Source organism: Lactococcus ileimucosae (assembly GCF_943193185.1).
In the GTDB taxonomy this organism is placed as follows: Bacteria; Bacillota; Bacilli; order Lactobacillales; family Streptococcaceae; genus Lactococcus; species Lactococcus ileimucosae.
Map to the genome: position 1 here is coordinate 1 of NZ_CALPDE010000015.1, position 57671 is coordinate 57671.

General features: G+C 40.4%; 53 protein-coding genes, 3 pseudogenes, 1 riboswitch and 1 other annotated feature (1 of these 58 running past the window's edge). Of the genes and pseudogenes, 10 read left to right on the plus strand and 46 right to left on the minus strand.

Going from position 1 to position 57671, the window contains the following annotated elements; genetic code table 11:
• From NFR51_RS07350 to rpsB, 5 genes and pseudogenes are all read right to left on the minus strand, one after another.
• Positions 1–379 (minus strand): annotated as a pseudogene (locus NFR51_RS07350) (hypothetical protein); the annotation flags it as partial.
• Positions 372–772 (minus strand): annotated as a pseudogene (locus NFR51_RS10855) (DUF1310 family protein). The pseudogenes NFR51_RS07350 and NFR51_RS10855, both read right to left, overlap by 8 nt.
• A 455-nt stretch (positions 773–1227) precedes the next feature.
• On the minus strand, positions 1228–2958 hold the full coding sequence (gene ezrA, locus NFR51_RS07365) for a septation ring formation regulator EzrA (protein WP_251713073.1): 1731 nt from the start codon (positions 2956–2958) through the stop codon (positions 1228–1230).
• A gap of 223 nt (positions 2959–3181) precedes the next feature.
• Positions 3182–4210 carry a translation elongation factor Ts gene (gene tsf / locus NFR51_RS07370; protein ID WP_251713074.1) on the minus strand — a complete coding sequence of 343 codons (1029 nt, stop codon included), beginning with the start codon at positions 4208–4210 and terminating at the stop codon, positions 3182–3184.
• 77 nt (positions 4211–4287) lie between these two features.
• Entirely contained in the window at positions 4288–5061 is a 774-nt protein-coding gene (rpsB, locus tag NFR51_RS07375; RefSeq protein ID WP_251713075.1) for a 30S ribosomal protein S2, read from the minus strand.
• A 268-nt stretch (positions 5062–5329) separates the two neighbouring features.
• Between rpsB and NFR51_RS07380 the strand changes: the two genes are divergently transcribed.
• Together NFR51_RS07380 and adhE are read left to right on the plus strand one after the other, a co-directional pair.
• On the plus strand, positions 5330–6370 hold the full coding sequence (locus NFR51_RS07380; RefSeq protein ID WP_251713076.1) for a lactonase family protein: 1041 nt from the start codon (positions 5330–5332) through the stop codon (positions 6368–6370).
• A 155-nt stretch (positions 6371–6525) separates the two neighbouring features.
• A complete protein-coding gene (gene adhE, locus NFR51_RS07385) occupies positions 6526–9225 on the plus strand; it encodes a bifunctional acetaldehyde-CoA/alcohol dehydrogenase (RefSeq protein WP_251713077.1) in 2700 nt (899 codons plus the stop codon).
• A gap of 28 nt (positions 9226–9253) precedes the next feature.
• Here the strand turns inward: adhE and NFR51_RS07390 are convergent, their stop codons facing one another.
• From NFR51_RS07390 to NFR51_RS07465, 16 genes and pseudogenes are all read right to left on the minus strand, one after another.
• Positions 9254–10297: a SepM family pheromone-processing serine protease gene (locus NFR51_RS07390; protein ID WP_251713078.1), complete on the minus strand. Its 1044-nt coding sequence runs from the start codon at positions 10295–10297 to the stop codon at positions 9254–9256.
• Positions 10287–10784: a pantetheine-phosphate adenylyltransferase gene (coaD, locus tag NFR51_RS07395; RefSeq protein WP_251713079.1), complete on the minus strand. Its 498-nt coding sequence runs from the start codon at positions 10782–10784 to the stop codon at positions 10287–10289. The genes NFR51_RS07390 and coaD overlap by 11 nt, the downstream gene beginning before the upstream one ends.
• Entirely contained in the window at positions 10774–11313 is a 540-nt protein-coding gene (gene rsmD, locus NFR51_RS07400; RefSeq protein WP_251713080.1) for a 16S rRNA (guanine(966)-N(2))-methyltransferase RsmD, read from the minus strand. Before rsmD ends, coaD begins: the two co-directional genes overlap by 11 nt.
• Positions 11314–11406: 93 nt before the next feature.
• Complete coding sequence (locus NFR51_RS07405; protein ID WP_251713081.1) at positions 11407–12756, minus strand: glucose-6-phosphate isomerase; 1350 nt, start codon at positions 12754–12756, stop codon at positions 11407–11409.
• A 145-nt stretch (positions 12757–12901) separates the two neighbouring features.
• Positions 12902–15544 (minus strand): valine--tRNA ligase, encoded by a 2643-nt coding sequence (locus NFR51_RS07410; RefSeq protein ID WP_251713082.1) that lies wholly within the window; start codon positions 15542–15544, stop codon positions 12902–12904.
• 90 nt (positions 15545–15634) lie between these two features.
• Positions 15635–15803, minus strand: a binding site (T-box leader).
• A 33-nt stretch (positions 15804–15836) separates the two neighbouring features.
• A pseudogene (locus NFR51_RS07415) lies at positions 15837–16354 on the minus strand (FBP domain-containing protein); the annotation flags it as partial.
• Between the two features lie 20 nt (positions 16355–16374).
• Positions 16375–17010, minus strand: a complete 636-nt coding sequence (locus tag NFR51_RS07420) for a DUF421 domain-containing protein (protein ID WP_202231131.1) — start codon at positions 17008–17010, stop codon at positions 16375–16377.
• A gap of 13 nt (positions 17011–17023) precedes the next feature.
• Positions 17024–17470 (minus strand): DUF3290 domain-containing protein, encoded by a 447-nt coding sequence (locus tag NFR51_RS07425; RefSeq protein ID WP_251713083.1) that lies wholly within the window; start codon positions 17468–17470, stop codon positions 17024–17026.
• Between the two features lie 256 nt (positions 17471–17726).
• The gene (locus tag NFR51_RS07430; protein ID WP_251713084.1) at positions 17727–17936 is read right to left on the minus strand and encodes a hypothetical protein; all 210 of its coding nucleotides are present in this window, start codon (positions 17934–17936) and stop codon (positions 17727–17729) included.
• Positions 17937–18084: 148 nt separating this feature from the next.
• Positions 18085–18333 (minus strand): DUF1912 family protein, encoded by a 249-nt coding sequence (locus NFR51_RS07435; protein WP_251713085.1) that lies wholly within the window; start codon positions 18331–18333, stop codon positions 18085–18087.
• A 2-nt stretch (positions 18334–18335) separates the two neighbouring features.
• Entirely contained in the window at positions 18336–18587 is a 252-nt protein-coding gene (locus tag NFR51_RS07440; RefSeq protein ID WP_251713086.1) for an MmcQ/YjbR family DNA-binding protein, read from the minus strand.
• 89 nt (positions 18588–18676) lie between these two features.
• The gene (locus NFR51_RS07445) at positions 18677–19195 is read right to left on the minus strand and encodes a GNAT family N-acetyltransferase (RefSeq protein WP_251713087.1); all 519 of its coding nucleotides are present in this window, start codon (positions 19193–19195) and stop codon (positions 18677–18679) included.
• A 9-nt stretch (positions 19196–19204) separates the two neighbouring features.
• Positions 19205–19912 (minus strand): B3/B4 domain-containing protein, encoded by a 708-nt coding sequence (locus NFR51_RS07450; RefSeq protein WP_251713088.1) that lies wholly within the window; start codon positions 19910–19912, stop codon positions 19205–19207.
• Positions 19909–21414: a 23S rRNA (uracil(1939)-C(5))-methyltransferase RlmD gene (gene rlmD, locus NFR51_RS07455; protein WP_251713089.1), complete on the minus strand. Its 1506-nt coding sequence runs from the start codon at positions 21412–21414 to the stop codon at positions 19909–19911. Before rlmD ends, NFR51_RS07450 begins: the two co-directional genes overlap by 4 nt.
• Positions 21415–21514: 100 nt before the next feature.
• Entirely contained in the window at positions 21515–21907 is a 393-nt protein-coding gene (gene gloA2 / locus NFR51_RS07460) for an SMU1112c/YaeR family gloxylase I-like metalloprotein (protein ID WP_251713090.1), read from the minus strand.
• Between the two features lie 30 nt (positions 21908–21937).
• Positions 21938–22291, minus strand: coding sequence for a winged helix-turn-helix transcriptional regulator (locus NFR51_RS07465; RefSeq protein WP_277613160.1), 354 nt, complete (start codon positions 22289–22291; stop codon positions 21938–21940).
• A 139-nt stretch (positions 22292–22430) separates the two neighbouring features.
• On the opposite strand from NFR51_RS07465, the gene NFR51_RS07470 reads away from it, so the two are divergent.
• From NFR51_RS07470 to NFR51_RS07485, 4 genes are all read left to right on the plus strand, one after another.
• Entirely contained in the window at positions 22431–23249 is an 819-nt protein-coding gene (locus tag NFR51_RS07470; RefSeq protein ID WP_251713091.1) for an aldo/keto reductase, read from the plus strand.
• Between the two features lie 199 nt (positions 23250–23448).
• Positions 23449–24282: a recombination regulator RecX gene (gene recX, locus NFR51_RS07475; protein ID WP_251713092.1), complete on the plus strand. Its 834-nt coding sequence runs from the start codon at positions 23449–23451 to the stop codon at positions 24280–24282.
• Between the two features lie 236 nt (positions 24283–24518).
• The gene (locus NFR51_RS07480; protein WP_251713093.1) at positions 24519–25367 is read left to right on the plus strand and encodes a MurR/RpiR family transcriptional regulator; all 849 of its coding nucleotides are present in this window, start codon (positions 24519–24521) and stop codon (positions 25365–25367) included.
• A 32-nt stretch (positions 25368–25399) separates the two neighbouring features.
• Positions 25400–25711 carry a DUF960 domain-containing protein gene (locus NFR51_RS07485; protein ID WP_251713094.1) on the plus strand — a complete coding sequence of 104 codons (312 nt, stop codon included), beginning with the start codon at positions 25400–25402 and terminating at the stop codon, positions 25709–25711.
• 68 nt (positions 25712–25779) lie between these two features.
• On the opposite strand, the gene NFR51_RS07490 is transcribed toward NFR51_RS07485, so the two are convergent.
• From NFR51_RS07490 to NFR51_RS07515, 6 genes are all read right to left on the minus strand, one after another.
• Positions 25780–27411, minus strand: a complete 1632-nt coding sequence (locus tag NFR51_RS07490; protein WP_251713095.1) for a hypothetical protein — start codon at positions 27409–27411, stop codon at positions 25780–25782.
• Positions 27412–27582: 171 nt separating this feature from the next.
• Complete coding sequence (locus tag NFR51_RS07495; protein ID WP_251713096.1) at positions 27583–28350, minus strand: metallophosphoesterase; 768 nt, start codon at positions 28348–28350, stop codon at positions 27583–27585.
• Positions 28351–28907: 557 nt separating this feature from the next.
• Positions 28908–29153 carry a 30S ribosomal protein S18 gene (gene rpsR, locus NFR51_RS07500; RefSeq protein WP_003133134.1) on the minus strand — a complete coding sequence of 82 codons (246 nt, stop codon included), beginning with the start codon at positions 29151–29153 and terminating at the stop codon, positions 28908–28910.
• 72 nt (positions 29154–29225) lie between these two features.
• On the minus strand, positions 29226–29717 hold the full coding sequence (gene ssb, locus NFR51_RS07505) for a single-stranded DNA-binding protein (protein WP_251713097.1): 492 nt from the start codon (positions 29715–29717) through the stop codon (positions 29226–29228).
• Between the two features lie 37 nt (positions 29718–29754).
• Positions 29755–30048 carry a 30S ribosomal protein S6 gene (gene rpsF / locus NFR51_RS07510; protein ID WP_251713098.1) on the minus strand — a complete coding sequence of 98 codons (294 nt, stop codon included), beginning with the start codon at positions 30046–30048 and terminating at the stop codon, positions 29755–29757.
• A gap of 384 nt (positions 30049–30432) precedes the next feature.
• Complete coding sequence (locus NFR51_RS07515; RefSeq protein ID WP_251713099.1) at positions 30433–30645, minus strand: hypothetical protein; 213 nt, start codon at positions 30643–30645, stop codon at positions 30433–30435.
• 191 nt (positions 30646–30836) lie between these two features.
• Positions 30837–31024: riboswitch (Lysine riboswitch) on the plus strand.
• A 76-nt stretch (positions 31025–31100) separates the two neighbouring features.
• On the opposite strand from NFR51_RS07515, the gene NFR51_RS07520 reads away from it, so the two are divergent.
• Positions 31101–32564, plus strand: coding sequence for an amino acid permease (locus NFR51_RS07520; RefSeq protein ID WP_251713100.1), 1464 nt, complete (start codon positions 31101–31103; stop codon positions 32562–32564).
• 88 nt (positions 32565–32652) lie between these two features.
• Here the strand turns inward: NFR51_RS07520 and NFR51_RS07525 are convergent, their stop codons facing one another.
• The 5 genes from NFR51_RS07525 to NFR51_RS07545 all read right to left on the minus strand — a co-directional run bounded on the left by NFR51_RS07525 (position 32653) and on the right by NFR51_RS07545 (position 38087).
• A complete protein-coding gene (locus NFR51_RS07525; RefSeq protein ID WP_251713101.1) occupies positions 32653–34299 on the minus strand; it encodes a hypothetical protein in 1647 nt (548 codons plus the stop codon).
• 253 nt (positions 34300–34552) lie between these two features.
• Positions 34553–36211, minus strand: a complete 1659-nt coding sequence (gene dnaX, locus NFR51_RS07530) for a DNA polymerase III subunit gamma/tau (protein ID WP_251713102.1) — start codon at positions 36209–36211, stop codon at positions 34553–34555.
• A gap of 12 nt (positions 36212–36223) precedes the next feature.
• Positions 36224–36844, minus strand: a complete 621-nt coding sequence (locus NFR51_RS07535) for a phosphotransferase (RefSeq protein ID WP_251713103.1) — start codon at positions 36842–36844, stop codon at positions 36224–36226.
• A gap of 8 nt (positions 36845–36852) precedes the next feature.
• Positions 36853–37335 carry a free L-methionine (R)-S-oxide reductase MsrC gene (locus tag NFR51_RS07540; RefSeq protein WP_251713104.1) on the minus strand — a complete coding sequence of 161 codons (483 nt, stop codon included), beginning with the start codon at positions 37333–37335 and terminating at the stop codon, positions 36853–36855.
• 314 nt (positions 37336–37649) lie between these two features.
• Positions 37650–38087, minus strand: a complete 438-nt coding sequence (locus tag NFR51_RS07545) for a DUF1761 family protein (protein WP_251713105.1) — start codon at positions 38085–38087, stop codon at positions 37650–37652.
• A gap of 311 nt (positions 38088–38398) precedes the next feature.
• Between NFR51_RS07545 and NFR51_RS07550 the strand changes: the two genes are divergently transcribed.
• Positions 38399–38698, plus strand: a complete 300-nt coding sequence (locus NFR51_RS07550) for a chorismate mutase (RefSeq protein ID WP_251713106.1) — start codon at positions 38399–38401, stop codon at positions 38696–38698.
• Between the two features lie 63 nt (positions 38699–38761).
• Here NFR51_RS07550 and NFR51_RS07555 read toward each other — a convergent pair whose 3' ends face one another.
• The 14 genes from NFR51_RS07555 to argR all read right to left on the minus strand — a co-directional run bounded on the left by NFR51_RS07555 (position 38762) and on the right by argR (position 54261).
• Positions 38762–39193 (minus strand): hypothetical protein, encoded by a 432-nt coding sequence (locus NFR51_RS07555; RefSeq protein ID WP_251713107.1) that lies wholly within the window; start codon positions 39191–39193, stop codon positions 38762–38764.
• Positions 39194–39414: 221 nt separating this feature from the next.
• On the minus strand, positions 39415–40755 hold the full coding sequence (glnA, locus tag NFR51_RS07560) for a type I glutamate--ammonia ligase (protein ID WP_251713108.1): 1341 nt from the start codon (positions 40753–40755) through the stop codon (positions 39415–39417).
• A gap of 51 nt (positions 40756–40806) precedes the next feature.
• Entirely contained in the window at positions 40807–41172 is a 366-nt protein-coding gene (locus NFR51_RS07565) for a MerR family transcriptional regulator (protein WP_251713109.1), read from the minus strand.
• 65 nt (positions 41173–41237) lie between these two features.
• Positions 41238–41690 (minus strand): low molecular weight protein-tyrosine-phosphatase, encoded by a 453-nt coding sequence (locus NFR51_RS07570; protein WP_251713110.1) that lies wholly within the window; start codon positions 41688–41690, stop codon positions 41238–41240.
• Positions 41691–41838: 148 nt separating this feature from the next.
• Positions 41839–42837 (minus strand): Holliday junction branch migration DNA helicase RuvB, encoded by a 999-nt coding sequence (gene ruvB, locus NFR51_RS07575; RefSeq protein WP_251713111.1) that lies wholly within the window; start codon positions 42835–42837, stop codon positions 41839–41841.
• A gap of 43 nt (positions 42838–42880) precedes the next feature.
• The gene (locus tag NFR51_RS07580) at positions 42881–44122 is read right to left on the minus strand and encodes a Fic family protein (protein WP_251713112.1); all 1242 of its coding nucleotides are present in this window, start codon (positions 44120–44122) and stop codon (positions 42881–42883) included.
• Between the two features lie 171 nt (positions 44123–44293).
• Complete coding sequence (locus NFR51_RS07585) at positions 44294–46000, minus strand: hypothetical protein (protein ID WP_251713113.1); 1707 nt, start codon at positions 45998–46000, stop codon at positions 44294–44296.
• 501 nt (positions 46001–46501) lie between these two features.
• On the minus strand, positions 46502–47092 hold the full coding sequence (ruvA, locus tag NFR51_RS07590; protein ID WP_251713114.1) for a Holliday junction branch migration protein RuvA: 591 nt from the start codon (positions 47090–47092) through the stop codon (positions 46502–46504).
• Positions 47092–48054 (minus strand): glycosyltransferase, encoded by a 963-nt coding sequence (locus NFR51_RS07595; RefSeq protein ID WP_251713115.1) that lies wholly within the window; start codon positions 48052–48054, stop codon positions 47092–47094. The genes ruvA and NFR51_RS07595 overlap by 1 nt, the downstream gene beginning before the upstream one ends.
• Positions 48055–48070: 16 nt before the next feature.
• On the minus strand, positions 48071–49969 hold the full coding sequence (gene mutL, locus NFR51_RS07600) for a DNA mismatch repair endonuclease MutL (RefSeq protein WP_251713116.1): 1899 nt from the start codon (positions 49967–49969) through the stop codon (positions 48071–48073).
• Between the two features lie 158 nt (positions 49970–50127).
• Positions 50128–50814 (minus strand): hypothetical protein, encoded by a 687-nt coding sequence (locus NFR51_RS07605; RefSeq protein WP_251713117.1) that lies wholly within the window; start codon positions 50812–50814, stop codon positions 50128–50130.
• Positions 50815–50872: 58 nt separating this feature from the next.
• Positions 50873–53380 (minus strand): DNA mismatch repair protein MutS, encoded by a 2508-nt coding sequence (mutS, locus tag NFR51_RS07610; protein ID WP_251713118.1) that lies wholly within the window; start codon positions 53378–53380, stop codon positions 50873–50875.
• A 103-nt stretch (positions 53381–53483) separates the two neighbouring features.
• Positions 53484–53825 (minus strand): YlbF family regulator, encoded by a 342-nt coding sequence (locus tag NFR51_RS07615; protein WP_251713119.1) that lies wholly within the window; start codon positions 53823–53825, stop codon positions 53484–53486.
• Positions 53815–54261 carry an arginine repressor gene (gene argR, locus NFR51_RS07620; protein ID WP_251713120.1) on the minus strand — a complete coding sequence of 149 codons (447 nt, stop codon included), beginning with the start codon at positions 54259–54261 and terminating at the stop codon, positions 53815–53817. Before argR ends, NFR51_RS07615 begins: the two co-directional genes overlap by 11 nt.
• A 289-nt stretch (positions 54262–54550) precedes the next feature.
• Between argR and argS the strand changes: the two genes are divergently transcribed.
• Entirely contained in the window at positions 54551–56239 is a 1689-nt protein-coding gene (argS, locus tag NFR51_RS07625) for an arginine--tRNA ligase (protein ID WP_251713121.1), read from the plus strand.
• A 191-nt stretch (positions 56240–56430) separates the two neighbouring features.
• Positions 56431–57671, plus strand: partial view of a hypothetical protein gene (locus NFR51_RS07630; protein ID WP_251713122.1) — the 5' portion only. It continues 49 nt past the right edge of the window; the window shows 1241 of its 1290 coding nt (coding positions 1–1241); it begins with the start codon at positions 56431–56433; its stop codon lies off the right edge, out of view.

The window sequence follows — 57671 nt, forward strand, 5'->3', positions numbered from 1 at the left end:
GAGTTTGAGCTGTTGACTTCATTTGTCTCGTTGGGGGAAGTACAGCTTGCGGATGTTTAAAGGACTCCAGCACATTTTCTAGAATTTTTTTATTATTATCCCACCAATCTCGTTTTACCTCGCCAGGATTTTGAAGGGTTTTATCAATACCTGTAGAACCTTGGTTAAGAAAAGTTACGTTTTTAACATCTTCTGGTTTTTGAGTTTTAGGGTTACCATCTGTAATGATATAGGTTTGTTCGCCTGTTTTGGGATTGTTTATGACTTCGGAGACATAGCCTAGTTGTTTATCTTCTACAGAAATCTCATCTCCCACGGAATATTTTTTATATTCTTTATCTGCTATAATAACTCTTTCTTCATCCGTAAAATTAATCATTTTGAATTTCCCTTTTCAATTCAGATAAATTTTCAGATAAATCTACCCCTCCACATTTTAAATCTCCAGAGCGTTTATTTAAATCATATTTAGCTACCAACGTTTTATCATGATTAATTATTAGATTTACTAAAATCGAACCCATAGGACTATGTTCAATACTCTCATAGTCAATCTCGTAAGAGTTAATTTTTCCTTCAGATGTAAAGGCATGAGGATCTATTTTTTTAATGAAGATTCAAAAACTTCTCTTGCTTCCTCACTTTTTACCACACGTACCATCTCATTCTGAAACTGTTTCTTATCCATATAAAGTTTCCCTCCAATACTTAGAATAATAAGAAGAATTGCAGCAAACATAATACCTATTGACACTAAGGCATTCTTTTTCATATCTATACCTCTCCAAAATAGAAGATTACATCACAACAAAAAATTTGTTCTTTTTATCACACTTTTATTTTATCATTCTATTTTCTATACTGTCAATAAATTTAAGAACCTCAGAATCAATCAAACAGCTTATCCTGGAATACCTCTTAAAAAATACACAAAGTAAAAGATTGCTAAACAGTCAAAATTCAGCAACCCTTTATTTTATAAATTTTATGTGTACACACACTTCTTTCGATGCTTGGTTAATTTTTTGGTTAGTTTTAAATTTATTTTTTCAAAAACCCATATATACTAGGTTAACCCTTCTTTTTCGGATAAAGGCCTATTATAACATATTTCATACAATAACTATTTGTCTCTTTGTTCAGTTCTTTTGCTTTATTAGTAGACTGATTTTAAAAAAATTAAGGAAATTAAAAAACGTAAGCTTCCTTACGTTTTCTAATAAACCACTAACGATAATCTGGTTTTTCTTTATGATTATGATAAACATTAGCGATACGTTCAGCTGCACCGGGCTCCACCATCTCTAAGGCATTCGAGATTTCATTGAAGGCTCCATCATAGTTTCGGGCACGATCAAAAAGTTGCAAACTGCGAGCAATAGCACCAGCAACGCGCTCATCACTTGCCTTATAACGGTTCGCGTATTGCATCAACTGTTCCGCAAGAACGGCATGATCGACGAGGTCGTCTGTTGCATCCTTCAAAGCTTCCATATCCTGAGTAGAGGTATCAAGTTGATGATTAACAACATCAATATTGATACGTACTTTACCTAGCTCTTTGAACAGAGCCTCTAAACGTTCACTTGTAGCAAAAAAGAGATCTAAATAATCTTTTGGTAAGCCCGGAAGATTACGTTTTTCCACATAGCGCTTAATAATACGTAATTCTGAGTCAAAGTCATCCGCAGCTTCTTGGGCAGCTTTTTCTTGTTCACGTAAGTTAGCCAGCCCTTCACTGATGCTGATTTGATTCTTTTCAATATCTTCTAAGGCATCAATAATTGAATTTACATTGTTACCCAAAGCTGAATAAGGCTTTTGTTTTTCCTTTACAGCCTCTAACACACTGTCAACCTCTCCCTCCAAGATATCAAGGTGTTCTGAGTAACTACGCACGGCAGCCTTTTCATTATCAGAGAGCAAGTAGGACTGCATAGTATGATCAATCTCTAACAGAAGCGCTTTATTATTTGCACGCGTATGCTCAATATAGCTTTTAAGGATATTGACACGCTTTTCAACACTGCGGCGCGCTTTATATTCGCGCTCAAAGATGTCATATACACCATTTATACGATCATTGATTGAAGTGATACGTGCCTCAGTTGCCTCAAGTTCAAAACTGTCAAGAAGAGCTTTCGCTTCTTCTATATCCTTTTGAACAGCCTGTCTTTCACTCTCAAGATTAACACTTGGAGGAAGCACATAATCTTCTTCTTCAAATTTATGAATTGTTTCTTCTAAATCTTCAATTTGTTTTGGTAATTCTTTGTCTACAACAGCTAAAAGAGATGGGATTTTTTCAGTAATAGCACGCAAAGCAATGGTGTGTTCTTCTGCCGTTTCCAGCACTTCTGCTGCCTCAATCGGATCTCCTGTTGAGTTAAGCGTAACAAACTGTGAAAACTCTGTTTCAATATTTGCTAAATGACGATTAATTTCATCAATAACTGTACCGTATTTTTCTTGATTGTCCGTAATCTCATCGCGCAATGTTTCATATAAGTCTAAGGATTCTTGGATTTTTGTCGAATTACGTTTTTCTTGCTCAACCAACTCTGCCACACCTGCACGAATTGCTTCAACCTCTGACTCCATGACTTCGATCTGTGCTTCACTGTCGTCTGCTGACTCACGCGCACGGAAAAAATGGAAGGAATCATTCAACTGTTCAGCTTCAAAAATATGATTTTCCAAATCAGCAAATGAATCCGACGATAAATCAATCCATTTTTGATTCCATTCACGGAAAATAGTTTGCGACTGTCCAACTAAATGCATTTTCTTGACAGCATCTAATTCTTCTTGCACGGGTAAATCAAAAAGTAATTCCTTACGTTCTTCCAACTCAAGAATACGATTTTCTGTTTTCTTACGCATTACCATTGAAAAAACATAGAATCCAACGACAATCACTACGAGAACGCCCAAAAGAATAATTATTGTACTTGACATTATCTCTCCAAAACTTTAGGTAATTTTATCTTTTTATTTAAACTCATTTTTAAATACAAAGTTTCACTCTTTATTATAGCACATTATATTTGTTTTTACATCACTTTTCTACATTTTTTAGAATACATGCAATATAAGAATACTGCCCTGTCCAAGCCTACTTAGTCAAAGGAAGGGATAGAAAAAAGGTAGCTTCTCTAAAGCTACCCTTCCTTTTTACAAATTAAGCGAGTCCTGCTGCTTCCGCAACTTCTGCTGCAAAATTATTTTCAGCTTTCTCGATACCTTCACCAACTTCATAGCGTACAAAAGCTACTACTTTAGCACCTTTAGATTCAAGGAAAGCTTCCACAGTTTTACTGTCATCCATGATGTAGAGTTGGCCAAGAAGCGTGTATGCTTGGTCAACTTTAGTGTTATCAATGATGAATTTCGCAATTTTACCTGGAATAATTTTACCCAAGATTGCTTCTGGTTTACCTTCTGCCAAAAGTTCTTCTTTCATTTCTGCTTCAGCATTCGCAAGAACTTCTTCAGTCAATTGGCTGCGTGAACCATATGAGAGATGTGGAAGCATTGGTTTGTTTACCAATTTGCGGCTTTCGTTGTCTTCATCGATTTTGTGGTTCATTTTAGCTAACTCATCGTGAACAAACTCAGCGTCCAATTCTTTGTAAGAAAGAACAGTTGGGTTCATCGCAGCAATGTGCATTGCAACAGCTTTAGCAAGCTCTGCATCACCACCTTCAATAACTGCAACTACACCAATACGCCCTTGATTATGTTGATACACACCAAAAGTTTGAGCATCTGTTTTTTCGATAAGTTGGAAACGTCGGAAAGAGATTTTTTCACCAATTGTCGCTGTAGCTTGCGTGTAAGAATCTTCAAGGCTGACACCTTCTGCAGTTGTCAAAGCCAAAGCTTCTTCATTAGTTGCAGGTTTTTTCTCTGCAATAAGTTCAGCTGTTTCTTTAACGATAGCAACGAATTGTTCGTTTTTAGCAACGAAGTCTGTTTCTGAGTTCAATTCGATAAGTGCTGCAGTATTGCCGTTTACGGCGATACCTGTTAAACCTTCAGCGGCGATACGGTCAGCTTTTTTCTCAGCTTTCGCAATACCTTTTTCACGAAGGAGCTCAGCGGCTGCTTCCATATTTCCATCAGTTTCAACGAGTGCACGTTTTGCATCCATGATACCTGCACCAGTTTTTTCACGCAATTCTTTAACTTGAGCTGCTGTTACTGCCATTGTATAATTCTCCTAATTATTATATTTTATAAAAAAACAGGGAGGCGTAGGGCCTCGCCTGTATTATTCATTACAAATTATTTGCCTTCAACGATTTCAGCAAGTTCTTCAAGTGACTCTTCTGAAGCTGCAGTATCTTTTGCTGCAAGTTCTTCTTCTGCTGCATCTTCACCTTGACGTCCTTCGATGACAGCATCAGCCATTTTAGCAGTAATCAATTTAACTGCACGGATAGCATCGTCGTTTGCTGGGATAATAACATCGATTGGATCTGGGTCAGCGTTTGTATCAACCATAGCTACAACTGGGATTCCCAATTTTTGAGCTTCTTGGATAGCGATTTGTTCATTGTGTGGGTCAACAACGTACATCACATCTGGGATGCGAGGCATGTCAGCAATACCACCAATGAATTTTTCAAGACGTTCACGTTCTTTGTTCAAAAGAACAACTTCTTTCTTAGGTAAAACATCGAAAGTTCCGTCTTCTTCCATTTTGTTAATTGATTTAAGGCGTGCCACACGTTTTTGGATAGTGTTCCAGTTCGTAAGCATACCTCCGAGCCAACGGTGGTTTACATAGTATTGACCAGCACGAAGTGCTTCCTCTTTAACAGCTTCTGATGCTTGTTTTTTAGTCCCAACAAAAAGAACTACTGCACCTTCAGCTGAAGCGTTGCGTACATAGTTGTAAGCATCGTCAACAAGTTTAACTGTTTTTTGAAGGTCAATAACGTGGATACCATTACGTTCTGTGAAAATGTATGGTTTCATTTTTGGGTTCCAACGACGTGTTTGGTGACCAAAATGAACACCAGCTTCAAGAAGTTGTTTCATTGAAATAACTGACATATTAATGTCTCCTTTTAAAATAGTTTTTCCTCTTTTGACTGTCATCCAATACCGCTACACCTGTGCACTACGACATTGTCAGGTCAAAATGTGAGATTATCGCCCAAGAGCAACAGTAATATTATATACTAATCTTCCTCATATTGCAAGTCATCTTTTTTACTAAAGTTTCTCATGGGTGCATAAAACGTGAGAGATTTAACTTCCTGAAAACTCTCCTTTATGATAAAATAATTATACGAATATTAAATGTAAAAGGAGCTAAACTATGCGGGAAAAAATTCTAGTGGGTGGATATACTAAACGTGAATCAAAAGGAATATACAGTTTTGACTTAGATGTTGTCAAGGAAGAACTTTCTAATCTAAAGGAAGTTGCACATGTTCAAAATGCGACCTATATTACTCTAGATAAAAAGAAACAGCATCTCTATAGCTGTGCTGCAGATGAAAATGGTGGTGGTATCGCAGCTTTAGCTTATAAAAGGGGGAAAGCAGAACTTTTAAATTATGTTACAAGTGTTGGAGCTCCTCTTTGTTATGTCGCTGTTGACGATAAACGTGGTCTTGTTTATGGTGCCAACTATCACCTGGGAGAAATTCGCGTCTATAAAATCCAAAAAAATGGTTCACTCCTTTTAACGGATACCGTAAAACATACAGGAGAAGGCTCAAAAGGGCACCCAGGTCAAGAACGACCACATGTTCACTATGCAGATCTTACACCAGATGGTCGCTTGGTTACTTGTGATTTAGGAACGGACGAAATTACTGTTTATGATGTTGTCGGTGAAGAAGGCAAGCTTTCTATTGCTACCTTATATTGCATGCCTACCGGAACTGGCGTTCGTCATCTGACCTTCCATCCTAATGGTAAAGTTGCTTATGCTATTGGTGAATTTTCTTCCACTGTAACAGTGCTCAGTTACAATGAAGAAAAAGGACGTTTTGCAGCTCTAGAAACCCTCAGTACACTTCCTGCTGATTTTGATGGTGTCAAAAGTGCTGCTGCGCTACGCCTTTCATCTGATGGTGAATTTCTCTATGCCTCAAACCGCGGGCATGATTCAATCGCTATCTTCAGTGTTAGTCCTTTAGGAACAAAAATTACCTTGGAAGACATTGTAAAAACAGAAGGTAAGACACCGCGCGACTTTAACTTCAATAGCACAGAAGACTTTATTATCGTAGCCCATCAAGACAGTGATAACATTAGTCTTTTCCGTCGCAATCGCACAACAGGACTGCTTACGCTGAAACAAAAAGATTTTTACAGTCCAGAAGGCACTTGTGTCCTTCCTACCCTCTAAACCAGACCGCCAAATAAGGCGGTTTTTCTATCATTAAAATGTGAATATTATTTCGCCAACACAACATTGTACTTTTTTGCACAATACAATTTGACACAGCGTTCAAACTTTGTTAAAATAATAACGTGATAAATTTCACAAAGGAGAAATTTTATATGACAAGCCCAAAAACAAAGACGAAGAAAGAATTAACAGCAGCTGATAAGGCTGTACTCTTAGAAAAGGCAGAGCAATACACAGATGCTCTTGTGAAAAAGGCCCATCAAGCTGCCCTACAATTTGAAGGTTATACTCAGGTACAAGTTGATAAAATTGTTGCAGCTATGGCTTTGGCAGCCAGTGAACATTCTCTAGAACTTGCTCACGAAGCACACAAGGAAACCGGTCGCGGGATTGTCGAAGACAAGGATACTAAAAACCGCTTTGCTTCAGAATCTGTTTATAACTCAATAAAAAACGATAAAACTGTTGGAGTAATTAGCGAAAACAAAGTAAATGGTTCCGTTGAAATCGCGGCTCCTCTTGGTGTTCTTGCCGGGATTGTGCCCACGACTAACCCTACCTCAACAACTATTTTCAAATCACTTTTAACGGCAAAGACACGCAACGCTATTGTTTTTGCCTTCCATCCTCAGGCTCAAAATTGTTCTTCACATGCTGCACGTATCGTCTATGATGCCGCTTTGAAAGCAGGGGCTCCAGAAAACTTTATTCAATGGGTTGAAGAACCTAGTCTCTATAATACAACTGCACTCATACAGAATCCAGGTATTGCTTCAATCTTAGCCACAGGTGGTCCAGGAATGGTTAATGCCGCCCTGAAATCTGGTAATCCTTCACTGGGGGTCGGTGCAGGTAATGGTGCTGTCTTTGTTGATGCAACTGCAAATGTCGATCGTGCTGTTGAAGACCTCTTGCTCTCTAAGCGTTTTGACAACGGCATGATTTGTGCCACAGAAAATTCTGCTGTTATTGCTGAAGAAATTTACGATGAGTTTCTCGAAAAACTCCAAGCACACGGCGCTTATAAAGTACCTAAGAAAGACTATAAAGCAATTGAAAAATTTGTCTTTGTTGAACGTGCTGGTGAAGGCTTTGGTGTAACTGGTCCTGTTGCTGGACGTCCTGGTCCTTGGATTGCTGAACAAGCTGGCGTAAAGGTCCCTGAAGGTAAAGATGTCCTTCTCTTTGAACTTAATGAAAAAAACATCGGAGAAGCATTGTCCTCCGAAAAACTCAGTCCACTGCTGTCGCTCTACAAATCTACCTCACGCAACAATGCTATAGAAATCGTTCAAAAACTTTTAAATTATCAAGGTGCAGGACACAATGCTGCTATCCAAATTGGTGCTCAGGATGACCCATTTGTTAAAGAATATGCAGACGCTATTGGTGCTGCACGTATATTGGTCAACCAGCCTGATTCTATCGGTGGTGTTGGCGATATTTATACTGATGCAATGCGTCCATCATTGACGCTTGGAACTGGTTCATGGGGTAAAAATTCAATCTCACACAACTTGAGTACATACGATCTATTGAATATTAAAACAGTGGCACGTCGTCGTAATCGCCCACAATGGGTTCGTCTGCCAAAAGAAATCTACTACGAAAACAACTCAATCTCTTACTTGCAAGAAATGCCTGACATAAAACGTGCCTTTGTTGTCACGGATCACGGGATGTTGCAGTTTGGCTTTGTTGATCACATGCTTGAGCAACTCGCCGTTCGTGACACACAAGTTCAAACGACTATCTATGGTTCTGTAAAACCAGACCCTACATTGTCTCAGGCAATCGAGATTGCGCGTCAAATGGATGACTTCAAACCAGATACCGTTATCGCACTTGGCGGTGGTTCTCCGCTTGATGCTGCCAAAATCGGGCGTTTGATTTATGAATATTCTGTTCGCGGGGAGGTTGACCTTAATGATGATGTCGCATTGAAAGCCCTCTTTGAACAACTGGCTCAAAAATTCATCGACATTCGTAAACGTATCGTCAAATTCCCACATCAAGACCAAACTCAGCTGGTGTGTATCCCGACTACTTCAGGTACAGGTTCTGAGGTAACACCGTTTGCTGTCATCACTGATGATGAAACACATGTTAAATATCCTTTAGCTGATTATCAACTTACACCTCAAGTGGCCATTGTTGACCCTGAGTTTGTTATGACTGTACCAAAACGTACAGTTGCTTGGTCTGGTATTGACGCGCTTAGCCACGCACTAGAATCCTATGTTTCAGTCATGGCTTCGGATTATACTAAACCTTTGTCACTTCGTGCAATCAAATTAATTTTTGAAAATTTAACCACTTCTTACCACTATGACCCCTCAAAACCTTCCAAAGAAGGGCAAATAGCTCGTGCAAACATGCACAACGCTGCAACCTTAGCTGGTATGGCTTTTGCCAATGCCTTTCTCGGCATCAACCACTCCTTAGCGCACAAAGTCGGTGGTGAGTTTGAATTGCCACATGGTTTAGCTATTGCTATTGCTATGCCTCACGTCATCAAATTCAACGCTGTAACAGGAAACGTTAAACGTACACCGTATCCGCGTTATGAAATCTACCGTGCCCAAGAAGACTACGCCGAAATTGCGCGCTATATTGGTTTAACAGGTAAAGATAATGCCGAACTGGTTGACAAGCTCATTAAGGAAATCAAGAAGTTAACAGACAGCATTGATATTGATATCACACTTTCAGGTAATGGAGTTGATAAAAATCATTTGGAACGTGAACTTGACAAGTTAGCAAACCTTGTTTATGACGATCAATGCACACCGGGCAATCCACGTCAGCCAAGTATCGCTGAACTTAAAACGCTCTTACGAGACCAATATTAAACAAAAAAAGCTGTTCATAACAGCTTTTTTATTTTTCAAGATAATTAAGGGCATCTTGGATGGTCTTGACAGGTACGATTTTCATATCTGTATTCAACTTTTTAGCTGCTGCTAGAGCATCTGTATAGTTATTCGTTGTACCAGAGGCTTTTGTCTGTTCAGCTGTTTCATCTGGGCAGAGAAAGATTTTAGCCCCCTCTTGACTAGCTGTTGCAACCTTTTTATCAACTCCACCAATCTGACCGATACTTCCGTCTTCGTTTATCGTCCCAGTGCCTGCTATTTCTCTACCTCGCCGCAAGTCTTTGCCCGTAATCTGACTATAGATTTCCAGAGTAAACATCATCCCAGCGCTTGGACCACCAATTGAGCCTGCATCAATTTTCACTTGGGGATGAGTCACAACCTCTGTATGATCAACCAAGCCGATACCAATGCCTGTCTTGCCATTGCTCAACTTAATATATTTTCCAGTTGCTTCATGTTGGCTACCATCCATACGTGTATACTTAATCGTAACATTATCGCCCACCTTTTGTTGAGCCACATATTTTATCATGTCTGCTGAAGACTTGAATGTTTTACCATTAACTTCCGTTATCGTATCAGAAAGCTGCAGATCATTTTTAAATGTTGAATCCTCACTTATGCTAAGTACGTAAACCCCTTGGTACTTCATTTCATAAGGCTTACCTGCCAGCTTGAAAGCTTGATAAATCGCAGTATTCTGCGCAGTCTGCATATAAAATTGATTAACTAAGTCAAATTGTTGGTTGGTCAATCCCCCTGTCATTTCTTGACTGCTTAAAACAGTAGCAAAGGGGTTAGACATCGAATAAAGCATATTTGCCGCATTAGCTCGAACCATTTCAACCGTAGTCAGATAGAAATTTCCTTTATGTTCATCTTTTGTCCCTGAAACTTCAACCATTTGATTGACTGGTATTGCTCCACCTGGTTGCTCAATGTAATACGGCAGAGGGAAAAACAGCCCTACGATAAATATAAGCGGAATTCCTATAGATAAAAAAAGTTTGAGCTTACGTTTATTTTTTATATCTTTATTTTTCATTTGATTTTTTTCCATTCAGTGCTTCAATAACATTTTCTGGCAACCATCGGCTAAGGTCTTGGCCAAAATGATAAAGTTCACGCATCCGTGTAGAACTAATATTTTCGAGTTCTGGTTTTGCAGTCAATAGAATCGTTTCTATTCCCGTCATTTCACGGTTAAAGTAAATCATATTTTTCTCATAGTCTAAATCTACCGCATTGCGAACGGAACGCACAAGTGCCGTAACTTCAAGTTGCTTCGCAATGTTTACCGTCAAATCATTCGCATGTGCAATCACTTCTACATTGGTTAATTGTAGATCTGCCAAGGCTTTTTCGATGAGGGCAACGCGCTCTTCTAGGCTGAACAGAGGATTTTTAGCTTCATTTTTAAAAATGCCAATATAAAGCTTATCAAAAAGCTTGCTGGCGCGTTCAACGATATCAAGATGGCCTTTTGTGACCGGGTCAAAAGTCCCTGTAAATAAACCAATTTTATCTTTCATAGATGGTTACCTTCGAAATTCCATATACTTTCTCTTTACGCAAGGACAGTTGCCCAATTTTTTCTGGAAGGGAGACTCCCTTATCCGTTTCACAAACAACGATAACGTCATCTGCCAGCAAGTCTTTTTTCTGCATTTCTTCTAGATTAGCAACAATATTTTCTCTCGCATAAGGCGGATCTAATAAAACCAAGTCAAACTGTCCAGAAAGATGAGCTAAAGCACGCTCTGCTGGCATTTTGAGAAGTTGAAATTTCCCCTCTTCTTTTGTCATCTTGATATTTTCAGTGATAACCAACTGCGCCGAACGGTCTTTTTCAACCATTACAGCACTGTCCATCCCACGTGAGACAGCTTCGATAGCAAGTGAACCTGAACCTGAGAACAAATCCAGAACCCGCCCACCCTCAAAATAGGGACCAATCATATTAAAAATTGCACCCTTGACTTTATCCGTCGTTGGACGTGTTGTTTTTCCTGCCAATGTCTTCAGTGGCCTGCCACCATAATTTCCTGCTACAACTCTCATTGCTCTATTATAGCACATTGATAGAGTTCTTCCCCAAGGGCAGTAAAAAAGCCATAATTCAAAGAATAATGACTTTTTTAATAGAATCCTTCCTTATTTAAGACGTGCATTCAATTCGGCACTCAATTCTTCAAATCCTGGTTTACCAAGAAGTGCAAACATGTTACGTTTGTAAGCTTCCACACCTGGTTGGTCAAATGGATTGATACCGTTCAAGTAACCAGAGATTGCGATTGCAAGCTCGAAGAAATAGATAGTGTAACCCAAAGTAAATTCATCTTGCTCAGGCAAGGTAACAATCATGTTTGGTACACCACCATCTGTGTGAGCAAGGAGCACACCGTCAGCAGCTTTTTTGTTGACGAAGTCAACATCTTTACCTTGCAAGTAGCCAAGTCCATCAAGATCTGCTTCAAGCTCAGGGATGTTAATATTTTTGCGTGGTTTTTCCACACGGATAGCTGTTTCAAATACAGAACGTGTGCCTTCTTGGATAAATTGACCCAATGAATGCAAATCTGTTGAGAAGTTTGCTGATGTTGGATAAATACCTTTTTGGTCTTTACCTTCAGATTCACCTGCCAACTGTTTCCACCATTCTGAGAAGTATTGCAATGATGGTTCATAGTTAATCAGGATTTCTGAAAGTTTACCTTTACGGTAAAGGATATTACGAAGTGCTGCATAAGCATAAGCATCATTTTCACGTACGTCTGTGGCTGTATATTCTTTACGCGCTGCGTTAGCACCTTCCATAAGCGCTGTAATATCAGCACCAGATGCTGCGATAGGCAAGAGACCAACAGCTGTCAAAACTGAGAAACGTCCCCCAACTGAATCTGGCACAACAAAAGTCTTCCAGTTGTTTGCATCAGCATTAACTTTAACGGCACCTTTTTCTTTATCTGTTGTTGCATAGATACGTTTATTTGCTTCTTCACGACCATATTTTTTAACCAAAAGTTCTTCAAAGACACGGAAAGCAATTGCTGGTTCAGTTGTAGTCCCTGATTTAGAGATAACATTAACAGAAAAGTCTTTATCCGCAACATATTCTACCAAATCTGAAAGATAGCTTGAAGAAATTGAATTTCCTGCATAAAGAATTTGTGGCGCTTTACGTTCTTCTTTTGATTGAAGATTAACAAAGCTGTTGTTCAAGAAGTCAATTGCAGCACGGGCACCAAGGTATGAACCTCCGATACCGATAACAATAAGAACTTCTGAGTCAGATTGAATTTTGCTTGCTGCTTTTTGAATGCGTGCAAATTCTTCTTTGTCATAATCTTCTGGAAGATCTAACCAACCAATGAAGTCAGAACCCGCACCAGTTCCTTCACGAAGAAGTTTATCTGCGCCGTCAACTTGCCATTGAATTTCGTCAAGTTCTTTATCCGCTACAAATGGTTTCAAATTAGAATAATCAAATTTAATATGTGCCATCTTATCTCTCTCCTTAGAGTTTTTTCTTTGTTTATTTTATCACTTTTCCATGGGTTTAACAAGAAATGAAAATTTAAGATATTACCTGTCTATATAGCAAAAAGAAAAAGTTCCCATAATGAGGAACTTTTCCACGTCTCATAGTCTATTTTTGTAATTCTTCAATACGGGCTTGAGTGCTTTCAAACTTCTCTTGATAGTCCGCCAGCTTGGCACGTTCTTTGTCTACAACTTCTGCCTTGGCATTTGCCACAAATTTTTCATTAGAAAGTTTACGGTTAACCCTATCAAGTTCTTTTTCCCATTTGTCTAATTCTTTATTAAGGCGTGCAATTTCTTCCTCGATATTAATCAATCCTGCTAATGGAAGGTAGATTTCCGCACCAGTAACAACTGCTGACATGGCTTGTTCAGGCACTGTCACATCCGCTGCAATAGTTAACTCACTTGGGTTGGTGAAGCGTCTGATGTAAGCCGCCACCTTATTCAGGAAGGCTTCCTTGTCTGATTTGATTATCATTGGCACTGCTTTTGATAAAGGCGTATTCACTTCCGCACGGATATTGCGTACAGCTGTGATAATTTCAATCAGCATGGCAACACCTTCACCTACTTCTGCATCATCAAATTCTGGACGTACTTCTGGATATTCAGACACAACAATAGATTTACCTTCAGCGGTCGGAAGTTTTTCAAAGATTTCTTCTGTGAAGAAAGGCATGATTGGGTGCAAGAGACGGAGCACTTGATCAAGAACATGTACAAGCACTGAACGTGTGACGTCTTTTTCTGCTTCATCATCGCCAAACATTACTTCTTTGGTCAACTCAAGATACCAGTTAGCAAACTCATCCCAAATGAAGTTATACAGAATATGGCCTGCAACACCAAACTCAAATTTATCCATTTGTTCCGTAACACGCGCAATCGTATCATTCAAACGTGTGAGAATCCAGCGATCGGTAACATTACCTGCTGTTTTTGCTGCCACTTGGTCAAGATGAGCAGAAATTTCTTCTGCTGTGATATCTCCTGCATTCATCAAGATATAGCGTGACACATTCCATATCTTATTGATGAAATTCCAAGCTGCATCCATCTTGTCGTAGCTGAAACGCACATCTTGTCCTGGAGCTGAACCGTTGGACAAGAACCAACGCAAAGCATCTGCACCATATTTTTCAATCACATCCATTGGGTCAATACCATTCCCCAAAGATTTGGACATCTTGCGTCCCTCTTCATCACGAATCAAGCCGTGTATAAGCACATTATTAAATGGTGCTTTTCCTGTAAACTCAAGCGATTGGAAAATCATACGTGAAACCCAGAAGAAGATGATGTCATAGCCCGTAACCAAGGTCGATGTTGGGAAGTATCGTTGGAAGTCTTCTGCCTTTTCATCCGGCCAGCCCATAGTTGAGAAAGGCCATAAGGCGGAAGAGAACCATGTATCAAGTACGTCTTCATCTTGTACCCAACCTTCGCCTTCTGGTGCTTCTTCGCCGACATACATTTCGCCAGCTTCGTTGTACCAGGCAGGGATTTGATGTCCCCACCAAAGTTGGCGTGAAATAACCCAGTCATGTACGTTTTCCATCCATTGGAGGAAAGTGTCGTTAAAACGTGGAGGATAAAACTCAACCGCATCTTCTGTTTTTTGATTTGCGATTGCATTTTTAGCCAACTCTTCCATCTTAACGAACCATTGTGTCGACAAGCGTGGCTCAACCATTACACCTGTACGTTCTGAGTGCCCAACGGAATGCATCATTTTCTCAACTTTAACTAAGTTGCCGAGCGCATCTAATTTTTTAATGATGGCTTCGCGGGCTTCAAAGCGATCCATACCATTAAACTCGCCTGCCAGCTCGTTCATTGTACCGTCAGCATTCATCACATTAACTTGTGGCAAGTTATGACGTTGACCAACCAAGAAGTCATTAGGATCATGAGCGGGTGTAATTTTAACCACACCTGTCCCTTTTTCCATGTCTGCGTGTTCGTCACCAACAATAGGAATTTCTTTGTTAATGATAGGGAGAATAACACTTTGACCAATGTATTTGGCATAACGTTCATCTGCCGGGTTAACAGCAACAGCAGTGTCTCCAAAGAAAGTTTCTGGACGCGTTGTCGCTACTTCAAGCGCGCCTGAACCATCCGCCAAAGGATAAGTAATGTGATAGAAGGCACCTTCGACATCCTTATGGATAACTTCAATATCAGAGAGTGCAGTCATGGCCTTTGGATCCCAGTTAATGATAAACTCACCACGGTAAATCCAACCTTTTTTATAAAGCTCAACAAAAACTTTGCGGACTGCAGCAGACAAGCCTTCATCTAGAGTAAAGCGCTCGCGACTGTAGTCAACAGAGATACCCATTTTACCCCATTGTTGATGAATAGTTTCAGCGTATTCGTCTTTCCATTCCCAGACCTTGTCCAAGAATTTCTCACGGCCTAAGTCATAACGTGAAATACCCTCTTCGGCTAAACGCGCTTCCACTTTGGCTTGCGTTGCAATACCAGCGTGGTCCATTCCTGGCAACCAGAGCGTATCAAAACCTTGCATACGTTTTTGACGGATGATGATGTCTTGCAAGGTTGTGTCCCAAGCATGCCCTAAGTGGAGTTTCCCTGTGACGTTTGGTGGTGGAATAACGATACTGTAAGGTTTTGCTTTTTTGTCATCTGAAGGTGCAAAAACACCTTGTTCGAGCCATTTTTCATAGCGTCCTGCTTCGACTTCAGCAGGATTAAATTTTGTTGATAATTCTTCTGTCATTTATTTTTCCTTTCGGTATGAAAACAGTTGATAATGTCGAGGGAGAAGTGCAAGGGAGTGTCAATAAAAAATACCGCACCTAAACATCCAACATAGGACGCTCACGCGCGGTACCACCTAAATTCCTGCTTTTAAAAGCAGACACTTAATTTTATTTAACTGACTTCAATGCAACCTTCACAAGCTTCATCTGAAATCTCGCAGCGACCGATTTCTCTCTCAAAGATTAGACTTGTTACTCCTCATTTAGTGCTTTTATTCTATCAGATTTGTCCGTTTTTTGCAAGGTCGCTCAGCGTTCTTTGATTATTTCTAAGAAATGCTCTAAACCTTCTATTTTTTGCATTTGTCGATTGCAGTTCACACTATCAACACAGATATATGTGCCATTTTAGTATAGGTAGCCTCAGCCCTCTTTTAGTGGTTGCTAAAAACTGCGTCACTTGGCTTGTTTTTTGACAAATCGCACAAATATTTTTTATACTTCCTGATGTCGTCCCATAAAAACTCCGTCCGTCACTCGTCACAATATACTTGCGCTGACTAGAAATCTCCTTCCAAGCAAAATAGGTGAGTTCTTTCATATCCCAGCTTGCTTGTGCGGGAACTTTGAGCTTTTTAATTTGACTTTCAGAGGGTAAGACAAAAGCTTCAACTAAGTCTTTCAGGAGAAGTAACTCTCTCCGCTTGCTCTTTCGTTATTTTACTGTCCGCAAGTTTCTCTAAAAAGAGCTTGACTTCTTTTGCTTTTGAGAGCTCTTCTATTTCAGCTACAGTTTGAGCATAAACTGCTTCTACTGTAGCTTTATCAAGGAATAGTCTTTCCTTGACTAGTCGTTATAGCCATACAACTTAAGTTCTCCAGAGATATATTCACCTAAATATATCTCACCAATTTTGTTATAGCCTTGTTCTAAAATTTGCGATTCAACCCATTCAGCATTTTTATCAATAACTTCTAGAACATCTAGATTCACTTGACCATCTACAATAAGAGGATATTTAACATTTTCTTCTCCAAATTCAATTAATGTCAGCTGACCATTTTGTTCTAAAATAGCACGTTTCACATTATCAATTTTATAGATACCGTTGGAACGAAGTTTGAACATCAAATCATTAGCAGAAATACCATTTTTCAAACACTCCTCAACTCTGATATTTCCGTCTTTTATTAAGGTTAATGGGCGACCATCTACTAATAATTTTATATATCGATTATGTTCTTTTGAAAACTTTAAAATCAATACCAAAAGCGTCCAAATAATTAAAACAAGTATAAATTGTAAAACTGTAATAGAGTCATTATAAATAACTCCCCCAATTATTCCACCTAAAACATAATTTTGAACTTGATCCATTGCGGAAGCTGGCGCTAAATTTCCTTTTCCCATTATATTTATTTGGATAATAAGGCAAATAATACCTAAAGAGAATTTTAAAATTATTGAACTGTAAAGTAACATACCTTCTCACAATCTATTTTTTTATTTCTTTATTTTGGGGATTAATCAAATAACTTTCTACAAATGTATATGTTTTCTGATCAGGATTTAAGTTAACTGAGTAATATTTATCATCAATTTTTACAATTATTCCATCAGCAAATTGAGTAGAATTAACTAAAACCTTGTCTATATCAACCTTTTGATTTTTAGCTACATTCTCAACAAAAGCAACCATTTGCGAGGATTGGTTCTGTTTTGATTGAAATCCTCTATAATTAGAATATTGTATCCCTAGTTCTAAAATAATAAATAACAAAAGAATTATACTTAAATCTCGATATTTAGTTTTTATTTTGTGTCTAATATAAATACTGAATATAATGACGAGTACTGTAAGACTTGCAAATATAAAAATATATCTGATATAATCATTTATTCCTGATTGTGATTTCAAAAATTCGATATCATAAAAGTTCATAATACTGCTCCTATACGAAATTATTAAAATCAGCTCCTGATTTAAAATGCTTCAATTCTTCATTAGTAAATGCTTTATTCCAAAAATGCCCTATTTCTGTAATAAGGCATTTTTCTTCTCCCGCAAATTCGAACCAGCACAGTCCAAAGAATAGAGCTTTTGCCTTTTCATTGATGCTAGTAATTATTATGTATATCAAAAAAAGCAGCGTTAAAAGCGCTTAATCGGTCAGAAATAGCATTCAATAAGTTTTTAGCTAAAGCAATTTGAAGCTTATTTCCATTTTGAAAAATATCAACTGTTTGTAAAATCTGAAAGTAGAACTTAAAGCGGTAAGACTATCTTTTGAAAAAGGCCCTCTTTCAGCCTCTTCTTTATACACTTCAAGGAAATCTTGCGTTTCTAGCATATAAGTTTCAAATAGTTCCTTACTGAGCCGTTCTTCTCTTTCTTTTTTCTTTCTCACGACCAAGCAGAGAGTCTACGGATACGTTAAAAGGTCAGCCATTAAAGTTAGCTTTTTTGCTGTTGGCTGTTGTGCTTTCAATCGATATAAATAATTCCCTCCAAAGCCTGAGTCCTCGAAAACCCTTTGCGGTGATTTTCTTTGTTACTTAAAAAGTTTTTGTACCTAAGTCTGGTACATCGTGGAAATCTTTACCTGCTTTATAGTTTTCAAATTTCCCTTGAATAAATTGATAGGCATCGAGACGGCTTTCATAACGAATAGCCGCTTCTTTTGCTTCAATTTTTTTATCTTCATCCGCAATTTTTTCTGCGGCTTTCATTGCTAGTTCTGAAAGTTGAACCTGCTGGTCCACCCATTCACTGAAATCTTTTAAAAATTTTTCTTTATATTCCATTTTTATTCTCTTTTTGGCTTGATTAGACGATAACTGTTTTCAATCAGCTGTTTCGCTTGTTCCTCTGAAACATCACCACCAAAGTGGATGTCATTCCAGTGCGTTTTATTCATGTGCCAAGCCGGTCTTATTGAAGCGAAAGTTTCACGGAGTTCTTCGTTGACTGAGGGTAAACCTTTAACATCCAAAACAAGTTTGCCCTCACGCTCCGAGATATAAACAAAGGATTTTTTGTTTTTGAGATGCTTCACCACAACCGTAGCTGGACCTTTTTCCCTCTTTGCAAAGGGTGTAGAGGCAAATGTAGGCCCCCAGCGACAAACAAAACTCCACCCAGTTTTCTTTATTCATCTCCTTCTCCTAAAAGAAGTTGATAAGCGATGCGCTCTCCTTCGTAGAAAACCATTCCCCGCTTTTCAAAACCTTCGCGCTCAAAAACCGCCCGCATCACTGCATTGGCTGGATGCGTATCCACACGGAAGTCCTTATAGCCACGTGCCTGCATCAAAGTAAAAATGTTCGAAAAAAGATACTTTGTCAAACCCAGCCCACGATATTGGTCAGACAGTGCTAAACAATGAACAGTGACATAGTCCAAGCTGTCATTTAACCACTTGCCCTTATAAATTTTCGTGTATTGCGTATCTTCTCCGGTAATGACCGCACAAAAACCTGCAACTTCTTCGCCCACAATCAGAACGTAGCCCACATCTTTGTGAATAAAATTTTCAATGTCACTTTGTGCGGGATACTCTGCTTGCCATTGATCACTCCCAGATTTTCCCAGAAATTCTCTTGCCTGAACAATGATCGGCATAACGGATGGAATATCCGATAGGGCTGCCTTTCTTAAATAAATCATGCTTTCCTCTTAGTCTAAACTGAGCTCAGGATTTTCTTTTGTCATGATTGCAACCTCTGCACGTCCTCCGAGATGTGCAACAGTAAGCTCTGCCAACTTTTCTATAGCTTGTCGCAATTCATCTGTACGACTTGCATCCACACATTCAATGATTAAAAAGGCGTTTTTTGTATTTTCTGTCAGCATTGTACGTTGACCATCACGCCAATTCCAGCAGCGACAAACGGCACCCTCATCATCAAGATAAGCAATTTCTCCAGCCAGAGCATTATCCGGCTCCTCATCCCCTAAAGCGATGAATTTTTCCCCACCTTGTGCCTGAGTCAAACGAAGATTGCCAGCAAAGCTATCAATATCTTCGCCACCGGCTGGTAAACCATAGGTTAAACTCATCGTATTGTAGATATCCACAAGGGGATTAATACTGCCAACTTCTTTGCCTTTTTCAACCCGTTTCATCAAGTTTTCAATAGAAGAACGTGCACCTTTTTTAGTCTTAAACTTACGATAAGCTTGACGCCAAACTGAAACAACTGGATTTTCACTAAAAACAGGCTCTTGTAAAAATTTCCCTGATTCTTGGTTGGCTTTGGCCAACATGTCTTTGACTTCAGCAGAGCTCTCCCCTGTATTATCAATACCTTTAGCTAAAACAATCCCAATTTGCGTGTCTGGGAAAAGCTCCCAAAAATCTTTTTCAATGATAAATTTTGTCATTTCCTTTTCCTCCGTGGTTTACTATAGCTTGCTTTTGACTTTTCAGCACGGAAAGGTGCTGCCAAAGGTTGAGCAAGTTTACGCATTTTCACTACCGCTTCAGTCCGTGCTGTATGGGGGAACATATCGACAGATTGGATGTATTCAATGCTGTAAAATTGCGAAAGAATTACTAAGTCTTTTGCCAAAGTCGAAACGTTACAAGACACATAAACCAGTTTTTCTGGTGTATAAGTGGTGATTGTTTCCAACAAGGCATCATCCAAACCTGTACGTGGCGGATCAACGATAAGCGCTGTGGCTCTATGGCCTGACTTATACCAGTTGGGAATGATACGCTCCGCTTTACCTACCTCATAATGGCAGTTTTTAAATCCGAGACGTTTCGCGTTAGATTTAGCATCAGCGATAGACTCTGGCGTAATATCCATCCCGTGGACAGATTTGACTTTCTTGGCCACACCAAAACCGATTGTCCCAACGCCACAATAGGCATCAATGACACGGTCATCTTTTTTCGGATTTAGCGCGCGTACGGCCTCACCGTAAAGAACATTGGCTTGTTCTGAATTGAGTTGATAAAAAGCACGTGGCGACAACTCAAAGTCATAATCCAAAACGCCTTCAGTAATCGTTTCTTTTTCTGCAAAGAGCATCTGTGTACGGTCACCATAAATTTCGCTGGTTTTCTTTGGATGGAAGTTGGCTGATACAGAAACAATCTCTTGAAACTCTTCCGTCAAGTCAGATAAGATATCATCCATCTTCACCAAGTCTTTGCGTTGACGTTTTGAGAGCTCTTCACGTGGTGCAGGCCAAACTTGGCCATCTAAGCTGATACGTGCGGATGTCACGAAAATAATTTGGACTTCACCTGTTTTTTGGCTGCGTCGCGCAACGATTGTGCGGATACCCATGACTTTACGCTCGTCATAAACAGGCAAATTGTATTTTTCAATCAAACGGCAAATACGATTAGCTATATTTTGGATAACTTCATCTTGCACCAAGCAATTTTCTAAATTCACCAGATGGTGCGTGCCTTCTTTGTATAAACCAGCAATAACATCCCCATTGTTTAGACGGCGCACTTGAAATTGTAATTTGTTACGGTAACGCAAAGGATGTTCCATACCAAGTGTCGGTAAAAGTTCATACTTCCTCCACCCTGTTGGGCGGTATTTCTCCAGAGCTTGACGGAGTAAATCACGCTTGAACTCCAACTGTTGTGGATAAGCAAGATGCATGATGTGAGAGCTACTCAACTCGTGATAAACACGGTCCTCAGGTTTGACACGGTATTTTGACTTTTTATTTATCTTTACAACTTTTGCGCGTGAAAAGTTACGTGCATTTTCTGTAATTTCTGCCAAAATTTCTTCTGTAGGCAGTGCGTAAGGCACAAAAACCAAGCGCCCATGGTAAGAGGCGATTCCTTCGCCATTGATACCCATACGCTCAATATTGAGTGGGATTTTTTGTCCAATTTTCAGATTAATCATATCCCAATTTTAACATAATTTTCCTGTGATGAGCCTCGGAAAATTATGTCATTCCCGCCACACAGACAGGGAAAACTCCAGCTACAGTTGGAATTTTATATTATTCATGCAATTCTAGCGGCAGATCATCTGGATCGTAGAAGAAAACCATCTTTTTATCTGTGATTTCATCCACACGTAGTTCTCCTACTTTCACACCTTGGTGAGACAAATATGCTATATCTTCTTCAATATTATTTGTCTTTATTGCCAGATGACGTAATCCCTTTGCTTCTGGATAAGACACACGTTCGGGCGCTTCGGTCTTGATAAACAGCTCTATTTCCGTTTCGTCATTCATCTTTAAATCAATTTTTACATCTCCTTTATCAGGACGATTATTTTCTCTAATCACAGAAAAACCCATAATATCGACATAAAACTTCCGAGACTTTTCATAATCGCTACCAATGATAGCAACATGATGTACCGTGTCAAAATTCGGTTTATACATTGTATCTCCTTGACTTATCTGTATATTCAACTAATCCTTAATCAGGATATGGACGTCGTTTCCTTGCTCTTTTAAAGTTTTGACATGATCTTCTCCCCAAGAGCAAAGACTGTCTAAAATATTATTCAAACTTTCTCCATAAGGACTTATCGAATACTCTACTTTAGGAGGGACTTGATTATAAACTTTCCGAATAATGATATTATCTGCTTCCAGTTCGCGGAGCTGCTGTGTGAGCATCTTTTGACTAATACCAGGGATATTACGCTTAAGTTCACCCGGTCTGCGTGGCTGATGTCTTAAGTTACATAAAATTATGGCTTTCCACTTTCCGCCAATCACATCCATCGTGGCTTCTACACCTATGTTATAAGTTTTTTTCAAAAAACACCTCTTACAATTCTTTATTTTAATTAAAAATTACTTTTATGTATGTATATAACAAAAAAGTAGGTACTATTCAACAAGTTGTTTTTATTATATACTATTTTTTGTCAAAAGAAAACTTATAGGAGAACATATAGTGAAGCTTAACAACCATATTGATATCCCTGAATTAGGCCTAGGTGTATTTCAGATTCCCAACGAAGAAACTGCTGAAATCGTCAAAAATGGTATCATCAACGGCTATCGCCTCATTGATACTGCACAGATTTACGGAAATGAAGAAGGAACGGGGCAAGGAATTAAAGAAGGACTTCACGCAACGGACTTATCTCGTGAAGACCTCTTCATAACTTCAAAACTGTGGGGCAGTAACCTTTCCTATGAAGAAACCCTTCAAAGCTTTGAAGCAAGTTTAGAAAAATTAGGTTTGGATTACCTTGACCTTTATCTCATCCACTGGCCGGGTACTGACTATGGTTACCAAGAGTCTTGGAAAGCAATGGAAGATTTACATAAAGCTGGACGCATAAAAGCACTCGGTGTAAGTAATTTTCAAAAACACCATTTGGAACGCCTCTTTACATATGCTCAGACACTACCAGCAGTAAATCAAATTGAACTGCATCCTAAGTTAGCCCAAAAGTCCTTACGCCATTTTTTAGAAAAACATAATATCAAAACTCAAGCTTGGTCTCCACTCATGCAGGGAAAATTACTAGATAATGAGATTATCCAAAAAATCGCTCAAAAGCACCAGAAATCAGCTGCACAAATTATTCTACGTTGGCACTTAGAGCAAGGCATCTTGCTCAATGTAAAATCAGTCAAGGTTGAACGGATGCGGGCTAACCGTGATGTCTATGACTTTTCACTGGATCAAGAAGACATGGGGCTTTTGGACACACTTGATGAAAATTTACGCATAGGACCAGATCCAGAAACATTTAATTTCTAAACCAAGAAATTATCACGAGACTGGGATAAGAATCTCAAAAACAGAAAAATCACTCAATTCGTCATAAAGTAATGCAGGATTGAGCGTTTTTTATATTTGGAAGAATATTCACTTGTATCTCAACTGTTCTTATCTTCCCCCGCACTGTTGGTACATAAAATAATGCTCCCCTTCTCTAAAACTCTGATATAATGATGCTATGATAAAAATCAAGGAAATTACAAAACTCAAAAAGCTTTATAAAGTCACCTTTACCGAACCGCTCACATATAAGGATTGGGATGAAGAGCAAGATAAAATCTATGTATGTGAGGATACTGTCGTTAAGTTTATGCTCACGCGTGACAAAGCACTCACTGAAGGGGAGTTTGAGCAACTCTTGTCTTTCGATCATTTCGCCCAAGGCAAAGCTTTGGCGCTTTATTTCATCTCTTTCAAACCTCGAACCTCATCTGAAGTAAAAAAATATCTTTTCGAGCATCATATTCAAAGCTCTCAAATTGAGGCTATCATTGACTATCTCGGGAAAAACAATCTCATTAACGACCGAGCATATATTGAAAGTTACATCCGAGGAAAAATCAGAGCTGCCAATGCGGGACCCTACCAAATCATGCAAAAATTGCGAATGAAGGGACTGGAATCACAGCTAATTGAGCAACTTCTTACACAAGTATTTGATGAGGAAAAACAAATCGATGTAGCCGTAAAGCTCGCTGAAAAAATCGTCCACCAAAAGGCAAGTCGCCTCACACTTCAGCAACTTAAGCAAAAAGTGACACAAACCCTTACAACTAAAGGTTTTTCATACAATGTCAGCGCCATCGCTTTGGAAACTTTAGAACTTGAAGCGGATGAAGAAAATGAGCTAGAGTTGCTCTACAATGAACTCGAAAAAACAGCACGCAAATACAGCAGAAGATACGAGGGTTATGAACTTAAACAACGCATTACACAAGCCTTAGCGCGCAAAGGCTTTGACTTTGGATCTATCTCAAGCGCTATTCGTGAGTATGATTTTGAAGAGGAGTAAGAGAAGCTTGTTATCCCAAACCGCCTTCCCGCCTCGCCACAGAATCATTGACAACACTGACTTCAAATTACATAAACAATACCCACTGATAAGCCTCGGCCCTCACTAATCCCCAGAACCAAAAATCAGTCATAAGCTTAGTAAACGCCTTTTTACTTTTATCATTCTTTTTTATGGTCTCCTCCTATCGCTTCCAATAGGGGGTATGATATAATAAGGCTAGGACTGGAAAGTATATGACACAATCTTTAATTACACGTATCAACTCTTATTACGATAATCTCAGCAAGTCTGACCAAGCAATTTCAAATTACTTGATTAAAAACATGGATAGTGCTGCTCGCCTGTCTATCCAAGACTTTGCCAAAAATACTCAGGTATCTACAGCAACCATTTCACGATTTGCGAAAAAGATTGGCTTTGATTCTTTTCAAGATTTAAAGCTAGCTATCCACAGCACCGAAAAATTCAAATCAGATAATTTTTTCAGCGAACTGTCGCCTAAGGACAGCTATAAAGACATCCTTACAAAAAACTTTACAAGCAATACTTTGTCATTAAATGCGACACTGCAGCTCATCGATAGCAACACGCTAGATGAGATAATGAATGTGCTCCTTTCTGCAAAGACATGTGGTTTTTTTGGCGTAGGAGGTTCTAATGCCGTGGCTTTGATTGCTTATCATAAGTTTTTGCGTATGCCTCTACAAACCGTCTATCATCAAGACTTCCATTATCAGCAAATGTTGGCTTCAAAGTTAACGAAAAATGACTGTGCCTTTGTTATTTCGCATACTGGGAAAAACAAGGATACACTTAAGATTGTTGATATCTTGAAAAACAATCAAGTCCCAGTAATTGCAATAACATCATTTGCTCACTCAGCATTAGTGAAAAAAAGTGACTTATCCCTCATTTCAATAGCTGAGGAGATTTCTTTCCGCCCAGAAGCGGTTGCCTCAACTGTTTCCCAAATCAGTCTTCTTGATGCTATCTTTTTGATGTATGGCATGAAGAGTCAAGACACAATTGAGCACTCTTTGGAAAACATTCGGGAAGTTATTAGTCAAACCCGCTTAAATTAAGTTTATCAAGTTAATGTTCTAGGAGGACCAAAATGGCATTTACTGAAACAAAAGGACGCTATGCAAGCTATGGTACTGTATCAAGTATCCCTGGCGAAATCATTGACAGTTTTTGGTTCATCATTGACAACCAGCTCAAAGGTGTTATTGCCCTTGAGCCTCTTATCAATTTTGAATTGTTGAACCAAAACGGTTTACTTTCTGTAAAATTTTCGCAGCCAAAGAACCCTTTAACTATTACTGTTGATTTCCAATATCCCTTCAACCCCTCGTGGCCGCGCTATTTTCACGCTGTCGACAATAATGGAAAAGAAACCATTATTTCTTCAGGGGAGCGCCAATAAGAATCCGGATATGAAACCACAAGCGAAAAACATTCAAGAACCAGTACTGGTTCTTGAATGTTTTTCTTTTATTGACGAATAATTAGAGCAGGACGCACACCACCAACAGCAGAGATATTATTTGTAGCGCGATTGGAGAGCATTCCTGACATCTCTCCTCTATTTACATCCCAAGCACTTGTTCCCGGAACCGCAGGAGTACGCGTCCACCACCACATAGAACCAGAACCTTCACGCGATGCCCTACTAGGGAAGGCTCTGCCTGAACCTGATAAGCGAGCGACGTCTGCTAAAGAGAGTGCAAAAGCACGTCTTGTCCCACTCGTATCAACTTGAGTGATATCTGCCGCGACTTCAGGGAAATCATCTATATTACTAGGTAACCAGCGCCATGCTTCTAACCAAGCGATAGCGTCACTTTCAACATTTCCTGTTGCAAAATTTTCTCTCACTGGCTGAACCATAGCTCGGACCTCTGAAGCAAGCACTCCCGTGTACCAGTTATCTAAATAATCATTCTGAACATCGAATGAGAGAGCTGTAGTAACATTATTCCGAATAATCAAATGATTCCCCCCACCTTGATTCTCCAGATAACGGTACTGCTCCCCAGCCATAGTAAAGATGGTCCCCGGTGCCATGATGCTAAAGTTGATTTGGTCGGGTTGGACATCATCATCTGGTCCCGGATTCCCCCAGTTGTTATCGATAGAACCGTTCTGTACGGCTGTCAGGAAGTCTGACAGGTCGGCATGATGCGTATAGTCTGGATCTGCAGCCAAGAAATCATTGATACGGTCAGGACTGATCAGTTGCCCGTCCACATGGATACCATAATAATACTCGCCCGGGATGTTGTCCGCCGCTGCGGTCATCTGAGCTGCATCCAAGAGGTAAGAAGTGGTCTCTCCTGCTTGGAGTTGGTTCGCCCAGTAAGCCCAGCCTGTTTGGTGGTCAATCACCCAGAAGTTCCCGACTTTCAGGTTATTAGGGAGGGCTGCCCACTGACTGATTGTCATTGGGGCACGGTCTTGTTGCAGGTTTTGAGCGGCATCATGAGTGACTTCTTCGCCCGGCCAAACTGGACCGCTGTTGTCAAAGCTGTCGCCAGAGGACCAGTAGGCATCTGTACCGTCTCCGGGATGCGTGGCGCCATCTGTGACACCGTCTGTGGCTGTGCTTGTGACCCAGTCACGGGCATGTCCTGCAGAGGCGGTCATCAGGTCTTGGTTGTCTCGGTTGAAGGTGGGCATGAACCATGGGGCATCTTGGCCTGAGCGGGTCCAACCAAAGGTCAGGTTGGCATAGGTGTTGAAGGCAGCCGAGTCACCTACACGGGTGTTGAGATTGGTCTCTGAGGGACGCATGACCGTCCAAGTGTTCACTTGGTCACGGATGGTACCGTTCACTATAGGGGTGAAGTCTGTATCTCCTGTGGCGCGTTTCTCCATGAACTCGGAGAGGCGGATACGAGCCATGAGGGGCACATTGCCATAGTTCTCCACGAAGACGTCCTTGTTTTCGGTGTCTCGGTTGTAGTAGTCGTGGACACGGCCGCCGGGGATGTTTTCTCGGAGCCGGTCATTGATGGCCCGCTGGTTGAAGGCTTGGAAGGCGAAGGTGCCGCCTACCAAGAGCAATAAGAGGGACAGGAGCGCGAGGTTGCGCAGCCGCCGCTGGTTTTTCTTTTCTGGTGTCATAAACTCCTCCTTTGGCGTAACCTGTACTTTTAGATTTACATTACATATACATTTCTAATGTTACGTTTACTTTCTGAGTCTATAGTATAAAAAAAAAAAAGGTCAAATGAAATGAGTGTTTGATGAGAAAAGACCCAAAGGTGTATGCACTGCACCTTTGGGCCTTTTCTCTTAAATCTCATAGTATACTATCTCTGGAGGTACACCAAACCTTATAGGTAAAAAAGTCAAACCTATCCCTGCATTGACAAAGAGTGTCGTATTCTGGCCTAAGTCATATAAACCAGAATCATAAGCTTTAGAACCATCATTACGTAAGCGCCAATTTCCAAGTCGGATTTGGCCACCGTGGCTGTGCCCTGCGACTACCAAATCATACTTTTCCGGATGTTCAACCCGTAAAATCGTATCCGGCTCATGAATCATTAAAAGGGAAAAATCTGCTTGCTCAGGCAGCATCTCAAAATTCGGCTGACCTTCACGTAAGTCATCAAGCCCCGTCAATGATACATTTCCCGACCTCACAGACTGATTTGTGAGTACTGTGAATCCTGACTCCTCCAGAAAACTTCTAATATAGTTAGGATGACCCTCTTCAGAAAAATCATGATTGCCCAAAATAGCAAATTTCCCCAAAGGAGCTTCTAAATCCGTCAGAATTTCTTTAACTTTATTTCTCTCATGCTTCTGAGCCCAGCTTACCTTATCAAATAAGTCACCTGTGAACAAAATCAAATCAGGTTCCATCTGTTTGATGTGCTTTGAAAATTTATAAAAACGACGTGGTCGGGTGTGCCAGTTAAAATGTGTATCTGTAAAGTGTGCAACTTTCAAGCCCTTCTCATCTGAGATTTTAACTTTTCGCACACGCATAAAGTGTGGTTCAAGCAAAATCCCATAAAACAGAAGGCTAAAAAGTAGAATTATAATCCATATCATTGCTTTTAATTTCTTAACTTCTCTTTTTTCATAATCATTTGTAGGCCTGTAAGATTACGCGAAAACCTTGTTTTGGTTTAGACATATCTAACACTCTTGTAGCTCTTCTAATGCTTAGCCAAACATAGGCTTTTCGGACATCTCTTTTGTCACACTTCCTCTTAAACAAAGGGCCTTCTGATTTATTAATTTACCTAAACAAGTGCCCCCTCAGCATGAGCGACCATTTTCTAGATAGGATACCTTTTTAGTAGGCTGTGTTTCTCTCAAACCCTTATTCCACATTTTTTAGAAATGCTTCTGTATCAGGTATTTATTTACTCACCACAAAAGTTCACCTTGTAACTCAAGCTACTTTTTTGTAATTCCTTCGACAACTTAACCCTATGGTCTTCTTTTATTTCTAGTATAACATAAAGTCGAACAAGACGAAGGAGAGCCATCTTCACATAAGTTTTGTCAGCATGTGACTACCCGTTATGACATATAGGAGCACACTCAAGAAATCAAGGTTGGAGTACGAAAAAAGACACCCTCTGGTATCCTTTTTTATATCTTTAGTTTTCGTCAGAAGCTACGAATGGCAAAAGAGCCATAACACGTGCGCGTTTGATAGCTGTAACCACTTTACGTTGGTTTTTAGCTGAAGTACCAGTCACGCGACGTGGCAAGATTTTACCACGTTCTGAGATAAAACGTTTCAAGAGTTCAGTGTCTTTGTAATCAACAACTTCGATTTTGTTAGCTGCGATAAAGTCAACTTTTTTACGGCGTTTGAAGCCACCACGTTTTTGAAAAGCCATAGTGTGTTTCTCCTTATATTATTGTTTTATGATGTGTTGCAGGAAAGCCTTAGTTCCCTCTACAACGGGCTATTAGAATGGAAGATCATCATCAGAAATTTCCATCGGTGAGCCACCAAAGGGATCAGCATCACGACCAAAATCAGGTGTTGCAGTACTTGCTGTGTTCGTTCCAGCAAACGTACTGTTTTGTGGTTGTTGCGGCTGTGGTGCACTGTATGAACCACTTCCGCCTTCACGTACGGCACGACTTTCAAGCATTTGGAAGTTATCCGCCAATACCTCAGTCACATAAACACGTTGACCTTCTTTGTTCTCATAATTTCGCACTTGAATGCTACCTGTTACACCAATTAAGGCACCCTTTTTCGCCCAATTTGCCAAATTCTCAGCAGATTGACGCCAGATGACACAGTTGATGAAATCAGCTTCACGTTCGCCTTGCGCATTTTTAAAGCGGCGGTTAACAGCAAGCGTAAATGTAGCAACCGCAGTATTTTGCGGTGTGTAACGTAGTTCAGGGTCACGCACAAGGCGTCCAACCAAAACAACATTATTAATCATGATGTCTCTCCTTTAATTTTGTCCAGCTAAACCAGAATTAAGCTTCTACTTTAGTGATCATATGACGAAGAATATCGCCGTTAATCTTAGCAAGACGGTCAAATTCGCTCAAGGCCGCTGAATCAGTAGCTGCTTCAAGAGTTACGATGTGGTAGAGACCTTCGCGGAAGTCTTGGATTTCGTAAGCGAGTTTACGTGTTTCCCAGTCTTTAGACTCAAGATTCACAGCACCGTTGTCAGTCAAGATATTATCAAAACGTTCAACGAGAGCTTTCTTTGCTTCTTCTTCAATGTTTGGACGAATAATATAAAGAATTTCGTATTTTGTCATTGATTTTTCCTCCTTTTGGACTAATGACACAGGTTGGAGCCTGTGTAAGTTATGAGTTTTACTCACGAGTATAAATTCTATCATATTAGCAGTTTTTTTGCAAGCTGCCCCACTCCTATCCACAGAAACTTTACGCCTTATTAAAAAATTATAATAACTATCTCGAAACAGTGATTTAGAAGCACTTATAGTGTACGCACATTTTTCTTAAAAAGGGCCTCTTCAAAGGTGTTTTACTCTTTTAAGTGTAAAGGTTATTCAAGAAAAGGGGCAATTTCTCAGAGCTTGTGAAACTTCTGGTCCCCTCTCGTAGAAGTCTTAAAACGAAACCAAAAGAAAACAACCCTCTGCACCTGCAGAAGATTTTTCATCTTTCTTTATTTATCAAGCTACAACATCAAGCATATTAGCTGGAATGTAGCGATACTCACCTTCTTTCGACTGATAGTAGCCAAGTTTTTTCACAATAAAATGCAGCTTGCATTGGTTATCAAAACGTTGGAATAAGTGTGTTACTTCTCCTTCTTGGCTGCGTGTTACGCGTACAATTTTTTCTCCTGCGTAAGTTGGAGATACATATTTTGGGGTAAATGCCATAACAAACCACCTCCCGATATAATTCAGATGAAAGCGTGTCCATCTATTGTCTATTATAACTCTTTTTAGTTTCTAAAACAAACACTTCGCATTATTCATAATCTCCAGGAAAAATTGCATAATTATACATTTTTTCCAGCTTTATTCTTGACAAGCCTCACAAATTAATCTAAAATATTCATAAATACTTAATAAACGATAGAGGTCGCAGCCAATAATAAGTTAAACGGAGCTTGAGTAAGCAGAGATGTTTGACCCAGGAGCGGTTGCCGAAAGAAAAGTTAAACTCGATAACTTTTCTTGGTTTAACGAGAAATACTTGTTAAACTGTCGTAGTCTAGCTAGACTCTTAGTATGGACACGATGCGCTATTCGGATAAAAATCCTTTCTGACGTTTAGTAATCCCTCGGGATTGCTTTTTTGTATTAATATTCATAATTTTAGGAGAGAAGTAATGGATAATACTTCAAACAACGGCCCCACGACAACCACACAAGTAAAACGGGGACTCAAACATCGCCACCTAACCATGATTGCTTTAGGGGGAACGATCGGTACTGGGTTATTTGTTGCCTCGGGTGCCACAATATCTCAAGCTGGTCCTTTCGGTGCTCTTGCTGCTTACGGAGCTATAGGGCTCATGGTTTTCTTCCTGATGACTTCCCTTGGTGAAATGGCTTCTTACTTGCCACTGTCCGGTTCCTTTGCTTCTTTTGCTGACCGTTATGTTGATGAGGCCTTCGGCTTTGCCATGGGCTGGAACTACTGGTTCAATTCCGCAATTACTGTAGCTGTTGAAGCCGCTACAGTCGGTGTAATCATGCAATTTTGGCTGCCCCATGTCCCTACATGGATTTGGTCCACCATCGTCATTGGTCTTATCCTATTGGTCAACTTGATTTCTGCCAAGGCTTATGGCGAAGCAGAGTTTTGGATGGCTACGGTTAAAGTTGTTGCTGTCATTGCCTTCATCGTGATTGGTCTCGCAACAATTTTTGGGATTATGAGTTATAAGCCAGATGTGGCACGCAACCTTTCTGCTGGAGGAAATCACGGATTTGTTGGTGGTATCGGAGGAATGATTGCTGTCTTTATGATTGCAGGTTTCTCTTTCCAAGGCACCGAAATCGTTGGTATTGCAGCTGGTGAATCTGAAAATCCTGAAAAAAATGTACCCTCAGCAATCAAACAAGTTTTCTGGCGTATCCTCATCTTCTATTTCTTATCTATCTTTGTCATTGGAGCTTTAGTCTATTATAAAGACCCTAGTCTTCTCCGTGCTGCTGCTCAAAACGATATTACCGTTTCTCCATTTACTCTCGTATTTGAGCGTGCAGGTTTAGCTGCTGCCGCTTCTGTTATGAATGCTGTTATTTTAACCTCTGTTATTTCTTCGGCTAACTCTTGGCTCTATGCAGCTTCTCGTATGCTTTTTGGTATGGCTAAGGAAGGCCATGCCCCAAAGATTTTTGCCAAAACAAATACAAGCACTGGTGTTCCTATTTTTGCTCTCTTAGCCACTGTCGCCATTGGTCTTTTAGCTTTCTTGACCAGTATCTTCGGAACAGAAATTTACTTCTACCTCGTAGCTGCCTCTGGTTTATCTGGCTTTCTAGCTTGGATTGGCATTGCTATCTGTCACTTCCGATTCCGCCGTGCTTTTATTAAGCAAGGGCATCAACTTTCCGAGTTAGGCTACCATGCCAAATGGTTTCCCATCGGTCCAATTATTGCCTTAATCCTCTCCATTATTATCGTTATCGGACAGATTACCACCGTTACGATGAGCGTGCAAAACATTGTTACCACTTACTTGGCGCTGCCACTTTTCTTAATTTTGTATTTTTCTTACAAAATTGTTAAGAAGACGAAACTCATTCCACTTGAAGAAGTCGACCTGAGTCGCGATATTGATTAAAAACTCAGATAAAACCCTAAAAATCACTCAACACTTGGCTTTCTAAGGATGCCTTGTTGAGTGATTTTTGTTTTGGAGTTTGACTACTTTAGTTGGATTGATTGATAATTATAGCAGGGCGAATACCACGAACAGGGTGCGTAAATGATACATTATTATTAGCGAATAACTGCCCTGGTCTCTGGAAATTCACATGCCAAGCGAATCCGGGAGCCCCAGGTGTCCGTAACCACCACGAGTTACTGTTCGTCGCTGTACGTCCCAAGGAGTTAGGAAATGCTTGACCAGGTCCAGATAGGCGTGTAACATCAGCTAAGGAGAGTGCAAACGCACGTGAACTACCACCTGCTCCTTGGACAACTGTTGTCACATCTGCCGCAACATCACCTTGTAAGTTATTGGGAATCCATCGCACACCACCATCAAATGTAACAACATCATCTGGAACACTTCCCGTTATGAAGTTATTAGCTACAGGCTGAACTCTGGCTCTCACTTCTGAATGAAGAGAGTCATACCAAGAATCCAATTCTTCTTCTTGCTGCACAAATGAAATCTCAGTAATCACATTGTTCCGGATAATCATATGATTACCAGAACCTTGATTCTCTAGATAACGATACTGCTCCCCGGCCATGGTAAAGATACGCCCCGGACGCATGGTCGAAAAGTCAAAGGCTGCTGGTGCACTGTCTTCATTAGGCAGTGGGTTCGGGCCGTCATCAAACATCACTCCGTTCTGGATGCCACGGAGAAGGTCTGCCAGCTCCGCATGGTGTTGCTCCCCGTCATTGAGGAACTCCTCATGCTGGTCAGGACTGACTAAGCCACTCTCGACATGAATTCCATAGTAGTAAAATCCGTTAAAGACCTTGTCCTCAATGGCAGCTGTCATCTCCGCTGCATCAAGCAGGTAAGAGCTGGCTTGCTCACTGTTCAGTCTGTTGGCCCAGTAAGCCCAACCCGTGTTGTGGTCAACCACCCAGAAGTTGCCTATCTTGTCTTCGTTAGGTAAGTTGCTCCACTGGTTCATGGTCATTGGCGCACGGTCTTGTTGTAAGTTCTGAGCAGTTTGGTTGGTCACTTCTTCTCCCGGCCAGATTGGACCACTGTTGTCAAAGTTTTCGTTTGCTGACCAGTAAGCATCAATACCGTCTCCCGGATGTGTCGCCCCGTCTGTGACCCCATCTGTTGCCTCGTTCCCTTCGATCCAGTCCCGCGCATGTCCTGCCGCTGCTGTTCTTAAGTCCAGGTTGTCATGGTTGAAGGTGGGCATATACCATGGGGCATCTTGACCGGAACGTTCCCAACCAAAGGTGAGTGTGGCATACTGGTCGAAGGCATTTGAGGCATTGCTATTTTCCCGGTCATTGATATTGCCTGCGCTTGGAATCCATGTGGTCCAGTTTTCTACATCGTCACGGCTAGTCCCTGCGACCAGGGGCGTGAAGTCCGTTTCGTCACGTTGTCGGGTTTCGAGGAACTCGGACAGGCGTATCCGTGCCATGATTGGCCGTTCCCCGTAGTTTTCCACGAAGACGTCCTTGTTTTCGGTGTCTCGGTTGTAGTAGTCGTGGACACGGCCACCGACATTGATGTCCACTTCATTCAGCCGATCATTGATGGCCCGTTGGTTGAAGGCTTGGAAGGCGAAGGTGCCGCCTACTGCGAGTAACAGGAGCGACAGGAGTGCGAGGTTGCGCAGCCGCCGCTGTTTTTTCTTTTCTGGTGTCATAAACTCCTCCTTTGGCGTAACATTTACTTTTGGTTTTTCATTACAAGAAAATTTCTAATGTTACGTTTACTTTCTGAGTCTATAGTATAAAAAAGGTCAAATGAAATGAGTGTTTGATGAGAAAAGTGAGGAGGGCTTTCACTTGACCTTGTTTTCAGCTTCCGGGCCAGCGCCTGAAAAGTGGACAAAAAAGAAGCTTCTGACTAGGCAGGAGCTTCTTCACTTTATGACATTATAGGATTTATACCCGTTGCTAATCCTTAATTACTTTCACTTTTTCACCAAAAAATTCTTTCGCTTTGCTGACAAGCATTTCCTCTTCGTTAGCCTCCGTCTCCGCAACCATTTCAGCATTTTTTTCACCTTTTTTTAGGTGCATCACATACTCTTGCCGGACAGACTGCCAATCTTGTTCCGCCAGAGCAATAATCTCCGGTGAAAAACCTAAGATGGAGGACATAAGATTTCCAAATGTTAACTGTAAATTTTCATTTTCAGCTACACGTTTAGCTAGATTTCCATGGGGAAAAGTCACAACGACAAAGTTGCTTGATGCTGCTACAGGCGCTGTGTTATTGATTAACGCACGCTCTGAAGGCTTTGTAAAACTTGAAACAATCTCTGGCCAAGCCCCGAAAACAGCTTGACGTGCTTCATTTGTTGCTTCTCTTAACGCTTTAAAAATCAAGTCTTGATTTACTTGATATTTTTCTGAACTCGTTTGCAGCTTCACTTGGCGCTTGATTTGCACTTCTTGACTTATGGAAGATACAGAAGGCTTATTTTCAACTTCCACCAACTTGGCCTTAAGCTCCCGAAGCTCTGCTTTTATAGCTTGAAGTTCCTGCGCCAAATCCTCTGAAACCGCCGCGTCTTCTGCAGGATGAGAAGCACCGGCATCCACTAAGCGCATCGTCATGACATCGGCAGCAATTTTGCTTTGCGTTGTTTCTTTGATAATCTTCAAGGACTCAATCGCTATATTGATCCATTGATAAATTCGCGCCCGAGGTATCTTGTTGTCTTCCTTCAAAAGCAGGTCACGGAAATAGGTTAGAAGATCTTCTGTGAAGCGCAACATATTTTTACCTTCAAGAAAAATCTTCTCTAAATCCGCCAGTGCTGAGGTCACATCCGAATCTGCCAGCGCAGAAACATAAGAAACCAGCGCTTCGTTGGCAATTGAACCTGTTACGAGTAAAGCATCTTTTTCTTCAAGTTTACCCTCTGAAAAACTCAACGCTTGATCAAGTAAACTCAAGGCATCACGCATCCCACCTTCCGCAGATTTAGCAATCACATCAAGGGCCGCATCTTCAAAGTCGATCTTTTCATCAGATAAAACTTCCGCTAAATGCTGATGAATATCACTAGTCGTAATAGCCTTGAAAGCAAAGCGTTGCACACGACTAATAATCGTTGCTGGGATTTTTTGCAACTCGGTCGTTGCTAGAACAAAGACAACATTATCCGTTGGTTCTTCCAAAGTTTTCAGCAAAGCATTGAAGGCCCCTGTTGACAGCATGTGAACCTCGTCAATGATATAGACCTTGTAAGTCACACGGTTGGCTACATAAGTGGATTTGTCACGGATTTCTCGGATTTCATCGACACCGTTATTTGAAGCAGCATCGAGCTCAATAACATCTTCTAAATTTCCTTGGGTAATCGCTTGACAAATGTCACACTTGTTACAAGGCTCACCCTCTTTTTGATTGGGACAATTGATGGCTTTGGCAAAGATTTTTGCTGCTGAAGTTTTCCCCGTTCCTCTCGGACCGCTAAAAAGATAGGCATGAGAAATCTGACCATTCATAATGGCATTTTTCAGAGTTGTTGCAACGACTTCTTGACCAACCATTTCGTCAAATCTTTGACTACGGTATTTTCTATATAAAGCTTGATAAGCCATTTTTCATTCCTTCTAATAAAGGTCTGGCTCTGCGCCAAGACCAAGTTCTTCATTGATACGGAAAAGAACATCACGCGCAAGGATAGACTGATCAATATCTGTTGAGTTATAATTTTTCATGGCTTTGTAAACCGCCCAAACTCTTGCACGAATGACTGTTGCTTTATCAGCTTCAGCGGCTGAGAAAAATATCTTTCTCTGTTTCTCATCAAAAATTTCCCAAGCGATTGTCAAGTCACTGGCAGGATCTCCCACAATCAAAACCTCTGTCTCAACTACACCAGAAAATTTATCCTTAGTCACCCAAACTGTTTCCAAATTCAGATTGCCATGCAAGACTACTGGCGATTTTGTCCAGGGATTTCTACTGGCTTTCTCCCAATACATACGGAGGTCTTCTACTGGCACAACTCTCTTCATCTGGTCTAGCAAGGTAAAAAATTCTGCTTCAATAACTGGAAGCATTAGCTCTGCACCCTGTATTCCAGTCGCATCCAGCTTGTGCAGTTGATAAATAAAGTTCCCCAAATCTTGAGCAAATGCCTTGGGCTCTGCCAAGCGGTTAAAGCCCACTGGCGTCCTTTCCTTATCGTGAAATCTGTCTCTTATAAATTGATTTACTGTTTCTTTCATCTCTTCCCTCACTCAAAAAATCTCCAGTCTGTCCTATCTGATAAAATCTGACAGAATTCTTCAAGATACTTCTGATCAATATCATCATAAAACGATGGCTCAGCAGCATCTAAATCTAAAACACCTTTGAGTTCCCCATCCTTAATAAGAGGAACGACAATTTCAGACATTGCACGACTGTCGCAGGAGATATAGTTTTTATGCTCTTTAACATTGTCAACGATTAAGGTTTGACGTTTAGCAGCAGCTTCTCCACATACACCTGCCCCCAACTTAATCTCTACACACGAAACGCCACCTTGAAAAGGGCCTAAAATCAACTGTTCACCATTATAAAGATAAAATCCCACGAACACTTGTTTGGGCAAAAAATCATTCAAAAGGGCTGTAGCATTAGACAAGTTAGACAATGTATAGTTCTGTGCCGAAAGAAGTGCTTTCAACTGATTATTCAGGAGCTCATATCCTTCAACTTTTTCTTTTTTATTCATTGGTTCATCAAACTTCCTTTAATCAAGCCATTTCTAGCTCTGTTTTTTACAAAAGGACCAGAAAAGGACAAACATTTTAGCATTAAGTCCTTTACAAATCTCTGATTAAATTATAACAAAAAAGCGTCTTCTATTAAAACATGGAGAAGCAAAAAAGCAGATTGCTCTGCTTTCATACTGTAGACAAATCGACCTACTTTCGTTCCTGTGAGTTTTGGAGTTAAATTTTGCTACTCCAAAGAAAACTCAAAATGGACTTTTTTTATTTTTTGAAGCTTTTCGCTAGGTTCAAAGCAACTTCCGCTGCTTTACTTCTAACCTAATAACCCAATAACAAGCCCCAGCACAAGCAGACCAATCAATCCGTTCAAAAGATGCAGACCAATCAGTTTTTTACTTTGCCCACTGTAAGCTGCCAAGACAAATTGCCCAACACCATAAAAGGCTAACCAGTTGAGAAAAGCCATCATAAGTGCCGCCACCAGTGGACTGACACCAAATGTGCTTCCAATACCTGCTGAAGCTGTTTTTGCTGCATGTGAAAGACCAATCGCCATGAAGACTCCCACAAGAATCGTCCCACCAAATGTAAAAAGCATATCTGAAACAGACATTTTTTGCTTCTCCATTTTTTCTGCCATACCAGACTCTTTAGCCCAGAAACGCCCCCAAGCATGCACAGGATTATACAATAAACTTTCGACCATCACCCATGCTAAAGTTCCAGCAAAAATGCTTAACCAATTAAACATATTCATCACCTGCCTTTACATTTCTCAGAATAAGCACTAATCACTGTCAGTAGCCTTAATCTTTTTACATCCTATAATATTAATGAAATATTGTCAATCAATTTCAAAAAAAAGACATCTTTACGTATAAACTCTCCGCCTGCGTTTTTATTTTCTCAAGACAGACTTCAAAAATTCAGTTGTTTCCACCTTCACCAGCTTGTCCAACGGTATATTTCTTCACCCAAGTTTAAATATGAACAAAAGTCATTGCGACATCAACTAAATTCCTTAAGGGGCAAGAAGGAATTGAAATATGCTAAAATAAAACTATGACTTTAGAAAATATCCGGAAGGAAATAGATGCGTTAGACGAACAAATCCTTGCGCTTTTAGACCAACGTATGTTTCTCGTTGAAAAAGTTATTGCCGCCAAGGCGCAAGAAAATTTGCAGGTGCTTGATGCAGCACGCGAAAAGTTCATTCTAGAAAAAATTGAGAAGAAAATAAAAAATCCCCAATACGCTGCTTCTATCCAATCTATTTACAAAGAAATCATGAAGCAGTCTCGAGATTATCAAGAAAAAAACGGCTTAAAGAATAAACCGCCGAAAAATGGTAATAAAAAATGAACCCTCATGTCTGAGACTCCATTTTGAGAAATTTTGAATCAATATGACTTTTTCAGCAGACTGTTAAAGTGCTAGTTTTCCTTTCATACTTGACCGTAAGGTCATATATTCTAGCTGTGGCAAGTCCAAGAGAATCACTTTGCTCTTTTCCAACATATCCGTAGAAAGTAAAGCATTCAAAAAACCTTTGATTTCAGTGGTTCCAAGCTCTAAACACGCCACAAAAATAATATGCTTGGGAGCTTCTAATCCTTTAATGAACCGTGAAAAATCTGTCGGAGTAAGGGCCAGCTCAGAATCTTTACGATGCACGACAGTTAAATCTTCTTGATCTGATAGATATTTTGCTGCAAAGTCATCGAAGAGAGCCATGTTTACAATATCTCCTTGCACTTCAGAAACCGCATAAGCTCCCCTTTCTTGCATAGCAATCTTAACGACTTGACCATAGTCTACCTTATCTATGATGCTTTTCAAATTTTCTTTTATATCCATAGGACTAGTTTAGTCTTTTTAGTATAAAAATTCAAAAAAAGCACCTCAAAGATAAAGTTTAGGGAAAAAAGTTGGCCTCCCCACCTCGAACAAACTTCCCCTAAAAATGACAAAAACGCTTAACCACGAGCATAAGCCTCGCTTGGTTGAGCGTTTTTGTACTTTAGTTGAAATCAGCCAACTTGCCATTTTTCAACAGTCTTCCTTGAAGACTTTCTATTCTAGTAAAGTTCCAAATAGTTATCAATTTCCCATTGGCTGACAAATTGCGCATAGCTTGCCCACTCGATCTTCTTCGCTTCCACAAAATTAACGAGAACATGATTGCCCAGAGCTGCAGTTACCACCTCATCTTCACGAAGAGCTTTGACCGCATTATGCAAAGTTGACGGCAAATCCGTAATACCATGTGCCTTGCGTTCACTTTCAGTCATAACATAGATGTTTTCTTCCACAGCTTCTGGTGCGGCAATTTTATTTTCAATCCCATCAAGACCAGAGGCAAGTAGAACGGCCAAGGTCAAGTAAGGGTTGGCCGATGGGTCGACTGAACGAAGCTCCACTCGTGTAGACATTCCACGTGATGCTGGAACACGAATCAAGGGCGAACGGTTGCGCCCAGCCCAAGCAATGTAAACTGGTGCTTCATAACCCGGAACCAAACGCTTGTAACTGTTTACGGTCGGGTTTGTAATAGCTGTATAGTTGTAGGCATGTTTGAGCAAACCACCGATAAAGTAGTGTGCCACCTCAGAAAGTCCCATCTCTCCCGCTTCATCATAGAAGGCATTTTGACCGTCCTCTGTAAAGAGTGACATGTTACAGTGCATCCCGGAACCGTTGATACCAAACTTCGGTTTAGCCATGAAAGTTGCGTGTAAACCATGTTTACGTGCAATTGTCTTTACGACAAGTTTAAAAATCTGAATGTTGTCACAGGCCTTTAAAGCATCTGCATATTTGAAGTCAATCTCATGCTGACCAACTGCAACTTCATGGTGACTAGCTTCAACTTCAAAGCCTAAGTCCGTAAGGACGTTGACAATTTCACGACGTGTATTTCCCGCCAAGTCTGTAGGGGCGAGATCAAAATATCCTCCTTTGTCATTGACTTCTAAGGTTGGTTCTTGATTTTCATCAAGTTTGAAGAGGAAAAACTCAGGTTCTGGTCCCAGGTTGAACTTTTTAAAGCCCATTTGTTCCATATTTTCAAGGTTACGCTTCAGCACCCCACGTGGGTCCCCTGGGAAAGGCTTGCCTTCTGCTGTATAAACATCACAGATAACCCCAGCCACCTTGCCGTACTCGTCCCCCCAAGGAAAGATAATCCATGTGTCCCAGTCTGGATAGAGGTACATGTCTGATTCATTGATACGGACAAAACCCTCTATTGAACTGCCATCAAACATCATCTTGTTGTCAAAAAGTTTGTTTAATTGTTCGTCAGTTGCTGGAACTTCTACATTTTTCAGAGTTCCTAAGATGTCGGTAAACATCAAGCGCAGAAATTTGATGTTTTTTTCTTTGATGTCACGACGGATATTTTCTGCTGTGATTCCCATAATACGGCTCCTTTTTAAGAGTAAACGATACTTCTTTTATGTAATATCTTCTTACATACGCGGCTGGTTGAAATGAGTTGATGTCGAATGTCCAAAACGTCCTTGTTGCGCAAATTCGCGTTCCAAAGCAAGGTGTACTTCGCTGATAGAGAGGTTTTTCATTGCTTTTTTCTGCCGTTGAGCATAGATACGTTTAATATCTGCGATATTGTTGCCCTCAGACAATAACTCTGCAATATCAAACACAATCTCAATATCATTAAGAGAGTACATCCGGCGGTTGCCTTCGTTCCGCTCTGGAAAAAGTAAACCTTGTTCTTCATAGTAGCGAATCTGCCTCGCACTCAATCCTGTTAGTTTCATAACAGTGCCGATTGGCAGCACTGCTAGAGAGCGTCTCAATTCACGTTCTTTCACCCGTTATCTCCTCAACTTCAACTCTATGGCATATTATAAACCTAGTTTAAGTTCTTGTCAAAGGTTTATGTCATATTTTGTGACATAGTATCCTTGTTTTCTAAAATTTTTAAGCAGCCTTCTTTTACTAGGGCATAAGTTTCCTCAAAATCTCCCGTATACCAAGGGTCAGGAACTGATTTTTCCAAAAGCATTTTTATTTTATTTTTTTGGCCTGCTGGCGCCATTTTTTCCAAATCGCGTTTGTTTGAGGCATCCATTGCGATGATTTGATCAAAGTATTGAAAATCCTCTGGCGTAATCTGCTGACTGCCTTTTTCCTCGTCAAATTTAATGTCATATGCCTTTAGAATCGCACGCGTTCCAGGATGAATGGGGTTGCCATGTTCCCAACTGGATGTCGCTCTACTCTCTATTTCATAAGTTTTTCCCGCTTTTTCAGCCAGATCCTTCATGACAAACTCAGCCATCGGACTGCGACAAATGTTCCCTAAACAAACAAATACTATTTTTTCCATGTCTTCATTATAGCATATCCAGGGCTGTAAAAATCGCCAATAACAAACTGGTAAATCTTTGGCAAATATCCACACCCGAGGGCATATTTCTTTTTTCATAGAGACAATGAAAAAAGCATAAACTAAAAATGCCCAAACTCGAGCATTTTTAGTCTTCTTGATAAGGATATCCTAAATGTTGGTAAGCCTTTACAGTTGCTTTCCTTCCTTGCTTTGTCCGGACAATAAAACCTTTTTGAATCAGATAGGGTTCATACATATCTTCAACAGTTTCCTGATCTTCAGCAATGTTGACTGCCAAAGTTCCCAAACCAACTGGTCCTCCACCGTACATTTCAATCATGGTACGCAAGATTTTCTGGTCTACATAGTCTAGGCCGGCATTGTCAACATCTAGGATTTGTAGAGCTTTGTCGGTGATTTCTTTGTCCACACGACCGTCTCCCATGATTTGTGCAAAGTCACGCACACGTTTTAACAAACGATTGGCGATACGTGGTGTTCCTCGGCTACGCAAAGCAATCTCAAGTGCCCCTTCTTCAACAACCTCTACCTCAAATATATCTGCAGTACGTTTGACAATCTCTTCCAAGTCACTCTCAGTATAATACTCCATGTGTGCAGAAATTCCAAAGCGGGCACGCAAAGGATTTGACAGCATTCCTGCTCGTGTCGTTGCACCCACCAAGGTAAACGGAGGTAAGTCTAAATGAACCGAGCGGCTTCCATCGCCAGAACCCAGCATGATATCAATGTAGAAGTCTTCCATAGCAGAGTAAAGGATTTCCTCGACCTGCATGGGCATCCGATGGATTTCATCAATAAAGAGGACATCCCCAGGCTCTAACTCATTCAGAATAGCGACCAAGTCTCCAGGTTTTTCAATGGCAGGACCTGATGTTTGCTTGATGTTCACACCCAATTCATTGGAAATCACAAAAGCCAGAGTTGTCTTTCCCAAACCGGGAGGACCAAAAAGAAGCACATGATCCAGTACTTCCTCACGTAGCTTGGCTGCTTTGATAAAAATTTCAAGTTGTTCTTTAACCTTATCTTGACCGATGTATTGGTTGAAATATTGCGGACGTAAGGATTTTTCAACCAGTACTTCATCTTCAAGTGGTGTTGCGGATAGATTTTCGTTCATTATTTTTATTATAACAGAAAAGATGGTTCTGTGTTAAGTCTATTTATTTTTGCAGTTCGCTCCAAAACTCGTCCGTTAACTCATGGATGGACGGTTTTTGTTTCACTTGAGTAATGTGCTTTTTATCTTTTAAATCTTTGAGAATATTTTTTAGTTTTTGCCGTGAGATTCCGATACCTACCGCAATATCTGCATCCGTAAGAACATCTAAACTATCATACATTCGAACTTGTGCTAGAGGATAGATGACTGAACGTTCATCATCAGTTTGTTCAAGTTTTTGAACATTCTCCTGCAAGGTATTAAGCTTGTTCTTCCATTCTTTCAAAGCGCTTAAAATTTTATCTTGAGCCTTAAGCAAAAGATCAAACATATCCAAAATAAAAGATGTTGCTTCACCTGCATTTTTGGGATGAGAAGTTTCCTGAAAAGCTTTATAATATTTATTCTTATTTTCCAAAATAGCTACAGATACTCCGATTGCAGATAAATAATCTAACTTTCGAGCGAGGTAAGAGCAAAGTATAAAACGTCCAATTCTTCCGTTTCCATCATAAAAGGGATGGATATTTTCAAAATAAAAATGACTAATAAATGCCTTTTCAAAGGTCGGTATATCCTCTTGATTCATAAACTTCACGAGATGAGCAAGACGTTTTTTTATGATTTCTTGCCCTTCTGCTCCTTGGTGAACTTTTTTGCCCGTCCTTTGATCAACGATAAATACAGGTTCACTCCTAAAAAGCTCTCCCGTGCTCAATTTATCCTCTTCAGCAACTTCATCCTTGAGTAACTTTTCATAGATTTCTCTTATATCTTCAATTGTTGTAATCTGACTAAATTTAGATTTTCTAAAATTCATGTATTGATAGACAAGACTTTTAAATCTTTTATCTTCTTGCGATTTTTCAAGAATAACACTAATGGCATCACGTATTTCTTTTCGCGTACTTTGAACTCCCTCAATATCATTGGAGGCTTTAATCTCTTCAACAAGTAGATGATAAAAGATATTCTTTTTCGTAATCTCAGGCAAACTGTTCATAAGTTTATCAATTTGTCGTGAATTTTCGTTAATCTTGTCTTTGAGTAACGATGTCTGAGGAAGGACGAGAAAGAAAAGTTCCATTTCTTCTTTTAATAAAAGTTCTTGTTTCGCATCAAAAGCTTGAAAGAAAAGCCCTGTGAATACACTACTTTCACTTTCTTTTCTTTTTTCCACAATCATCGGATAGTTTTCAAAGTCATTATAGCTTATCGCACGTAAGGTCGAATATGTTTTCATCAATTCCTCCTCATCTCTATTTGATAAAATATAAAATAGAAAGACTCAACATTGTTCTATTTGCTATTTTATCAAATAGACAGATGGAAAACAAACCTATTTGATAAAATATAAAATAGCAAACGACGTTTTTACTTCGCTTGCTTTTATGGTTTTTTCCTATGTTTTATTTTAAGCTCCTGCTTGATGAAGGATTAGGGCTGGGCGGACGCCCGTTTCCGCATTAGGACCGGTAATATCGCGATTGCCAAGGAGCTGGCCAACAAAGCCGTAGGCTATGCTAGAGACAAGCCAAGCACGGCCTGAAGCTCCAGGAGTACGTAACCACCAGCCATTGGCAATACCTTGACCTCCTGCCGCACGCTCCGCATGGTTAGAGAAAGCACCACCAAGCTGAGACAGCTTAGTCACATCTGCTAGAGAGAGGGCGAAAGCTTGTTTGACACCATCACCTTCATCAACTGTGGTTAAGTCACCTGCAACTGCTGGGAAAGAAGCAAGGTTAGCAGGTAACCAGCGTGTACCTGTGCCGGTCCAAGTAATGGATGCATACGCAACGTTTGGAGCAGGATTAGGGATAGTTACAGGTTGAACCATAGGCTCAAGTGCCGGTTCAGCTTGGATAAGAGCAGAATACCAGTTTTGCAATTCTGTTGGTTGAGCATTCCAAGTGGTTGTGCTGTGTCGAATCATAGAATCACGGATAATCAAGTGGTTACCGTCGCCCATATCTTCCAAATAACGGAAGCGTTGATTATCTATAGTAAAAAGACGACCAGGGTTCATGAGTCCAAAGTTAAAGTCCTCTGGGGCTGAGTTTACATCGTATTCTGGATTTTCTGCAGGCAAACTGCCACCATTGGTATACTCATCATCCATGGCATTATTCCTAACCCCCTCAAGAAAATCTGCCAAGTGTTCGTGGTGTTCGCCCTCATCATCATTCCCAAGGAAATCATCACTGTTTTCTGGGCGAACCAAATGACTGGAAACATGGATCCCATAGTAGTAAGAGCCCCTAATATCATCTGCCATTTCTGTCATTTGAGCAGCGTCAAGCAAGTAAGAGGTTGTTTCTCCAGCTTGGAGCTTGCTTGCCCAGTAAGCCCAGCCTGTTTGGTGATCAATCACCCAAAAATCGCCGATTTTTTCTTCTATGTCTAAGTCATTTTCCCATTGCTCCATAGTCATTGGTGGACGTTCTTGCTGAAGATGTTGGGCGACTTCGTGAGTGACTTGGGAACCGAACCAGTCGCCTGCACTGTTGTCATAAGTCGGACTGTCTTCTGTCCAGTAGGCATCTGTACCATCACCGGGATGCGTGGCGCCGTTGGTCACACCGTCTGTAGCATCACTTGTAAAGTAGTCACGGGCATGTCCTGCGGCCGCTGCTCTAGGGTCATTTTCCACATGGTTGAAGGTTGGCAAGTACCAAGGGGCAAATTCTTCTCCACGGTCCCAACCAAATGTCAAATTAGAATAATCATTAAAGAAAGCAGAGTCTGTACCCGTTTGACGTTGGTTGATATTGTCTGCATTGGGTTTCCAAGTGGTCCATGTATCCACTTCATCGCGGACAGCTTCGCCTACAAGAGGCTCAAAATCTGTTGCTCCACGTTTCCGAATATCCATGAACTCCGAGAGCCGGATACGGACCATGATTTCTTCTTCCCCGTAGTTTTCGACAAAGACATCTTTATTTTCGGTATCACGATTATAGTAATCATGCACACGCCCTCCCACTTCAAATTCATTGTCGCGTAAACGGTCATTAGTGACACGTTGGTTAAAGGCTGTAAAAGCGAAAGTGCCACCGACTAAAAGGGCTAACCCTAAAACTGCTAGAACCCCTAGCTTTCTTTTCTGTTCTTTATTCATTTATTTTTCCTCATGCTTTAACTTTCATTGATTTAAACGTCGAAAAACGTCCTGATCTCCAGAACGTTTTGGTGCATGCAGAAAAGAACGGAAAATTACCGCCTGTTTATGTGCTGTGCTGTGCTGTGCTGTGCTGTGCTGTGCTGTGCTGTGCTGTGCTGTGCTGTGCTGTGCTGTGCTGTGCTGTCTGATTATAGAACATGGCACTTCCCTCATCAAGTGTTTTATATGTTAAGTAATACTATTAACATTTATATAACACTATTGTAATGTTTTTCTTATCAAAATCAAAGTGATATAAGAACAAAGCATGTGCTGGCACTTAAGCAAAAGCCTAGCAGACTGTGAAAGCTACAGTGATTAGCAGTGCATAAAAAAAGAGACCTCAGAGTCCCTTTGCTTGCCATGAAATTTCCTAAAGAAGACAGAAGACTCTAATAAGTTCTCAACAGGAAAATCATGTAGCCGTAACTTACTTTAAAACATTATTGATACCACGGATTATTTCATCATTAATTTCAGCGCAGCTTTGATATACTCTTCACTTGTCAGACCAACTTCTGCTTCGAGCTTCTTCTGAATTTTCTTGAGTTCTGTTGCTTTATAGCCTAAGGCTTGTAAGGCTTCAATAGCTTCCGTCAGGGCAAGGTTCTCATCTTTGGCTGTCGCCTTTACCATTTCCGCCGAAGCTTTTGCATCAAACTTACCTGCCAGATCCAGCACCATCTGCATAGCTGTCTTTTTACCAACTCCTGGGAACTTGGTCAAGTATTTGATATCACTGCTGTCAATAGCATGAACCAGCCCTGCATTATCATCTGCTGCGATAATGGCTAAGGCTGACTTAGGCCCGATACCTGATACACTAATCAAGCGCAAAAACAGGGATTTTTCTGCCTCATCAGTAAAGCCATACAGGCTATGCGCATCTTCACGAATAACTTGGTGCACATAGATTTTCACTTCTTGATTCATCAGATTAGACCAGGCGTAAGGATTGGCCACATTGATCAAATAACCCACATGCGCAACATCCACTACAATATAGGTCGGCGTGATTTTGACCAGCTGGCCTTGAAAGTATTCATACATTAGTCTTCGTCACTTTCTTTATTGATAAAATCTTGGATGATAAAACGCGGACGCGCTTTTACCTCAAGGAAAATCTTACCGATGTATTCTCCGATAATCCCCAGAGCCAAAAGCTGAATGCCTCCTAAACCGATAATGGCCACAATGATAGAAGCCCAGCCTGTTGTAGGGAATCCCCCAGCAAAGTGGCGAATCACAACGTAGATGCCTGCAACAAAAGCCAGCATAAACATCGTCAAACCTGTCCAGAAGATAAAGCGCATAGGTGTTGCAGATGTCGAAGTAATACCATCAATTGCAAAGCTTATCATCTTTTTAAGCGGGTACTTGCTTTCACCAGCAAAGCGCTCCCCACGTTTATAATAAACATTGGTTGATTTATATCCCACGAGCGGCACCATACCACGCAAAAAGAGATTGACCTCACCATACTCAGCCAAACCGTTCAACGCTCGACGACTCATAAGGCGAAAGTCGGCTGAGTTAGGCACTGACTCACTGCCTAACTTTTTCATTAAACCGTAAAAAGCTAGTGCTGTACGACGTTTAAAGGCTGTATCTGTATCACGATTGTCACGCACACCATAAACAACCTCATAGCCTTTTTCGTACTCTTCAAGCATAGCGTCAATAGCATCAATATCATCTTGCAGGTCCGCATCCATCGAAATTACGGCATCAGCTAAGTCTTTAACCTGCATCAATCCTGCTAAAAGCGCATTTTGATGCCCTCTATTTCGCGAAAGATTGATACCACTGAACATCGGATTTGCTGCATGTTTTTCTTGAATTTTTTCCCAAGTTTTATCACGCGAGCCATCATTAACATAAACCACCCGACTCTTCTCATCAATTTTTCCGGCTGCTTTTAAAGCCTTATATTTTTCTTCAAGGCGACGAGATGTTTCATCAAGCACCAATTCCTCGTTATAACAAGGGACTACCATGTATAAAGTTGTCATTTTCCTATCCTATTTTTTAATTTAAATTTTTCCAACTGGCTGCTTTGGAGAGATGCCCTTCTTGACGGCGACGGAACATTTTTTCCATGTCCCCACTGTTAAAGTGAACAATCGTTGGACGTCCGTGCGCGCAAGAATAAGGGTTTTCACAAGTCGCAAGCTCTGCTATCAAGGCACGCGCTGACGTCGCATCCAAAGGATGATTCGCTTTAATGGAGCTCTTGCAAGCGACCATCGTCGCTAACTCATGACGGTATTTTTTCACGGAAAACTCTTTGGTCAAAAGAATCTCGTCAATCATCTCGTAAACCGTTTCTTCCAAATCACTTTCCTGAAGCCATGTAGGATGTTCTCTCAGAATCAACTGGTTCTCTCCATATTCTTCAAGGAATAGACCTGCTTCTTCTAAAACAGCTTTCCGATCTAAAAACATCAAGAAATCATGCTTTGGCAAGCTAAAGATGTAGGGCGCAAGCAGTATCTGCTGATCCATGCTCACTTCACCAATTTTTTCACGCCAGTATTCATACTTAACACGTTCCTGTGCGGCGTGTTGGTCAATAATGTAAAGCCCATCCTCAGCCTGACAGAGTAAGTAAGTCGCGTGCAGTTGTGCCAGATATTCTAAGTCCGGAAAGGCCTGTTTCCTTTCCGATTTTTCTGAATTTTCTGCTGGCCTTTCCTCTTTTGATTCTTCTGGTTCTTCAAAAATTGAACGTTCTGTTACCCTTTCTGTTTCCAGCGGGGCCATAGGTTCAACTTGAGGTAAGGCACTTTCTTCCCGAACCTGAGGTGTATCAACAAAGAAATCTTGGCGCACTTTATCATAGTAAAGATTGGCTTGCTTGGTTTCTGTTAATGCCTCTTGCTTATCTTCACGTTTTACAAGACGGGAAGACAGATTTTCTAAAGCATCAGGAATTAACGTTTCCTCCACAAAGACATCTTGAATAGCTTCTGTAATAAGCTGCATCAGCTCACGTTCTTTAGATAAGCGAACTTCCTGCTTAGTAGGATGGACATTAACATCAGCAAGCTGTGGATCAATCTCAATCGACAAAACAACGATTGGGAAGCGACCGACCATTAAACGATTCCCGTAACCCTCAATAATTGCTCGATTCAGCAAAAAGTTCTTAATAAAGCGCCCGTTTATCATCAAAGTAATATAATTGCGGTTGGCACGTGTAAGCTCTGGTAGACTCACATAACCCGAAATTCTAAAATCCAGGTCTTCCGCCTCAACTTTCAGCATCTTCTTCGCCGTGGGCAGACCATAAACACTTGCAATAACTTGGCGTAAGTCACCGTTTCCTGCAGTCTTCATCAGCTCTCGCCCCTCGTTAATCAAGGTAAATGAAACCTCAGGGTGAGCCATGCTTTGCCGATTAATCACATCCGTGATGTGGCTGAGTTCGGCTTGCAAGGAGCGAATATATTTCAAACGTGCAGGGGTGTTGTAAAAAAGATTTTGGACAGTAATCTTTGTGCCCTCTCGTTTCGCAATATCTTCCAGCGTGTCCACTTTGCCGCCGTGGCTAACCAAGCGCGTACCAGACTCTTCTCCAGCTACACTCGTTTCTATAGAAAACTCACTGACCGAAGCAATCGAAGGCATGGCTTCTCCGCGAAATCCCAAAGTACGAATCTTGAAAAGATCTGCCTTATCTTTTATTTTACTTGTCGCATGACGTTTCAAGGCCTTAGCTACATCCTCTTTTTCAATGCCAGAACCGTTATCAACAACCTCTATGAGACGTAAGCCACTCTCTTGAATTTTCACAATGATTCGTGAAGCCCCAGCATCGATTGAGTTTTCCACTAGCTCTTTTACAACGCTAGCAGGACGCTCGACAACTTCACCAGCTGCTATTTGATTAGCTAGAGATTCATCAAGTTCGATTATTTTTCCCACTTATGCAGACCTCCTGACCAAGCAAATACTATTTTTTTCATAATCAGTATTATTATAGCACATTTTAAAGGACAAAAGCCCTTGTTTTTTGTCTGTTTGCAACAAAGAAAACCCCTCCGAAGATACACTGGAGAGGTCTTATTAGATATTTATTTAAATTAATATTGAGATTGATCAATACTGCTGAATATTGCTGCACCAAGCATAATAAAGAAAAGTAGCATAAAGATTACGGCTGCAACACCGATAATAAAGGCGACTAAACCTGCACGATTCCAACCGTCCATGATTTTACGAAATTCTTCTTCATCACGGTAACGATTATCTGGATTTTGGAGTGCCCAACGCTCACCGTTGATACCAAACACGATAGCCCAAGCAATACCAAAAACCCAACCAATACCTGGCACAATAACAAGTAAGCTCAACAACCCCAAGTAAGAACGATTGGCAATACCAAAGAAGACAGGCAGAGCCATCGCTCCCCAGTTCCACTTAGTGTTGATTTTTGATTTCACTTGATTGTCTGCCAAAAACGGCTCATCTGCATAAGTGCTTTGTGAATCTTGAGGGGGCTCAATACTTGTTCTTTCACTTGTTCCTTCAGCAGCTGTTTCTACTGTTGGAACTTCTTCCTCCTCTTCTAAAACCGCTTCAACTTGTGATTCTTCTACTGTTTCTTCCTCAACCGTCTCTGGTTCTTCTACTGTTGATAACACGAACTCCTCTTGCTCAGTTTCTGAGTTTTCTTTCTCACTCCCTTCAGGAGCGACTTCTTCTCCCTTATCTGTCATGGTTTCTGAGGGCTCTGTCGTTTCTAAATCTTTAATTTCATCTTTTTCCATATTCTCTCCTTATTAAATTCAATTCATCCTTGTAATTCTACCATAAAAAAGCAAAATCTTACAAATCATCTCTAAGGTCCCACAAAAAGTTCAGGGCCCCCCGTGCAGTCATATTATCCAAATCTATCTCTTTTAATCTTTCAATAATCTCTTGATGATTATCTTCAACTGGAAAAAGGCTCAACTGCTCTTTTTCCTCTTCAGAGACTTGACGCACAACTGGTTTATTCTCCAGTTTTTGTAAGATGATGTCTGCACGCTCTAATAGACGAGACGGCAACCCTGCAATTTTGGCAACATGAATACCATACGACTTATCTGCTGGTCCTTCTGCTATTTTGTGCAAGAAAGTCACATCCCCACCCTTCTCTAAGGTCGCAACGTGGACATTCTCTAATCCCTTAAGGCTCCCAGATAAATCTGTTAACTCGTGGTAGTGTGTAGCAAACAGTGTCTTCGCATGAATATTGTCATGAATGTACTCAATAATCGCCTGAGCAAGAGCCATTCCATCATAAGTTGCTGTCCCACGTCCAAGCTCATCAAAAACAATCAGGGAATGCGCCGTAGCATGCTGAATCGCATGATTGGCCTCCATCATCTCAACCATAAAAGTGGATTCCCCTGAGATTAAATTATCACTTGCCCCGATGCGCGTAAAAATTGCATCAAAAACTGGAAGTTCAGCCAATTCTGCTGGGACAAAAGAACCTATTTGTGCCATAATCACAATCATTGCAAATTGCCGCATATAGGTTGATTTCCCCGACATGTTTGGTCCTGTAATGAGCTGAATAGCCGTTTGCTCAGGGAGTTTGATATCATTGGGAACATATTCTTGTGCACCAAGAACACTCTCAACAACTGGATGACGACCATTAACAATATTCACTCTACGCTCTTGTGTAAAAACTGGACGGACATACTGATATTTTTCCGCAATTGTTGCCAAACTTTGTAGACAGTCAATGCTCGCGATAGCTTTCGCCACTTTTTGTAAACGTGAAATATATTGTTCTGTTTCTGTACGAACTTGCGCAAAGAGATCATATTCTAAAATGCTTGATTTTTCACGCGCTTCCAACATTATTTCTTCAATTTCAGCCAATTCTTTTGAGCCAAAGCGTTCTGAGTTTTTCAGAGTGGCTTTCCGGTAGAAGTATTCTGGAACGCTACCGAGTTGACTTTGAGTAACATGGAAGTAGTAGCCGTCTTTGCGATTAAAGTCAATACGTAAAGTTGAGATACCTGTTTTTTCTTTTTCTTTAGCCTCAAGTTCTGCTATCCAAGAAGTCCCATTTGCAAGAGCTTCCCTGTATTTATCCAGCTGTTCATTATAGCCCGTCTTAATCACACCACCTTCGGTAATCACACGCTGTGCAGATTCATCAATGGCATTGTGTATGAGACTGATGAGCTCGGGGATTTCATCCAGCTGGGAAATCAACGGATCCAGAGCTGGACTCTTCATAGCCAGCAAAACACTTTTAATTCCTGGAATATTTGACAGAGAGTTTTCTAACTGCAAGTAATCAACTGGGAGAACTTTACCAAAAGAAACACGAGATGCAAGACGTTCTAAGTCATACACCCCTTTAAGGGCCTCAATCAAATCCGCACGTTCAAAAAAATTGTCCAAAAAAAGCTGCACAATATCCGCACGTTTTTTGATTTCACTGGAAGAAATCAAGGGGCGCTCTAGCCAACTGCGGAGTAAGCGTGTGCCCATGGCCGTCTTAGTCGCATCAAGCAACCAATAAAGCGTCCCATGCTTTTTCCCTTCTCGTTTATTTGTTGTTAGTTCAAGAGATGACTTTGTCGCAAAATCCATCTGCAGGAAATCTTTTATTTCATAATGCTCAACTTCTTGCAAATGACTCAAATCTCGTAACTGTGTGCGCTTGACATAAGCCAAGAGCTTAGAAGCGACTTGATTTTCAAGTGCTGAAAGTGACGAATGGATATCCTCAAAGTCAAATTGCTCAGAAACCATCAGGTTCATTTGCTTCTCAAAGATTTGTCTATCATCCGCCTTTAACGCGTAACCTACCACAATCTCACGCGCTTTAAGCGAGGAAATTTCACTCAGAGTTGTTGAGAAATCTGAAAGTTGGGTGGCTTTAAATTCCCCTGTTGATAAGTCCATGTAAGCCAGCGCATACTTTTCAGCTGCCTTGTCAAGAGCGACTAAAAAATTATTGTCTGTTGTCAAACCGACGTCAACAGCTGTTCCTGGTGTGATAACTTGCGTTACGGCACGCTTAACAATACCTACCGCAGTTTTGGGATCCTCCACTTGCTCAGCAACAGCAACCTTATGCCCCAGACTGACTAACTGCTCAATATACTGATCTGCTGAGTGATAGGGCACACCAGCCATTGGAATAGGATTTTCTGCATTCTTATTCCGCGAAGTGAGAGAAAGTTCTAAAATTTGCGCTGCATTTACCGCATCTTCATAAAAAAGTTCATAAAAATCTCCCATACGAAAGAGCAAGAAAGCATCTGGATAATCAGCTTTGATATCAAGATATTGCTGCATTCCTGGTGAAATTTTTTCAGACATGTTATTCTTCTTTCCTTTGAAAATTCTTTATTTCTATTATAACATACGGATTAATCGCAAAGCTAAAACAAAAAAAGGCACTAAAGACCTTTATTTTAAACATTCATCTTTCCAAAAACTCATTGACTTTTCTTTCTATTTCTCCTGTAACATATTGCAAAAGGGCATCAACAGGCTGCATTTTTAGGAGGTAATCTTCCACCAATGGCTCATTTTTCAAAGCCTCATGTATGTTTTGTGCCGCACTCGAAGTTTCTCTAAAGGCCTGTTTTTTACCTATTTTTTGATAGAGAACAGCTTCTTTCTGCAACTCTTTCATTTTCTTTTGCTGCTCAAAAAGTCCCTTTTCTGCCTGTAGGGCTATTTCAGCTTTTTGAAAGCTCTTTACATAATCTAAGTCAAGAATTTGAGCTATCAATTTTTCTTTGCTTGCTTTATAGGGCATCTTCAATCTCCAAAGCCAAATCGCGCGCTGCCTGTTCATCTTTACAGATTAAAAGTAAGGTATCTGCACCGGCTAAGGTTCCTAAAATCTCAGGTCGCTTTTCATCATCAAAAGCATTAGCCAAAAGATCTGCCTCACCTAAGTGCGTGTGTACAACCACGTTAACACTGGCAAAAGAAACCTTTAAAACAAAATTGCTAAAATATTGTTGCAATAGGGATTGTGAAGGTGAATTGAGTTCTGTTAAAAAAACGTAAAAACTCTTCCCCTCCTCACGCTTTTTTATGATATGTAATTCACGAATGTCACGCGATAAGCTTGCCTGAGTGATCTTTACCCCTTTTGACTCCAAAACACTTTGCAACTCTTCTTGTGTCGCAATCTGATTTTCAGAGATAATCTGTTTAATTAAGTCTAATCGTTCTTCTCTTTTCATGCACCTATTATAGCATAAAAATACTCAACAAAATATCAGAAGAAGAACCTAAATATCAGCCTTATCCGCTTTTCTTTATTTCTCGCTCTCAACAAACTGCATAAAAATACACAAAGTCGAAATTATTCTTTTTAATATCCGCAAAAATTCATGGTTTTTCTAAAAATCATGCATGAAATCAAAAAAGCACTTTATCCTGTAAATTCTTTGACTCCTTCAACTTACATCCCTTAAAAAACACCACCTTAAGCACTATACATTTTTATTTCTATTATGGTATAATTATTCTATGAATGAAAAACTATTAGCAGCAAAATCTTTGTTTACTGCACTTGACGGTGCGCTTGAACTCGAACAAATCGAAAATTTGCTTGAAAAACCAAAATCATCAGAAATGGGAGATATCGCATTCCCAGCTTTCAGTTTGGCAAAGTCCATGCGTAAAGCTCCACAAGTTATTGCTGGTGAAATCGCTGAGAACGTTGATGCTACTGGATTTGATAAAGTAGTTGCTACTGGTCCTTATGTGAACTTCTTCCTTGACAAAAAAGCTGTTGCTACAGCGGTCATCAATGAAGTCATTACTGAAAAAGAAGGCTATGGTGACCAAAATATCGGGCACGGTGCTAATGTTCCTATTGATATGTCCGCTCCAAATATCGCAAAACCTTTCTCTATTGGGCACTTGCGTTCAACAGTCATCGGGGATTCACTTTCAAAAATTTACGAAAAGATTGGTTACAACACCATCAAGATTAATCACTTGGGGGACTGGGGAAAACAATTTGGTCTCCTCATCACAGCCTATAAAAAATATGGTGACGAAGCGACAATTACCGCAAATCCTATTGACGAACTATTGAAACTCTATGTCCAAATCAACGCTGAAGCAAAAGAAGACCCTTCTGTTGACGAAGAAGGTCGTGCTTGGTTCCTTAAGATGGAACAGGATGACGAAGAAGCACTCCGCATCTGGAAATGGTTCTCTGATGTCAGCTTGATCGAGTTTAACCGTATTTATGGTAAATTAGGCATTGATTTTGACCACTTTACAGGCGAATCTTTCTACTCTGACAAGATGGACGCTGTGGTTGAAGACCTAGAGTCCAAAGGGCTTATGTATGAGTCTAAGGGAGCCATGGTAGTTGACCTTGAAAAATACAATCTTAATCCAGCTTTGATTAAGAAAACTGATGGGGCAACGCTGTATATCACACGTGACTTGGCAACTGCAATGTATCGTAAAGCAACATTCGACTTTGTAAAATCACTTTATGTCGTTGGTGGCGAACAGCAGAACCACTTCAAGCAGTTGAAGGCAGTACTCAAAGAAGCTGGTTATGACTGGTCTGACGACATGACCCACGTTTCTTTCGGTATGGTTACCCAAGGCGGAAAAAAATTCTCAACACGTAAGGGGCATGTGGTTAAACTCGAAACAGCTCTTGACGAAGCCGTTGAACGCGCACTCAAACAAATCAATGATAAAAATCCTGATTTGCCAAACAAAGAGCAGGTTGCACAACAAGTTGGAGTTGGGGCTGTGAAGTTCTACGACTTGAAAGCTGACCGTAACAATGGCTATGACTTTAATCTTGAAGACATGGTTTCATTTGAAGGTGAAACAGGTCCTTATGTTCAATATGCCTATGCACGTATCTGCTCAATCCTGCGTAAAGCCAACTATGTTCCAAGCCAAGTAAATATTGAAGACATTCCTACTGAAGCTTGGGAAATCGTTAAATTACTCCAAGACTTTGGTAACGTTGTTAAACGTGCAGCTGACAAATACGAGCCTTCCATTATCGCGAAATACTCTATCTCATTGGCGCAAGCCTTCAATAAATACTATGCCCATGTACGTATTCTTGAGGAAAACGAAGGTCTTCAAGCACGTTTAGCACTTGCTAGCGCCACTGCTATTGTCTTAAAAGAAGCCTTGCGTCTACTTGGTGTTGAAGCTCCGGAGGAGATGTAAGATTTAAAACTTTCAAAGTTACAAAATAATTTTAAAAATGAGCTGAGGATAGCGTCAAAATCTTTTGGCTCATTTTTCGTGTGTATTTTATCATTGATAATGTAAAAATATTTAGCCGGTTTTTTCTTTTTTGATAAAATCAAGCTGGGATTTTTCATAAACACTCAAAAAATAATAAACACAAGGAAGTAATGATGTCTAAAAATAATCACGGTAAAAACTTTAACCCCATATCATCAACTAAATTTAAACGTTATCGGAAAAAATTCAATGACTTTGTAAAATCTTCAGCAAAAAACTTCCGAGAAAATACAACGAAAACGAAAAAAGTTTTATTTATTGGTGCTGCAGTGCTCAGTCTCAGCATACCTGTAGGCTACTATACACATGCTAATGCTCTAAATGAAGCACGTAACCATCTTGTTCAAGCAGAGAAATCCCTCAATCAAAATAAACAGGGTTATGTTTCGAAAGAAACAACAGAAGCTATTTCGAGAGAAACTGCAGATACGGCTAAAATAAAAGAACTTTGGCTTCATCCTCAAAAAATCGAGCAAGAAGCGCAAGCTTTAGAAGCACTTGCTAAGAAAGCTGACACAGAGAGTCAAAGCATTGAAAAACTCCTTCAGCAAGCCCAAACGCTATCAACAAATAAAAATATTTCACCAACAGACAAAATACTGCTGGCAGATTACCAAAAACAAGCCAGTTCCTATCTCGTTTTTTCAGATTTCAAAACAAAATTTGAAGAAGAAATTCACTTGGTCGAGGCGCATAATTCTCGTACAGAAACACTCAATCTCGTAGAAGAAACTTTTAAAGACAAGGATTTGCCAAAAGAAAGCAGGGCTGAATTAGAACAACTCGTCAAAAGTATAAAAGCTGCAAAAAATGCTGATGAAATCAAAGGCTTAGTAAGTGAATTAACAGAGAAAATTAACATTGCAAAGCTGCGTATTCAAGAAGTTAAGGAAGCACGTGCCCTCAAAAACGCCAAAGATAAAGCCAAAGAAAATATTTCAGCAGCTGAAAAGCTACAAGCTTCAGTCTATACTGAACAAGCTGATAAGGATGAATTACAAAAACTTGTCACAGCTGTTAACCAAGCGACGACAGCTAAAGCTGTAGAAAAAGCCAACTCAGATTTGGCGTCCTACTTAACAGGTGCTAAGCAAAGAGAAAGTGCAGCAGCTGAGCTAGCCGCGCAGAAAGCCGAAGCAAAACGTCAAGCAGAGGAAAAAGCTGAACAAGAGGCTGCAAGAAAAGCACAAAACGAAATAAATTCAGCAAACAGCGACAGTGCTCCAGTAAGTTCTGGTGGTTGGACAACGGCGGCACCAGGAATGGTTTTCTATCGTGGTAACTCTAACAAATACTATCGCATGGTGAAGAATCCCGGAAACTATACCTATATAACCATCGGAGAAGCACA

Excerpts from the sequence above, each read along its gene's own strand:
- NFR51_RS07420 (WP_202231131.1), bottom strand. The coding sequence starts at position 17,010 with ATGTTACTTTACAGTTCAATAATTTTAAAATTCTCTTTAGGTATTATT.
- rpsB (WP_251713075.1), bottom strand. The coding sequence starts at position 5,061 with ATGTCAGTTATTTCAATGAAACAACTTCTTGAAGCTGGTGTTCATTTT.
- tsf (WP_251713074.1), bottom strand. The coding sequence starts at position 4,210 with ATGGCAGTAACAGCAGCTCAAGTTAAAGAATTGCGTGAAAAAACTGGT.
- ezrA (WP_251713073.1), bottom strand. The coding sequence starts at position 2,958 with ATGTCAAGTACAATAATTATTCTTTTGGGCGTTCTCGTAGTGATTGTC.
- NFR51_RS07405 (WP_251713081.1), bottom strand. The coding sequence starts at position 12,756 with ATGGCACATATTAAATTTGATTATTCTAATTTGAAACCATTTGTAGCG.
- NFR51_RS07550 (WP_251713106.1), top strand. The coding sequence starts at position 38,399 with ATGACTTTAGAAAATATCCGGAAGGAAATAGATGCGTTAGACGAACAA.
- NFR51_RS07410 (WP_251713082.1), bottom strand. The coding sequence starts at position 15,544 with ATGACAGAAGAATTATCAACAAAATTTAATCCTGCTGAAGTCGAAGCA.
- ruvB (WP_251713111.1), bottom strand. The coding sequence starts at position 42,837 with ATGAACGAAAATCTATCCGCAACACCACTTGAAGATGAAGTACTGGTT.
- NFR51_RS07480 (WP_251713093.1), top strand. The coding sequence starts at position 24,519 with ATGACACAATCTTTAATTACACGTATCAACTCTTATTACGATAATCTC.
- NFR51_RS07435 (WP_251713085.1), bottom strand. The coding sequence starts at position 18,333 with ATGGAATATAAAGAAAAATTTTTAAAAGATTTCAGTGAATGGGTGGAC.
- NFR51_RS07595 (WP_251713115.1), bottom strand. The coding sequence starts at position 48,054 with ATGACAACTTTATACATGGTAGTCCCTTGTTATAACGAGGAATTGGTG.
- NFR51_RS07545 (WP_251713105.1), bottom strand. The coding sequence starts at position 38,087 with ATGTTTAATTGGTTAAGCATTTTTGCTGGAACTTTAGCATGGGTGATG.
- rsmD (WP_251713080.1), bottom strand. The coding sequence starts at position 11,313 with ATGAGAGTTGTAGCAGGAAATTATGGTGGCAGGCCACTGAAGACATTG.
- NFR51_RS07525 (WP_251713101.1), bottom strand. The coding sequence starts at position 34,299 with ATGACACCAGAAAAGAAAAAACAGCGGCGGCTGCGCAACCTCGCACTC.
- NFR51_RS07535 (WP_251713103.1), bottom strand. The coding sequence starts at position 36,844 with ATGAAAGAAACAGTAAATCAATTTATAAGAGACAGATTTCACGATAAG.
- gloA2 (WP_251713090.1), bottom strand. The coding sequence starts at position 21,907 with ATGTATAAACCGAATTTTGACACGGTACATCATGTTGCTATCATTGGT.
- NFR51_RS07615 (WP_251713119.1), bottom strand. The coding sequence starts at position 53,825 with ATGCCCTATAAAGCAAGCAAAGAAAAATTGATAGCTCAAATTCTTGAC.
- adhE (WP_251713077.1), top strand. The coding sequence starts at position 6,526 with ATGACAAGCCCAAAAACAAAGACGAAGAAAGAATTAACAGCAGCTGAT.
- NFR51_RS07485 (WP_251713094.1), top strand. The coding sequence starts at position 25,400 with ATGGCATTTACTGAAACAAAAGGACGCTATGCAAGCTATGGTACTGTA.
- rpsF (WP_251713098.1), bottom strand. The coding sequence starts at position 30,048 with ATGACAAAATACGAAATTCTTTATATTATTCGTCCAAACATTGAAGAA.
- NFR51_RS07540 (WP_251713104.1), bottom strand. The coding sequence starts at position 37,335 with ATGAATAAAAAAGAAAAAGTTGAAGGATATGAGCTCCTGAATAATCAG.
- NFR51_RS07495 (WP_251713096.1), bottom strand. The coding sequence starts at position 28,350 with ATGATATGGATTATAATTCTACTTTTTAGCCTTCTGTTTTATGGGATT.
- rpsR (WP_003133134.1), bottom strand. The coding sequence starts at position 29,153 with ATGGCTTTTCAAAAACGTGGTGGCTTCAAACGCCGTAAAAAAGTTGAC.
- NFR51_RS07520 (WP_251713100.1), top strand. The coding sequence starts at position 31,101 with ATGGATAATACTTCAAACAACGGCCCCACGACAACCACACAAGTAAAA.
- NFR51_RS07580 (WP_251713112.1), bottom strand. The coding sequence starts at position 44,122 with ATGAAAACATATTCGACCTTACGTGCGATAAGCTATAATGACTTTGAA.
- mutS (WP_251713118.1), bottom strand. The coding sequence starts at position 53,380 with ATGTCTGAAAAAATTTCACCAGGAATGCAGCAATATCTTGATATCAAA.
- ruvA (WP_251713114.1), bottom strand. The coding sequence starts at position 47,092 with ATGTATGAATACTTTCAAGGCCAGCTGGTCAAAATCACGCCGACCTAT.
- argR (WP_251713120.1), bottom strand. The coding sequence starts at position 54,261 with ATGAAAAGAGAAGAACGATTAGACTTAATTAAACAGATTATCTCTGAA.
- NFR51_RS07605 (WP_251713117.1), bottom strand. The coding sequence starts at position 50,814 with ATGGAAAAAGATGAAATTAAAGATTTAGAAACGACAGAGCCCTCAGAA.
- NFR51_RS07555 (WP_251713107.1), bottom strand. The coding sequence starts at position 39,193 with ATGGATATAAAAGAAAATTTGAAAAGCATCATAGATAAGGTAGACTAT.
- NFR51_RS07490 (WP_251713095.1), bottom strand. The coding sequence starts at position 27,411 with ATGACACCAGAAAAGAAAAACCAGCGGCGGCTGCGCAACCTCGCGCTC.
- ssb (WP_251713097.1), bottom strand. The coding sequence starts at position 29,717 with ATGATTAATAATGTTGTTTTGGTTGGACGCCTTGTGCGTGACCCTGAA.
- NFR51_RS07425 (WP_251713083.1), bottom strand. The coding sequence starts at position 17,470 with ATGAACTTTTATGATATCGAATTTTTGAAATCACAATCAGGAATAAAT.
- recX (WP_251713092.1), top strand. The coding sequence starts at position 23,449 with ATGATAAAAATCAAGGAAATTACAAAACTCAAAAAGCTTTATAAAGTC.
- NFR51_RS07570 (WP_251713110.1), bottom strand. The coding sequence starts at position 41,690 with ATGGAAAAAATAGTATTTGTTTGTTTAGGGAACATTTGTCGCAGTCCG.
- NFR51_RS07390 (WP_251713078.1), bottom strand. The coding sequence starts at position 10,297 with ATGAAAAATAAAGATATAAAAAATAAACGTAAGCTCAAACTTTTTTTA.
- NFR51_RS07585 (WP_251713113.1), bottom strand. The coding sequence starts at position 46,000 with ATGAATAAAGAACAGAAAAGAAAGCTAGGGGTTCTAGCAGTTTTAGGG.
- NFR51_RS07380 (WP_251713076.1), top strand. The coding sequence starts at position 5,330 with ATGCGGGAAAAAATTCTAGTGGGTGGATATACTAAACGTGAATCAAAA.
- dnaX (WP_251713102.1), bottom strand. The coding sequence starts at position 36,211 with ATGGCTTATCAAGCTTTATATAGAAAATACCGTAGTCAAAGATTTGAC.
- NFR51_RS07445 (WP_251713087.1), bottom strand. The coding sequence starts at position 19,195 with ATGATTTATTTAAGAAAGGCAGCCCTATCGGATATTCCATCCGTTATG.
- rlmD (WP_251713089.1), bottom strand. The coding sequence starts at position 21,414 with ATGATTAATCTGAAAATTGGACAAAAAATCCCACTCAATATTGAGCGT.
- NFR51_RS07450 (WP_251713088.1), bottom strand. The coding sequence starts at position 19,912 with ATGACAAAATTTATCATTGAAAAAGATTTTTGGGAGCTTTTCCCAGAC.
- glnA (WP_251713108.1), bottom strand. The coding sequence starts at position 40,755 with ATGGGAATCACAGCAGAAAATATCCGTCGTGACATCAAAGAAAAAAAC.
- NFR51_RS07515 (WP_251713099.1), bottom strand. The coding sequence starts at position 30,645 with ATGGCATTTACCCCAAAATATGTATCTCCAACTTACGCAGGAGAAAAA.
- coaD (WP_251713079.1), bottom strand. The coding sequence starts at position 10,784 with ATGAAAGATAAAATTGGTTTATTTACAGGGACTTTTGACCCGGTCACA.
- argS (WP_251713121.1), top strand. The coding sequence starts at position 54,551 with ATGAATGAAAAACTATTAGCAGCAAAATCTTTGTTTACTGCACTTGAC.